This window comes from Amycolatopsis thailandensis (genome assembly GCF_042723255.1).
Classification (GTDB): domain Bacteria; phylum Actinomycetota; class Actinomycetes; order Mycobacteriales; family Pseudonocardiaceae; genus Amycolatopsis; species Amycolatopsis thailandensis.
In genome coordinates, this window is sequence record NZ_JBHXJK010000050.1 from 1 (window position 1) to 54,440 (window position 54,440).

At 68.6% G+C, this 54,440-nt stretch carries 58 protein-coding genes and 1 pseudogene (1 of these 59 running past the window's edge); 30 read left to right on the forward strand and 29 right to left on the reverse strand.

The features are described from left to right. Positions 1–106 precede the first annotated feature (106 nt). The 3 genes from ACFWMR_RS20895 to ACFWMR_RS20905 are packed head-to-tail and all read right to left on the reverse strand — an operon-like array spanning position 107 to position 3,229. Entirely contained in the window at positions 107–1,129 is a 1,023-nt protein-coding gene (locus ACFWMR_RS20895; protein WP_378279633.1) for a YhjD/YihY/BrkB family envelope integrity protein, read from the reverse strand. 48 nt (positions 1,130–1,177) lie between these two features. Further along, positions 1,178–1,966 carry a transglutaminase-like domain-containing protein gene (locus ACFWMR_RS20900; RefSeq protein ID WP_378279631.1) on the reverse strand — a complete coding sequence of 263 codons (789 nt, stop codon included), beginning with the start codon at positions 1,964–1,966 and terminating at the stop codon, positions 1,178–1,180. 36 nt (positions 1,967–2,002) lie between these two features. Next, the gene (locus tag ACFWMR_RS20905) at positions 2,003–3,229 is read right to left on the reverse strand and encodes a cytochrome P450 (RefSeq protein WP_093932632.1); all 1,227 of its coding nucleotides are present in this window, start codon (positions 3,227–3,229) and stop codon (positions 2,003–2,005) included. A 243-nt stretch (positions 3,230–3,472) separates the two neighbouring features. Here ACFWMR_RS20905 and ACFWMR_RS20910 point away from each other — a divergent pair, with 243 nt between their 5' ends. Beyond that, positions 3,473–4,636 (forward strand): steroid 3-ketoacyl-CoA thiolase, encoded by a 1,164-nt coding sequence (locus ACFWMR_RS20910; protein WP_378379547.1) that lies wholly within the window; start codon positions 3,473–3,475, stop codon positions 4,634–4,636. Between the two features lie 268 nt (positions 4,637–4,904). Here the strand turns inward: ACFWMR_RS20910 and ACFWMR_RS20915 are convergent, their stop codons facing one another. Continuing rightward, a complete protein-coding gene (locus tag ACFWMR_RS20915; protein ID WP_093932698.1) occupies positions 4,905–5,396 on the reverse strand; it encodes a pyridoxamine 5'-phosphate oxidase family protein in 492 nt (163 codons plus the stop codon). Between the two features lie 40 nt (positions 5,397–5,436). Further along, complete coding sequence (locus ACFWMR_RS20920; RefSeq protein WP_378379548.1) at positions 5,437–6,282, reverse strand: SCO6745 family protein; 846 nt, start codon at positions 6,280–6,282, stop codon at positions 5,437–5,439. Between the two features lie 66 nt (positions 6,283–6,348). Here ACFWMR_RS20920 and ACFWMR_RS20925 point away from each other — a divergent pair, with 66 nt between their 5' ends. Then, positions 6,349–7,221: a GNAT family N-acetyltransferase gene (locus tag ACFWMR_RS20925; RefSeq protein WP_378379596.1), complete on the forward strand. Its 873-nt coding sequence runs from the start codon at positions 6,349–6,351 to the stop codon at positions 7,219–7,221. Positions 7,222–7,313: 92 nt separating this feature from the next. On the opposite strand, the gene ACFWMR_RS20930 is transcribed toward ACFWMR_RS20925, so the two are convergent. Together ACFWMR_RS20930 and ACFWMR_RS20935 are read right to left on the reverse strand one after the other, a co-directional pair. Beyond that, entirely contained in the window at positions 7,314–8,219 is a 906-nt protein-coding gene (locus ACFWMR_RS20930; RefSeq protein ID WP_378379549.1) for an SDR family oxidoreductase, read from the reverse strand. Further along, complete coding sequence (locus tag ACFWMR_RS20935; protein WP_378379550.1) at positions 8,216–9,013, reverse strand: SDR family oxidoreductase; 798 nt, start codon at positions 9,011–9,013, stop codon at positions 8,216–8,218. Before ACFWMR_RS20935 ends, ACFWMR_RS20930 begins: the two co-directional genes overlap by 4 nt. Before the next feature lie 92 nt (positions 9,014–9,105). On the opposite strand from ACFWMR_RS20935, the gene ACFWMR_RS20940 reads away from it, so the two are divergent. The 5 genes from ACFWMR_RS20940 to ACFWMR_RS20960 are packed head-to-tail and all read left to right on the forward strand — an operon-like array spanning position 9,106 to position 13,303. Further along, on the forward strand, positions 9,106–9,855 hold the full coding sequence (locus ACFWMR_RS20940) for an enoyl-CoA hydratase family protein (protein ID WP_378379551.1): 750 nt from the start codon (positions 9,106–9,108) through the stop codon (positions 9,853–9,855). Continuing rightward, positions 9,855–10,715 (forward strand): CoA transferase subunit A, encoded by an 861-nt coding sequence (locus tag ACFWMR_RS20945; RefSeq protein WP_093932638.1) that lies wholly within the window; start codon positions 9,855–9,857, stop codon positions 10,713–10,715. The genes ACFWMR_RS20940 and ACFWMR_RS20945 overlap by 1 nt, the downstream gene beginning before the upstream one ends. Beyond that, a complete protein-coding gene (locus ACFWMR_RS20950) occupies positions 10,712–11,437 on the forward strand; it encodes a CoA-transferase subunit beta (RefSeq protein WP_378379552.1) in 726 nt (241 codons plus the stop codon). The genes ACFWMR_RS20945 and ACFWMR_RS20950 overlap by 4 nt, the downstream gene beginning before the upstream one ends. Further along, the gene (locus tag ACFWMR_RS20955; RefSeq protein WP_378379553.1) at positions 11,434–12,480 is read left to right on the forward strand and encodes an NAD(P)H-dependent flavin oxidoreductase; all 1,047 of its coding nucleotides are present in this window, start codon (positions 11,434–11,436) and stop codon (positions 12,478–12,480) included. The genes ACFWMR_RS20950 and ACFWMR_RS20955 overlap by 4 nt, the downstream gene beginning before the upstream one ends. 31 nt (positions 12,481–12,511) lie before the next feature. Beyond that, positions 12,512–13,303: an alpha/beta fold hydrolase gene (locus ACFWMR_RS20960; RefSeq protein ID WP_378379554.1), complete on the forward strand. Its 792-nt coding sequence runs from the start codon at positions 12,512–12,514 to the stop codon at positions 13,301–13,303. 3 nt (positions 13,304–13,306) lie between these two features. Here ACFWMR_RS20960 and ACFWMR_RS20965 read toward each other — a convergent pair whose 3' ends face one another. Continuing rightward, on the reverse strand, positions 13,307–13,783 hold the full coding sequence (locus tag ACFWMR_RS20965) for a DUF2000 domain-containing protein (protein ID WP_378379555.1): 477 nt from the start codon (positions 13,781–13,783) through the stop codon (positions 13,307–13,309). Positions 13,784–13,886: 103 nt separating this feature from the next. On the opposite strand from ACFWMR_RS20965, the gene ACFWMR_RS20970 reads away from it, so the two are divergent. After that, positions 13,887–14,354 (forward strand): Lrp/AsnC family transcriptional regulator, encoded by a 468-nt coding sequence (locus tag ACFWMR_RS20970; RefSeq protein ID WP_378379556.1) that lies wholly within the window; start codon positions 13,887–13,889, stop codon positions 14,352–14,354. 253 nt (positions 14,355–14,607) lie between these two features. Here ACFWMR_RS20970 and ACFWMR_RS20975 read toward each other — a convergent pair whose 3' ends face one another. From ACFWMR_RS20975 to ACFWMR_RS20990, 4 genes are all read right to left on the reverse strand, one after another. After that, complete coding sequence (locus tag ACFWMR_RS20975) at positions 14,608–15,165, reverse strand: sugar O-acetyltransferase (RefSeq protein WP_378379557.1); 558 nt, start codon at positions 15,163–15,165, stop codon at positions 14,608–14,610. A gap of 252 nt (positions 15,166–15,417) precedes the next feature. After that, a complete protein-coding gene (locus ACFWMR_RS20980) occupies positions 15,418–16,431 on the reverse strand; it encodes a DUF1996 domain-containing protein (protein ID WP_378379558.1) in 1,014 nt (337 codons plus the stop codon). Positions 16,432–16,544: 113 nt separating this feature from the next. Beyond that, positions 16,545–17,297 (reverse strand): anti-sigma factor family protein, encoded by a 753-nt coding sequence (locus ACFWMR_RS20985; protein ID WP_093932646.1) that lies wholly within the window; start codon positions 17,295–17,297, stop codon positions 16,545–16,547. Further along, complete coding sequence (locus ACFWMR_RS20990) at positions 17,294–17,845, reverse strand: sigma-70 family RNA polymerase sigma factor (RefSeq protein ID WP_039919256.1); 552 nt, start codon at positions 17,843–17,845, stop codon at positions 17,294–17,296. Before ACFWMR_RS20990 ends, ACFWMR_RS20985 begins: the two co-directional genes overlap by 4 nt. A gap of 236 nt (positions 17,846–18,081) precedes the next feature. Between ACFWMR_RS20990 and ACFWMR_RS20995 the strand changes: the two genes are divergently transcribed. Genes ACFWMR_RS20995 through ACFWMR_RS21015 form a run of 5 tightly spaced genes read left to right on the forward strand, consistent with a single transcriptional unit; the run spans position 18,082 to position 21,596 of the window. Continuing rightward, a complete protein-coding gene (locus ACFWMR_RS20995) occupies positions 18,082–18,642 on the forward strand; it encodes a hypothetical protein (protein WP_378379559.1) in 561 nt (186 codons plus the stop codon). Positions 18,643–18,664: 22 nt separating this feature from the next. After that, on the forward strand, positions 18,665–19,393 hold the full coding sequence (locus ACFWMR_RS21000; RefSeq protein WP_378379560.1) for a DUF4142 domain-containing protein: 729 nt from the start codon (positions 18,665–18,667) through the stop codon (positions 19,391–19,393). Further along, positions 19,386–19,991: a ferric reductase-like transmembrane domain-containing protein gene (locus tag ACFWMR_RS21005; RefSeq protein WP_378276890.1), complete on the forward strand. Its 606-nt coding sequence runs from the start codon at positions 19,386–19,388 to the stop codon at positions 19,989–19,991. Before ACFWMR_RS21000 ends, ACFWMR_RS21005 begins: the two co-directional genes overlap by 8 nt. A gap of 32 nt (positions 19,992–20,023) precedes the next feature. Next, on the forward strand, positions 20,024–20,260 hold the full coding sequence (locus ACFWMR_RS21010) for a ferredoxin (protein ID WP_005164337.1): 237 nt from the start codon (positions 20,024–20,026) through the stop codon (positions 20,258–20,260). Then, on the forward strand, positions 20,253–21,596 hold the full coding sequence (locus ACFWMR_RS21015; protein WP_378379561.1) for an NAD(P)/FAD-dependent oxidoreductase: 1,344 nt from the start codon (positions 20,253–20,255) through the stop codon (positions 21,594–21,596). The genes ACFWMR_RS21010 and ACFWMR_RS21015 overlap by 8 nt, the downstream gene beginning before the upstream one ends. Before the next feature lie 629 nt (positions 21,597–22,225). Here the strand turns inward: ACFWMR_RS21015 and ACFWMR_RS21020 are convergent. Further along, positions 22,226–22,678, reverse strand: a complete 453-nt coding sequence (locus ACFWMR_RS21020) for a winged helix-turn-helix transcriptional regulator (protein WP_093932651.1) — start codon at positions 22,676–22,678, stop codon at positions 22,226–22,228. Between the two features lie 68 nt (positions 22,679–22,746). Between ACFWMR_RS21020 and ACFWMR_RS21025 the strand changes: the two genes are divergently transcribed. Continuing rightward, entirely contained in the window at positions 22,747–23,892 is a 1,146-nt protein-coding gene (locus ACFWMR_RS21025; protein ID WP_378379562.1) for an MFS transporter, read from the forward strand. Here ACFWMR_RS21025 and ACFWMR_RS21030 read toward each other — a convergent pair. The 4 genes from ACFWMR_RS21030 to ACFWMR_RS21045 are packed head-to-tail and all read right to left on the reverse strand — an operon-like array spanning position 23,876 to position 27,551. Next, positions 23,876–25,054 carry an acetyl-CoA C-acetyltransferase gene (locus tag ACFWMR_RS21030; RefSeq protein ID WP_378379597.1) on the reverse strand — a complete coding sequence of 393 codons (1,179 nt, stop codon included), beginning with the start codon at positions 25,052–25,054 and terminating at the stop codon, positions 23,876–23,878. The genes ACFWMR_RS21025 and ACFWMR_RS21030 overlap by 17 nt on opposite strands. Before the next feature lie 4 nt (positions 25,055–25,058). Further along, positions 25,059–25,661, reverse strand: a complete 603-nt coding sequence (locus ACFWMR_RS21035) for a TetR/AcrR family transcriptional regulator (RefSeq protein WP_378379563.1) — start codon at positions 25,659–25,661, stop codon at positions 25,059–25,061. A gap of 7 nt (positions 25,662–25,668) precedes the next feature. Further along, a complete protein-coding gene (locus ACFWMR_RS21040) occupies positions 25,669–26,436 on the reverse strand; it encodes an SDR family oxidoreductase (protein WP_378379564.1) in 768 nt (255 codons plus the stop codon). Continuing rightward, positions 26,433–27,551, reverse strand: a complete 1,119-nt coding sequence (locus ACFWMR_RS21045; RefSeq protein WP_378379565.1) for an acyl-CoA dehydrogenase family protein — start codon at positions 27,549–27,551, stop codon at positions 26,433–26,435. Before ACFWMR_RS21045 ends, ACFWMR_RS21040 begins: the two co-directional genes overlap by 4 nt. A 71-nt stretch (positions 27,552–27,622) precedes the next feature. On the opposite strand from ACFWMR_RS21045, the gene ACFWMR_RS21050 reads away from it, so the two are divergent. Genes ACFWMR_RS21050 through ACFWMR_RS21075 form a run of 6 tightly spaced genes read left to right on the forward strand, consistent with a single transcriptional unit; the run spans position 27,623 to position 33,388 of the window. Continuing rightward, on the forward strand, positions 27,623–29,113 hold the full coding sequence (locus ACFWMR_RS21050; protein WP_378379566.1) for a FadD3 family acyl-CoA ligase: 1,491 nt from the start codon (positions 27,623–27,625) through the stop codon (positions 29,111–29,113). Further along, entirely contained in the window at positions 29,110–29,949 is an 840-nt protein-coding gene (locus tag ACFWMR_RS21055) for an enoyl-CoA hydratase (RefSeq protein ID WP_378379567.1), read from the forward strand. Before ACFWMR_RS21050 ends, ACFWMR_RS21055 begins: the two co-directional genes overlap by 4 nt. Then, entirely contained in the window at positions 29,949–31,082 is a 1,134-nt protein-coding gene (locus ACFWMR_RS21060) for an acyl-CoA dehydrogenase family protein (protein ID WP_378379568.1), read from the forward strand. The genes ACFWMR_RS21055 and ACFWMR_RS21060 overlap by 1 nt, the downstream gene beginning before the upstream one ends. After that, a complete protein-coding gene (locus tag ACFWMR_RS21065; protein ID WP_378379569.1) occupies positions 31,079–32,008 on the forward strand; it encodes an acyl-CoA dehydrogenase family protein in 930 nt (309 codons plus the stop codon). Before ACFWMR_RS21060 ends, ACFWMR_RS21065 begins: the two co-directional genes overlap by 4 nt. After that, positions 32,005–32,976 carry an acyl-CoA dehydrogenase family protein gene (locus ACFWMR_RS21070; RefSeq protein WP_378379570.1) on the forward strand — a complete coding sequence of 324 codons (972 nt, stop codon included), beginning with the start codon at positions 32,005–32,007 and terminating at the stop codon, positions 32,974–32,976. The genes ACFWMR_RS21065 and ACFWMR_RS21070 overlap by 4 nt, the downstream gene beginning before the upstream one ends. Before the next feature lie 4 nt (positions 32,977–32,980). Continuing rightward, the gene (locus tag ACFWMR_RS21075) at positions 32,981–33,388 is read left to right on the forward strand and encodes an HIT family protein (protein WP_378379571.1); all 408 of its coding nucleotides are present in this window, start codon (positions 32,981–32,983) and stop codon (positions 33,386–33,388) included. On the opposite strand, the gene ACFWMR_RS21080 is transcribed toward ACFWMR_RS21075, so the two are convergent. Beyond that, a complete protein-coding gene (locus tag ACFWMR_RS21080; RefSeq protein WP_378379572.1) occupies positions 33,379–34,299 on the reverse strand; it encodes an RNA polymerase subunit sigma-70 in 921 nt (306 codons plus the stop codon). The genes ACFWMR_RS21075 and ACFWMR_RS21080 overlap by 10 nt on opposite strands. An 87-nt stretch (positions 34,300–34,386) precedes the next feature. On the opposite strand from ACFWMR_RS21080, the gene ACFWMR_RS21085 reads away from it, so the two are divergent. Next, on the forward strand, positions 34,387–34,752 hold the full coding sequence (locus tag ACFWMR_RS21085; RefSeq protein ID WP_378379573.1) for a nuclear transport factor 2 family protein: 366 nt from the start codon (positions 34,387–34,389) through the stop codon (positions 34,750–34,752). Positions 34,753–35,524: 772 nt separating this feature from the next. Here ACFWMR_RS21085 and ACFWMR_RS21090 read toward each other — a convergent pair. The 3 genes and pseudogenes from ACFWMR_RS21090 to ACFWMR_RS21100 form a co-directional block, all read right to left on the reverse strand. After that, positions 35,525–36,706 (reverse strand): HNH endonuclease signature motif containing protein, encoded by a 1,182-nt coding sequence (locus ACFWMR_RS21090; RefSeq protein ID WP_378379574.1) that lies wholly within the window; start codon positions 36,704–36,706, stop codon positions 35,525–35,527. 603 nt (positions 36,707–37,309) lie between these two features. Beyond that, a complete protein-coding gene (locus tag ACFWMR_RS21095) occupies positions 37,310–37,777 on the reverse strand; it encodes a MarR family transcriptional regulator (protein WP_378379575.1) in 468 nt (155 codons plus the stop codon). Between the two features lie 62 nt (positions 37,778–37,839). Then, a pseudogene (locus ACFWMR_RS21100) lies at positions 37,840–38,173 on the reverse strand (DUF6881 domain-containing protein). 35 nt (positions 38,174–38,208) lie between these two features. Here ACFWMR_RS21100 and ACFWMR_RS21105 point away from each other — a divergent pair. After that, positions 38,209–39,255, forward strand: coding sequence for a fatty acid desaturase family protein (locus ACFWMR_RS21105; protein ID WP_378276467.1), 1,047 nt, complete (start codon positions 38,209–38,211; stop codon positions 39,253–39,255). A gap of 31 nt (positions 39,256–39,286) precedes the next feature. Further along, entirely contained in the window at positions 39,287–39,637 is a 351-nt protein-coding gene (locus ACFWMR_RS21110) for a transcriptional regulator (protein WP_093932665.1), read from the forward strand. Here the strand turns inward: ACFWMR_RS21110 and ACFWMR_RS21115 are convergent. The 6 genes from ACFWMR_RS21115 to ACFWMR_RS21140 form a co-directional block, all read right to left on the reverse strand. Further along, positions 39,625–40,788, reverse strand: coding sequence for a S8 family peptidase (locus ACFWMR_RS21115; protein ID WP_378379576.1), 1,164 nt, complete (start codon positions 40,786–40,788; stop codon positions 39,625–39,627). The two genes, ACFWMR_RS21110 and ACFWMR_RS21115, sit on opposite strands and share 13 nt — an antisense overlap. A gap of 91 nt (positions 40,789–40,879) precedes the next feature. Continuing rightward, on the reverse strand, positions 40,880–41,434 hold the full coding sequence (gene hsaB / locus ACFWMR_RS21120; RefSeq protein ID WP_378379577.1) for a 3-hydroxy-9,10-secoandrosta-1,3,5(10)-triene-9,17-dione monooxygenase reductase subunit: 555 nt from the start codon (positions 41,432–41,434) through the stop codon (positions 40,880–40,882). Then, entirely contained in the window at positions 41,431–42,348 is a 918-nt protein-coding gene (gene hsaC, locus ACFWMR_RS21125) for an iron-dependent extradiol dioxygenase HsaC (protein ID WP_093932667.1), read from the reverse strand. The genes hsaB and hsaC overlap by 4 nt, the downstream gene beginning before the upstream one ends. Then, positions 42,348–43,196: a 4,5:9,10-diseco-3-hydroxy-5,9,17-trioxoandrosta-1(10),2-diene-4-oate hydrolase gene (gene hsaD / locus ACFWMR_RS21130; protein WP_378379578.1), complete on the reverse strand. Its 849-nt coding sequence runs from the start codon at positions 43,194–43,196 to the stop codon at positions 42,348–42,350. The genes hsaC and hsaD overlap by 1 nt, the downstream gene beginning before the upstream one ends. Further along, positions 43,196–44,371, reverse strand: coding sequence for a 3-hydroxy-9,10-secoandrosta-1,3,5(10)-triene-9,17-dione monooxygenase oxygenase subunit (gene hsaA / locus ACFWMR_RS21135; RefSeq protein ID WP_378379579.1), 1,176 nt, complete (start codon positions 44,369–44,371; stop codon positions 43,196–43,198). The genes hsaD and hsaA overlap by 1 nt, the downstream gene beginning before the upstream one ends. A 43-nt stretch (positions 44,372–44,414) precedes the next feature. Beyond that, positions 44,415–46,013, reverse strand: a complete 1,599-nt coding sequence (locus ACFWMR_RS21140; protein ID WP_378379581.1) for an FAD-binding protein — start codon at positions 46,011–46,013, stop codon at positions 44,415–44,417. Between the two features lie 99 nt (positions 46,014–46,112). Between ACFWMR_RS21140 and kstD the strand changes: the two genes are divergently transcribed. From kstD to ACFWMR_RS21175, 7 genes are all read left to right on the forward strand, one after another. Beyond that, entirely contained in the window at positions 46,113–47,783 is a 1,671-nt protein-coding gene (gene kstD, locus ACFWMR_RS21145; protein WP_378379582.1) for a 3-oxosteroid 1-dehydrogenase, read from the forward strand. Next, the gene (locus tag ACFWMR_RS21150; protein ID WP_378379584.1) at positions 47,780–48,919 is read left to right on the forward strand and encodes a Rieske 2Fe-2S domain-containing protein; all 1,140 of its coding nucleotides are present in this window, start codon (positions 47,780–47,782) and stop codon (positions 48,917–48,919) included. The genes kstD and ACFWMR_RS21150 overlap by 4 nt, the downstream gene beginning before the upstream one ends. Further along, the gene (locus ACFWMR_RS21155; RefSeq protein WP_093932673.1) at positions 48,916–49,176 is read left to right on the forward strand and encodes a hypothetical protein; all 261 of its coding nucleotides are present in this window, start codon (positions 48,916–48,918) and stop codon (positions 49,174–49,176) included. The genes ACFWMR_RS21150 and ACFWMR_RS21155 overlap by 4 nt, the downstream gene beginning before the upstream one ends. Further along, entirely contained in the window at positions 49,173–50,198 is a 1,026-nt protein-coding gene (locus ACFWMR_RS21160) for a 2Fe-2S iron-sulfur cluster-binding protein (protein ID WP_378379585.1), read from the forward strand. Before ACFWMR_RS21155 ends, ACFWMR_RS21160 begins: the two co-directional genes overlap by 4 nt. Before the next feature lie 10 nt (positions 50,199–50,208). Continuing rightward, positions 50,209–51,072, forward strand: a complete 864-nt coding sequence (locus ACFWMR_RS21165) for a MaoC/PaaZ C-terminal domain-containing protein (protein WP_378379586.1) — start codon at positions 50,209–50,211, stop codon at positions 51,070–51,072. Between the two features lie 52 nt (positions 51,073–51,124). Beyond that, a complete protein-coding gene (locus ACFWMR_RS21170; RefSeq protein ID WP_378277522.1) occupies positions 51,125–51,877 on the forward strand; it encodes a class I SAM-dependent methyltransferase in 753 nt (250 codons plus the stop codon). Between the two features lie 100 nt (positions 51,878–51,977). After that, positions 51,978–52,436, forward strand: a complete 459-nt coding sequence (locus ACFWMR_RS21175; RefSeq protein ID WP_378379587.1) for a riboflavin kinase — start codon at positions 51,978–51,980, stop codon at positions 52,434–52,436. Between the two features lie 257 nt (positions 52,437–52,693). Here the strand turns inward: ACFWMR_RS21175 and ACFWMR_RS21180 are convergent, their stop codons facing one another. Further along, positions 52,694–53,263, reverse strand: coding sequence for a DUF5134 domain-containing protein (locus tag ACFWMR_RS21180; protein WP_378379588.1), 570 nt, complete (start codon positions 53,261–53,263; stop codon positions 52,694–52,696). A 73-nt stretch (positions 53,264–53,336) separates the two neighbouring features. Then, positions 53,337–54,440: the 3' portion of a lipid-transfer protein gene (locus ACFWMR_RS21185; RefSeq protein WP_378379589.1), read on the reverse strand. 66 nt of this gene lie beyond the right edge of the window; 1,104 of the gene's 1,170 nt are visible here — the last part of the coding sequence; the start codon falls outside the window, past its right edge — the gene reads right to left on this strand; it ends in the stop codon at positions 53,337–53,339.

Genomic DNA, 54,440 nt, shown 5'->3' on the forward strand with positions numbered 1-54,440 from the left:
TGTTCGGGGGCTCTCTTTTTTTTTTCTTCCTCCTAGGACTTGGGGGGCCCCCAGACTATATACTCGTTGCCCGCCCCACCCCTCATGACACACGCGAGAGGTGAGGCTAGCTTCGGCGGCGCGGCCGGAGGCGTTGCGCGGCCAAGGTCGCGACCACCCCGGTCACCGCACCGACCAGCGCCGGCTTGAGGCCGTGCCGGTCGGGGTGCTCCACCACCGGCCGGACCACCACGGGAGGCGGCGGCTTGACCGGGTCCGGCGGGGCGTCGCGCGCGGTCGCCGTCCAGGCCGTGACGAACACCAGCATCCTCGCCACCAGCGAGATGAAGAAGATCAGACCGATGATGGAGCCGAACGCGACCCCGGTCGGCGAGTTCCCGATCAAGCGCAGGTAGATCCCACCGGCCTGCTTCAGCAGTTCGAAACCCACGGCGAGCGCGACAGCGCCGCGCATCGCGCTGCGGACCCCGACGGGTTTCCGCGGCAGCCGGGTGAGCACCCAGAGGAACACGAGCCAGTTGGCCAGCAGGGCCAGCGGAATCGAGATCGCCGACAGCACGTTGTGCCCCCACGCGGTGTCGTCGACACCCGCCAGCCCCAGCAGGTACCGGCCGAGCGCGGACCCGGAGATGGTGATGGCGAAGGAGAGCAGCAGCGCGGACGCGAGACCGAGCAGCGCGAGCAGGTCCGCGGCGATCGTGCGCAGCAACGGCAGATCCGACCGGTTCTGGCCCCACAGCGCGGTGAGCGCGTCCCGCAGCGAGTTCATCCAGTTCCAGCCGGAGTACAACCCGATGATCAGACCGATGAGCCCGACGCTGGTGCGCTGTTCCACGAAACCGGTGAGCAGCTCCCCCGCCTTGTCGCCGAGCCCGCCGGGCAGCGTGCCGGTGATCGCGTTCAGCATCGACTCGATCAGCTGCGGCTGGCTCGCCAGCACGAAGCCGGCCACCGACACCGCGACCATGAGGATGGGCACCAGCGAGAACAGGCTGAAGTAGGTGATCGACGCGACGTAGTGGTACCCGCCGTACTCGATGTAGCGGTTCACCGCCCGCGCCACATGGTCCAGCCAGCGGTAGCGGGCACGCAGCCGCTGCCATTTCGTCGGTGTTCGCTTCTCCCTCACACGCCAATGTCTACCTCAGGCAGGTCACGGCTCGTGGGCAACACGCGATCAGGCGAGCGCGATCAGCTCCGAGCCGTCGTCCTCCGGCAGCGACGGGCCCGCGGTCGCCAGCACGGTGTTGCCGAGAAAGTCCAGTTCACAGCCGAGGGTGGAGAGGAACGCGGTGTCGGCGGCGTCCCGCCCGGTCGCGATCCGGCTCAGGCTCTGCCTCGGTGCGAGACCGGTGGCGTCGAACACGTACCAGCGGCCGTCGATCGCGGCCTCGAACACGGCGTGGAAGTCCATTGGGGACAGTCCGGGCGCGTAGACCGCGGCGAACCTGGCGGGGATGTCGAGCACGCGACACAGCGAGATGCACACGTGCGCGTAGTCGCGGCATACCCCTTCCCCGGCGAGGTAGGTGTCCACGGCGTCGTCGGTCGGGGAACCGGAACCGACCACATAGGACAGGTGCTCGCCCACGTGCCGGACGATCGCCTCGACCTGGGTGCGCGCGTCGGGCAGGTCGCCGAAGCGGGACAGCGCCAGCCCGCCCATCCGGTCCGAAGGGCAGTACCGGCTGGGCCTGGTGTAGCGGATCACGTCCTCCAGGCCGGCGCGCTCGGCGTCGGCCTGACCGAGCGCGCGTCCGGCCCGGTACCGCACGACGTGCTCGCCCTCCGGGAGATCCAGCACCTGGGCGCGGGTCCCGTGTTCGAACGCCACTTGGCGTGGCGGCGCGGGATAGGCGAACTCCTCCTGGTCGGCCCCGCCGGCGAACGCGACCACGAACGCGGCGGGGCCGGGTTTCGTGACCCGGAAGGACATTTCGACATCGACCTGTACGTGGGGACCCATGGCCCCATGGTGCCCCACCGCGCCGCTCCGGGCCGATCAGGCGTAACGGACCTGGTAGTGCTTGATCCCGTTGAGCCAGCTCGACCGGAGGCGGTCCGGCTGGGAGACCTCGGAGATGTTCGGCATGACGTCGGCGATGGCGTTGAAGATCAGGTCGATCTCCAGCCGTGCGAGGTTCGCGCCGATGCAGTAGTGCGATCCCGTGCCACCGAAGCCGACGTGCGGGTTGTCCTCGCGGAGGATGTCGAACTTCTCCGGCTGGTCGAAGTGATCCGGGTCGAAGTTCGCCGAGCTGTAGAACATCCCGACCCGGTCGCCCTTGCGGATGCGCTGCCCGCCGAGTTCGGTGTCCCTGGTCGCGGTGCGCTGGAAGGCGACCACCGGGGTGGCCCAGCGGACGATCTCGTCCGGCGCGGTCTTCGGCCGTTCCTTCTTGTACAGCTCCCACTGATCGGGGTGGTCCAGGAAGGCCTTCATGCCGTGGGTGATCGCGTTGCGCGTCGTCTCGTTGCCCGCGACGGCGAGCAGGATGACGAAGAACCCGAACTCGTCGGACGCCAGCGATTCGCCGTCGACGTCGGCCTGCACCAGCTTCGTGACGATGTCGTCCATCGGGCACTTTCGCCGCTCTTCGGCCATGTTCCAGGCATAGCCGACGATCTCCGCCGACGCGGCGAGCGGTTCGACCTCGTACTCGGGGTCGTCGTAGGACACCATCTGGTTGGACCAGTCGAAGATCTTCAACCGGTCTTCCTGCGGGATGCCGATCAGTTCGGCGATGGCCTGCAAGGGAAGTTCGCACGCGACGTCGACGACGAAGTCACCGGAGCCCTTCTTCTTGGCCTCGCTGACGATCCGCTCCGCGCGGTCGCGCAGGGTGTCCTCGAGCTTCGCGATCGACCTCGGCGTGAAGCCCTTCGACACGATCCGCCGCAGTTTCGTGTGCTGCGGGGCGTCCATGTTGAGCAGGACCAGCCGGTTGGCTTCGAGGCTGTCGTCGGTCATGTGCTCGTCGAAGCGGATGATCGCGGTCTTCTCCCGGGAGGAGAACAGCTCGCTGTCCCTCGACACCGCCTTGACGTCTTCGAGCCGGCTGACCACCCAGTAGCCGTCATCGCGGAAGCCCGCGGTGTTGTGCGGCTGGGGGTTCCACCAGACCGGTGCCGTGCGACGGAGTTCCGCGAACTCCGCCAGAGGCAGTCTGGTGGCGTACAGATCCGGATCGGTGAAATCGAAACCGGCGGGGATCAGGGGAGCGGCCACGGGCTACCTCCTACGCGGTTCGCCAATGAAACACGTTCTAGACCCGATTGAAGCATATGGCGTCCGTCACGTGAAGAGTTTTAGTGAAACCCGTTAACTCAACCGGGCTCGATCAAGGAATCCCAGCGAGAAGCGGAAACCGCGACCAGTGATCAAAAACAGGCCAACCCTGGGGTGGCTTGCTCAAATCAAGAACGTGTTCTACTTTTCTCGGTAGTGAACAGTGTTTCCCAGGAGGCGAACGTGGGTAGTCCGGTGATCGTCGAGGCGGTCCGCACCCCTGTCGGCAAGCGCGGGGGCCACTTGGCGGGTCTGCACGCCGCCGAGATCCTCGGCGCGGCGCAGCGCGCCTTGCTCGAACGCGCGGGACTCGCTCCCGAGCTGGTCGAACAGGCCATCGGCGGTGCCGTGACCCAGGCCGGTGAGCAGGCGGGCAACGTCACGCGGACGGCGTGGCTGCACGCCGGGCTCCCCGAGACCACGGGCGCGACGACCATCGACGCCCAATGCGGCTCCGCGCAGCAGGCGACCCACTTGATCGCCGGTCTCATCGCGGCCGGGGCGATCGACGCGGGGATCTCCTGCGGTGTCGAGGCGATGAGCCGGGTACCGCTGGGCGCGAACCGAGGCGAAGGCATCGGCACGCCGCGGCCCGGGTCGTGGTCGATCGACATGCCGAACCAGTACGGCGCGGCCGAGCGGATCGCGGAACGCCGCTTGATCACCCGCCCCGACGTCGACCGGTTCGGGACGGCGTCGCAGGCCAAGGCCGCCGCCGCGTGGGCGGCCGGGCACTTCGACCGCGAGGTCGTCGCGGTGAAGGCCCCCGTACTCGGCGAGGACGGCACCCCGACCGGCGAGACGCGGCTCGTGACCCGCGACCAGGGCCTGCGTGAGACGACCGTCGAGGGGCTCGCCAAGCTCAAGCCCGTCCTCGAAGGCGGCGTGCACACGGCCGGCACGTCTTCGCAGATCTCCGACGGCGCCGCCGCGCTCCTCCTGATGGACTCGGACCGGGCCAAGGCACTGGGCCTGAAGCCCCGGGCGCGGATCGTCTCGCAGGCGTTGGTCGGCGCGGAGCCGTACTACCACCTCGACGGCCCCGTGCAGGCGACCGAACGCGTCCTGGCCAAGGCCGGGATGACCATCGGCGACCTCGACCTCTTCGAAGTCAACGAGGCCTTCGCTTCAGTTGTGCTTTCGTGGCAACGGGTGCACCGGCCCGACGAGGACAAGGTCAACGTGAACGGTGGCGCGATCGCCCTCGGGCATCCCGTCGGCAGCACCGGCGCCCGCCTGCTGACCACGGCGTTGCACGAACTGGAGCGCCGTGACGCGAGCACCGCGCTGGTGACGATGTGCGCCGGCGGCGCGCTGTCCACCGGCACGATCATCGAACGGATCTAGCAAGAGGTACGGCAAGGCGAACGTGTCGTGCCGTCGAGGTGTGCGCCCAATGTGGCATTGGGGACGTCGAGTGTCCCCCATGCCACATTGGGCGCACCCTGGGATCAGGTGGACTTGGGGGTCGTGTCTCGAAGGCTCCCTTTGAGACATCCCGAAGCGCGGCCGGAGGCGCCAGAACCCGGCAGGGCTTGACGCGAAGGATGCCTTCACGGACTCGCCGCCCGCCAGGACACGTTTGACTTGGCCCTCAAGGGAACCACCTCACCGCTCAGGCCTGACCCAAGGCGACCTCGACCACCGGACCGTTGTCCGGCCTCGCGAGCCGTTTGCTCCCCTGGCCCTCCTTCCAGAAGTCGAAATAGATGGTGTTGCCCTCGACCCAGGTCAGCACGACCTCGGTGAGGTCGAGGCGGAACACGTGGGCCTCTCCGTCGTCACCCTGAAGGCGGGCGACCTCCGCCGGATCGGTGATCTCGACGGCGTTTCCCGACACTTTCGCGTCCGCGCCGCCCTCGTCGATCGCCGAGGCGGCGTGGATCGCGAACCTGCCGTCACGTCGCAGGTCCTTCGCCTTCATCGCGTTGATCATCGAACCGATCAGCAGGTCCTGTTCGCGGAAATCGACCTCACTGCCACTGACCCGGGGCGAACCGTCCCGCCGGACCGTCGCCAGCACGTGCGACTTCGCCGCGGTGAACCGCTCCTTGATCTTCTCCGCCAGCGCGGGTGCCTCTTCACTGAACTGCTGCCACGTCGCCATGCGGAAAAGCATCCCACCGGGGTCCGACAGTTTCGAGAGCTCAGGGTCGCGGTGCCCCCATCGGATTCGGCAGCGGGATCGCCCCGGCGTCGAAGATCCGGCGGCTCAACGGGACGGCGATCCGCACCACCTCCGCGGCGCCGTCCTCCCCCAGCGCGTCGAGAGGACCGGTGGCGAGGCGGTCGGTGTCGTCCTCGATCCGTTGGCGCAGAACGATTCCTGGCTCGGTGAGCTTCAGGTCGCCGTCAAGGATGCCCCGTCCGGCCAGCCGCGCGACGCTCTCGTCCCAATCCTCGTCGGACCAGCCGCGGTTGCTCTGGAGAACCTCGCGCGTCACCGCCCCGCTGCCGATGTGGGTCAACGTGGTGTCGAGCCCGCGCAGCCCGGCGGCGACGGCGGAAAGCACGTGACCGTCCCCGCGATGTTCGCGCAGCACCGTCGCCGCGAGCCAGATCCTCCCGATCGGTGTCGCGGGCCGGGCGACCGAGGACCAGGCGGCGGCGAGTGGCCTGGCCGCGTAGTCGCAGCCTGTGACAGCCAGTTCGAGCAGCTCGGCGAGTTCTTCGAAAGGCGCGCCGGCGGGCAGGAGCCGCTTCAGGGCGACCTCGACGGCGTCCATCCGGGTCTGGAGCACGACGGCGGGCTCGGCGTACTGCCACGCGTCGGGCAGGGATCGCGCCACCATGCGCGGGGCGAACCCGAAGAGCATCGCGGTCGCGGGTGGTTCCGGCAGCGGCCCGAGCGGCGCGACCCGGCCGGCGAAGTAGCCCATCCACCAGCTCGGCAGGCCCACCGCCTTGGCCGCGGCCGCCGTTTCCGGCGCGAAGTAGACGACGGCGTGCAGCGGCTCGACCGCTTCCCATAGACGGCGCTGAAGTGACTTCACCTCCCCATCTTGGCCCCCGCCGAAAACCGGATGCGGCTCGTCGCCGGGTGGTGTGTGATCACGGGCATGGCGATCACTGTGGAGAAGCCGGGCATCGACGGCCTTGAAGAGGCCGTGGCCGAGCTACGGGAGTGGCAGTCCGATGGGGTGGCCTGGCAACTGCATCCCGGTGACCTCGGCTGGTTCTGGCGCAAGGGACCGGAGGAGACGGCCGCGGCGGTCCGGATCTGGCGCCGGGACGGCCGGATCCTCGCCGTCGGGTTCCTGGACGGAGCCGACCTCCTGCGGTTCACGACCGCGCCGGACGTCCGCCGCGACGAGGAACTGGCTCGGCGAGTGGCCGAAGACGTGGCCTCCCCGGAGCGCGGTGTCCTGCCCGAGGGGAACGTCTTCGTCGAGGCTCCGCCGGACGCGCTGCTTCAGGAAGTGCTGCCCGGACACGGCTGGCACGTCGACGACGAAGAGCCGTGGACGCCGCTGAGCCTCGACCTCACCGAGCCGGTGAAGGCGCCGGACCTGCGGATCGAGACGGTCGGAGCAGACCTGGCGGCCGCGTGGGCCGAAGTCATCGGGACGGCGTTCAACGGCTCGACGTTCACCGCCGAGAAGTGGCGGACGATGGCGGCCGGGCCGGCGTTCGCCGATGCCCGGTGCCTGCTCGGCTATGACGACCGAGGGGCCGCCGTCGCGGCGGTGGCCGTATGGTCGGCCGGTCCCGGCAAGCCAGGGTTGCTCGAACCGATGGGCGTGCACCGGGACCAGCGCGGTCACGGCTACGGCCGGGCGATCACCGTCGCCGCGGCGGCCGCGCTCCGGGAGCTCGGCTCGTCGAGCGCGGTCGTGAACACGCCCAGTTCCAACGTCGCCGCCGTGACGACCTACAAGTCGGGTGGGTTCCAGCCGTGGCCTGAGACACGGGACCTGGCGCGGGACGCCTAGGCGCGACTGAAGGGGACTTTCCCCGCATCCCACGCGGTGAAGGGCGCTTTACCCGCATGGCATGTGGGGAAAGCGTCCTTCAGCCCCGGTCCCTAAGCGCCGTAAACACTTTCGGGCACCGGAGCCTCCGCGAGCAACTCGCTCACCACCGGCCCGAGCTCGGCGGGCGACCACCGCGATCCCTTGTCCCGCACCGCGCCATGCCGCCAGCCCTGCGCGATCGACACGCGTCCGCCGTCGACCTCGAACACCCGCCCGGTCACCCCGGACGACTCCTCGCTGCCGAGCCACACCACCAGCGGCGACACGTTTTCCGGTGCCATGGCGTCGAAACCGGCCTCCGGCGCGGCCATGTCGTCGGCGAACGCCTCTTCGGTCATCCGGGTGCGGGCGGCCGGAGCGATCGCGTTCACCGTGACGCCGTAGCGCGCGAATTCGGTCGCGGCGACCAGCGTGAGCCCGAGGATCCCGGACTTCGCGGCCGAGTAGTTCCCCTGCCCGACGCTGCCGAGCAGCCCCGCCCCGGAGCTGGTGTTGATCACCCGCGCTGTCCGCGTCCGGCCCGCCTTCGCCTCGGCTCGCCAGTACTCGGCGGCGTGCCGCGTCGGCGCGAAATGGCCTTTGAGGTGGACGCGGATGACAGCGTCCCATTCGTCCTCGCCGAGGTTGACCAGCATCCGGTCGCGCAGGAACCCGGCGTTGTTGACCAGGACGTCCAGCCCGCCGAAGGTTTCGACGGCTGTCCGCACCAGCGCCGCGGCGCCGTCCCAGGACGCGATGTCGTCGGTGTTCGCCACCGCCTTGCCGCCGAGCGCCTCGATCTCGTCGACGACGTCCTGCGCCGGCCCCGCCGACCCGCCGCTACCGTCGATCCCGGCGCCGAGGTCGTTCACCACCACCCGCGCGCCCTCGGCGGCGAACGCCAGCGCGTGCGCCCGTCCGATGCCTCGACCGGCCCCGGTCACCACCACGATCCGGCCGTCGGCGATCCCGCTCACACCGGCTCCTTTCGTTCTGTTGCCACGGAATTGGAAGCGGCGAGGAAAGCGGGCAGCTCTCCCCCGCCGTGCACGGTCAGGCAGGCCCCGCTGACATAGGAGGCCAGCGGAGACGCCAGGAACACCGCACAGGAACCGATCTCGTCCGGCTCGGCCAACCGTCCTAACGGGACTGTCGCGCCCACGGCCGCGATCCCCGCCTCGTCTCCGTAATGCAGATGCGAGTGTTCCGTCCGCACCATGCCGACGTCGAGCGCGTTGACCCGCACCTTCGGCGCCCACTCGACGGCGAGCGTCGCGGTCAGGTTGTCCAGGCCCGCTTTCGCCGCGCCGTAGGACGCCGTCCCCGGCGACGGTCTCGTCGCGCTGACACTGCTGATGTTCACGATGACGCCGCCACCGTCCTGGCGTTGCATGAGCGCGTTCGCCGCGCGGGCGACGGTCAGTGGCGCCAGCAGATTCAGCGCGACGATCTTCTCGTGGAACCGCGGTGACGCGTCCGACGCCTTCGCGTACGGCGCGCCACCCGCGTTGTTGACCACGACGTCGAGCCTGCCGTGCCGCCGGACGACCTCCTCGATGAGCGCGTCGACCTCTTTCGGGTCGCGGACGTCGCAGGAGATGAAGGTCGACGCCCTGTCTCCGGCGCACACCGGCCGCTCCGGTTCGGTGCGGGCGCAGGTGACGACCTCGGCGCCGGCCCGCAGAAAAGTCCTGGTGACACCGGCGCCGACGCCGCGTACCCCGCCGGTCACCAGCACCACGGCACCGTCGAGCCGGAGTTCGAGTGTCATGCCGGTCCTCCTTCACGGTCGCTGTACCCGGGCCGGACGTCCTGCTAACGTACCAAGCAAGTGCTAGGTTTGGTAGCCGAGAAGGGTGCAAGATGACCGTTTCCACCCACTCACCGGAGCCCGGCATCGCCGTGGTCACGGTCGACGCGCCCCCGGTGAACGCGCTGAGCGTGAAAGGCTGGTTCGCCCTCGCTTCCGCCCTCACCGACGCCGGGCGGGATCCCGCGACGCATGTCGTGGTGCTGCGCGCGGAGGGCCGCGGGTTCAACGCCGGGGTCGACATCAAGGAGATCCAGCGCGATCCGGGATACGGCGCGCTGATCGGCGCGAACGAGGGCTGCGCGGCGGCGTTCTCCGCCGTGTACGACTGCGCGGTCCCGGTGATCGCCGCGGTGCGGGGCTTCTGCCTCGGCGGTGGCGTCGGCCTGGTCGGCAACGCGGACATCGTGATCGCCAGCGAGGACGCGACCTTCGGGCTCCCCGAGGTCGATCGCGGGGCGCTGGGCGCGGCGACCCATCTCGCGCGGCTGGTCCCCCAGCACCTGATGCGGGCGCTGTACTACACGGCTTCGACGATCACCGCGGCCCAGCTGCACCACCACGGTTCGGTCTACGCTGTGGTCTCGCCCGACGAGCTCGACGAGACCGCGCTCGGCGTGGCGCGGCAGATCGCGGCGAAGGACACCCGCGTGATCCGCGCCGCGAAACAGGCCATCAACGGCATCGACGTCCAGCCTGTCCACCGCAGTTACCGGTTCGAGCAGGGATTCACCTTCGAACTCAACCTGGCGGGCGTCTCCGACGGTGCGCGCCAGGAGTTCTTGGACGGTAAGGGGAAGTGATGGCCGACAAGCGGATGACGCCGGACGAGATCGTCGCCGAACTCGAGGACGGCATGACGATCGGGATCGGCGGCTGGGGTTCCCGGCGCAAGCCCATGGCGCTGGTGCGCGCGATCCTGCGTTCGCCGGTCAAGGATCTCACCGTGGTCTCCTACGGCGGTCCGGACGTCGGACTGCTGGCGTCGGCGGGCAAGATCAAGCACCTCGTCTTCGGCTTCGTCACCCTCGACACGATCCCCTACGACCCGTGGTTCTCCCGGGTGCGGGAATCCGGCGCGATCACCGTCACCGAGTACGACGAAGGTGTCTTCGGGACCGGCCTTTCCGCCGCCGCGCAACGACTTCCGTTCCTGCCGACGCGCGCGGGCCTCGGCTCGGGGGTCATGGACCTGAACCCGTCGCTGCGCGTCGTCCGGTCGCCCTACGACGACGCCGAGGAACTGCTGGCGGTGCCCGCGCTCGAACTCGACGCGGCCTTCGTCCATCTCAACCGCGCCGACGCCCGCGGCAACGCGCAGTACCTCGGCCCGGATCCCTACTTCGACGAACTGTTCGCGCTCGCCGCCGACAAGTGTTACGTGTCAACGGAAAAGATCGTGGAGACCGCGGAACTCGCCGAAGCGGGGCCGGTGCAGAGCCTGCTGCTGAGCCGCATGCTCGTCACCGGGGTCGCCGAAACGCCGAACGGCGCGCATTTCACCACCGCCGTCCCGGACTACGGACGCGACGAACGTTTCCAGCGTCATTACGCCCAGGCCGCCAAGGATCTCGACGCGTGGCCGGACTTCGTCGACAGGTTCCTGTCCGGGGACGAAGCGCAGTACCAGAAGGCCGTCGCCGAGTTCGGGGAGTCCGCGTGAGTGACATCAGTCGTGCCGAAGTGGCGGTCGTCGCCTGCGCCGAGTTGTTCCGCGGTGACGGCGAGATCGTGGTGAGCCCCATGGGTTTCGTCCCGTCGCTGGGCGCCAGGCTCGCCAGGCTGACGTTCGAACCGGACATCCTGCTGTCCGACGGCGAGGCGTACCTGATGACGCCCGACGCCGTCGTCGAAGGCTGGCAACCGTTCCGCAAGGTCCTCGACACCGTGGTGCCGCGCGGAAAACGTCACGTGGTGATGGGCGCGAACCAGATCGACGGCGAGGGCAACCAGAACATCTCGGCGATCGGCGAGCATTCCCAGCCCAAGAAACAACTTCTCGGCGTGCGCGGCGGGCCGGGCAACACCGCCAACCATCGCACGAGCTACTGGGTCCCCCGGCACAGCAAGCGGGTCTTCGTCGATCGGGTCGACATCGTGTCCGGCGTCGGCTACGCCAGGGCGCGCGAGGCCGGCCTGCGGCATCACGACGTCCACCGCGTCGTCACCAACCTCGGCGTCCTGGACTTCGGCGGGGAAGACCACGCGCCGAGGCTGCTTTCCGTGCATCCGGGGGTTTCCGTGGACGAGGTCGTCGAGGCGACGTCGTTCCCGCTGATCACCGACGACGTCACGGAAACCCGCCTGCCGACCGAGGCCGAACTGCTTTTGATCCGGACCAGCCTCGACCCGAAGTCGTCGCGGGACAAGGAAGTCCCGTCGTGAAGACCGCACTGACCGAACTGGCGGGCATCCGGCACCCGGTCGTGCAGACCGGCATGGGCTGGGTCGCCGGGCCGCGGCTGGTGTCCGCGACGGCGGAAGCGGGCGGCCTCGGCATCCTCGCCTCCGCGACGATGACCTACGACGAACTGGCGGCGGCGATCAAGGAGGTCAAGAGCCGCACGTCGCGGCCCTTCGGGGTGAATCTCCGCGCGGACGCCGAAGACGCCGGGCGCCGGGTCGAACTGCTCATCACCGAGGAAGTCAAGGTCGCTTCCTTCGCGCTCGCGCCGAAGAAGGACATGATCGCGCGGCTGAAGGATCACGGCGTCCTCGTCGTCCCCTCGGTCGGCGCGGCCAGGCACGCGGAAAAGGTCGCGGGCTGGGGCGCCGACGCCGTCATCGTGCAGGGTGGCGAGGGCGGCGGGCACACCGGCGGGGTCGCGACGACACTGCTGCTGCCGTCGGTGCTGGACGCCGTCGACATCCCGGTGGTCGCGGCCGGCGGCTTCTTCGACGGCCGGGGGCTGGCCGCCGCGCTGGCCTACGGCGCGGCGGGGGTCGCCATGGGCACCCGGTTCCTCCTGACGAAGGAAAGCACCGTCCCCGACGAGATCAAGCGGGCGTACCTCGCCCACGACCTCAACGGCACCGTCGTCACCCGCAAGGTGGACGGGATGCCGCATCGCGTCCTGCGCACGGAACTGGTCGACGCGCTCGAATCCGCCGGTCCGGTGAGCGGGCTCGCCAGGTCGGTCCGCAACGCCGCGAAGTTCCGGAAGCTGAGCGGGCTGTCGTGGCGCTCGCTGGCCACCGAGGGCCTGCGGATGAAACGGGGCGGCGACCGGACGTGGTCACAGGTGCTGATGGCCGCCAACACGCCGATGTTGCTGCGCGCCGGTCTGGTCGAGGGCGATCGGACCGCCGGGGTGCTGGCGTCCGGGCAGGTCGTCGGCCTGCTGGACGACCTGCCCGCGGTCGGCGAGCTGATCGAGACGATCGTGGCCGACGCCACCGACGCCCTTCGGCGGCTGGCCTCCGAGTGAAGGACCGAGCGCGCTGTGCTTGACTTCGGCCATGATCTCGGAGAGTCGTTGTCCGGTCGAGGACGGTGAGCTGTACGTCCGCAGTACCGGCGAAGGGCCGCTTCTGCTCCTGATCGCCGGTGGGCTGGGCTCGGCGGACACCTTCCGGGCGATGACGAAGCTGCTCGCCGACGACCACACCGTCGTCACCTACGACCGGCGCGGCCACTTCCGCAGTACCGACACCAGCACCGGGCCGGTCAGCGTGCCGAAGCAGGCCGACGACGCCCACGCCGTCCTCCAGCACGTCGGCGGCGGGCCCGCGAGCGTGTTCGGGACCAGCGCGGGCGCCCTCATCGGCCTCGACCTCGTCGCCCGCTACCCGGACGCGGCGAGCGTCCTGGTCGCGCACGAACCGCCCGCCGTCCAGCTGCTCCCGGACGCGCTCGGCTGGCTCGACGAGGCCAACGCGCAGGTACGGCTCGCGCAGGCGGGCGATCTGATGGGGGCGTTCAAACGGTTCACCGACGGTATCGCCGGTGCCGCGCTGCCCGAACTGCGCGCGATCCGGCTGCCGAACGAGGACGACTGGAAACGGCTGTTCGCCCGCGAGCTGGCCGAGATCCTCGACTACCTTCCCGACCTGCGGGCGCTGCGGAGGGCCAGGACCGAGATCTTCCCCGTCGCGGGTGTCGGCAGCCGGGGTCACTACCACTACCAGCCCGCGAAGATCCTCGCGCTGGAACTGGGCTTGCCGTTCACGGAGGTGCCCGGGGCGCATCTCGCGCCGCAGCGGAACCCCGCCCAGTTCACCGAAGCGCTGCGGGACCTGCTCGACGGCTGAGCCTCACGCCATCAGGGGCAGCTTCCCGACCAGCTTGTCGATCCGGTTGCGGGGTCCGACGATGCCGACCGCGCAGAACTCCATCTCCTCGGTCGGGATCTCTTTCATCGTCGCGAGGAAATCGGTGTAGACGCGGATCTGCTGGGCGACCCCGGGCATGTCGGCGACGTGACAGCCCGGCGAGGCCGCGGCCTTCGCGCGGACGGCCCGCAGCTTCTCGGCGTCGGCCGTCAGGATCGAGCAACCGACCCACGGCAAGCCCGTGTAGTGCTCGCCGTCGACGTCGACCGCTTCGTCACCCAAGAGACCTGTCACGGCCTTCGTCGTGGCGACGGCGGTGCAGACCGCCGCGTTGACCGCGCGACCGGGCGGCAGCTCGCTGTTGACCACGATGACCCATTTCAGCCTGGCGGCTCGGGTGGACGCGGTGAAGTCGATCTCGTCGGGGGCGAACCCGATGGCCGTACCGTACTCGGACATTCAGCTGGACTCCTGCTCACATCAACGGATGAACAAGGCCAAGCTAAGAGGACATACGAGTACAGTCCACCGTGTTCGTACTTAATACGGTGGAAGGTCCGAGATGGCGCGGCTGGACGAACTTGATAAGGCGATCCTGGCGCAATTGCAGTCGGACGCACGGAAGACCAACCGCGAGGTGGCCGCCGCGGTGGGGGTTTCGCCGACCACCGCGCTGGACCGCACCCGTGGTCTGCGGGAACGCGGCGTGATCCGGGGCGCGCTGCTGGACGTCGATCTGCCGTCGATCGGCCGCGGGGTGCAGGCGCTCATCGCGGTGCGGGTGCGGCCGCCCTCGCGACGGAACATCGAAGGCTTCCGGAACTGGGTCAACGCGCTGCCCGACCTCGTCGGGCTCTACGTGACCACCGGGACCGAGGACTTCATCCTGCATGTCGCGGTCCCGGACAACGACAGCCTCTACGCCTTCGTGATCGACAAACTGACCGAGCGCCCGGAGGTGGCGGACGTGCGCACCTCCATGGTGTTCGAGCACAGCAGGCGTACCAGGATCACGCCGGTGGACCAGTGAGCGGGCACGGGACCAGGCCATGTCTCTCGATTCACTGACGCCGCGCTGCCGCACCTGGTCCTGAGGTTGAAGGGGACTTTCCCCGCATGCGATGCGAGCAAAGCTCCCTTGACCGCGTGCGACGCGGTGAAGGTCCCCTTCAGCCACGGCGTCGGTGTCCCCAATGCCTCATTGGTGACGCTGAGCGTCTCAAATGCGACATTGGGAACAGTGACCACGTGAGAAGCGGGAAAGGTCCCCTTGCGCCCGAGCCTCAGAGCTCCCGGATGACGCGGGCCGGGTTGCCCGCGGCGAACACCTTCGACGGCAGGTCTCGCGTGACGACGCTGCCCGCACCCACCACCGTGTTGTCCCCGATGGTCACCCCGGCGCAGACGATGACACCGCCACCGAACCAGACGTTGTCCCCGATCGTGATCGGCGCGGCCGACTCCCAGCGCTCCCGCCGCAGTTCGTGGTCCTCCATGGGATGCAGCGCGGTCAGCAGCTGGCAGCGCGGTCCGATCGAGCAGTCCGAACCGATCTTGATCGGGGCGCAGTCGAGAAGGATCGCGTCGTAGTTGAGGAAACTGTTGGCGCCGATCTCGATCAGATAGCCGTAGTCGCACTGGAACCGCGGCATGATCCAGGAACCCTCACCGAGTTTTCCCAGCAGCTCGCGCAAAACCGTGTCCCGCTCACCGGTCTCCTCGGCGCCCGTGCCGTTGAAACGGTCCACAAGCGCCTGCGCGCGCCTGCGGTCCGCGACCAGTTCGGGGTCGTTGTCCCGGTACAGCTCGCCGCGCAGCATGCGGTCCTTTTGCTCACCCATGCCGCCAACCTACCGAAAGTGCCCTGCCGGCGGGCTTCTCCGGGAAGCCGCCGGCAGGGCGGGTAAAGCGATGGCGGAGTGTTCTTCAGTTGTGTCGATCGTTTCGAGTAGGGCCGGCCCGGCGGGTGGGTGAGGTGTAGGGGGGACCCGCCGGGCCGGAGTATCTTCCTCCTGTTCGCCGGTGCTCGTTGGCGTTGAACCGCCTCGGCCGTCGGAGTGAGCCGAGGACGTCCGGGGTGGTCGCTCAGCGCCTCATTCGCGGCACTGGCGACCTTCGTTGACGCAGTCGACGAGGCGTTCCATGATCCTGTCCGGCATCACGTTCGCGAAATCGTCGTGGTCGGAGAAGGGGTTGTGATCCTCTTCGGGGAAAGAGTCCACTTTGTACTGTCCATCGACCTGGATCCGCCGGGGGATCTCGTAGGTCAGCGAGATGGTGAGCTCCGGAACCGCGGTCAGGCCGTTCCCGCATTCGCCGTTCTCGTCGGGGTACTTGATGTGGTCCCGGTGGTTTTCGCTGTCGATGTCGTTCCCGTCGAGACAACTCGGGAACGTGTGCACCCGCTTGACGTCGCTGCCTTCCGGGCAGATCGGGTACTGCTTGACGACCCGGTTCTCGAAGCCGGTGCAGGTCCAGCTCTCCCGCGCGTTGGCGGGCCCGTTCGTGGCGACCTTCGCGTCACCGTAAAGGATCCGGAGGAACTTCGGCATCTCCTGCACCTTCTCCTGGGCGTTGCCCTTGAAGGTGATGTCGACGACCGCGGGGCGCTGGATCTCACCGTCGTTGCCGGCGAGCTCGTTGTCCGCGTTCCGCTCCCGCCCGGTGTCGATCCGGACCACCGGCCAGAAGTACGTCGATTCGTCGCCGTTCTCACAAGTGGTCCCGGCGCCGAGCAGGCTGTCGTTGTCGGAATCCGCGTTCGTGGAAAGGTTTCCGACGTAGTCGTGCAGATGCTGCGCGCCGTTGCGGATGCCCGGCTGCGCGATGAAGTTGTCGGGATTGAAATGCCCGTTCTCGTTCCGTCCACAGTCGACGGTGAACGAGCCCGTGGAAGCGTTCCGGCCCGGCCGCGGCTTGCCCGCGTTCGGCCGCACCTCGGTGATGTCCACGAACTGCGACTTGTCTGCCTCGTCCGCGGAGGCGCGTTCGGGGTCGCCGGTCGTGGTGGACACCACCAGCCCGCCGACCGCGATCGACAGGCCCAGCAACGTGGTCGCGATCTTGGTCCTGCGGGCGATACGGTGGCGCCCTTGATTTCGTGCCATGGATTTTGCACCTCATTCGTTTCCGGATGAGTTACGCATTCGCCGGTTTTCGATCCGGTTACCAGTGAATACGGTTCCCGCCGGGAACCGGTTCAAAAAAAGATCGAAAAAGGTTACCGGCGCACGACGGCCAGCACGGTGCCGTCCTGCTTGTGCACCTCGAAACGTTCGACGTCGGCTTTCCGCAACGCCGTCGAACCGGTGATGACGAGCGGGTCCGGGGAACCGGGAACCCCGTACCCCTTGGCCGGGACGCTCCAGTTGTTGACGACGTAGGCCTCTCCGCCGCGGGAGTAGGCGAAGAGCTGGCAGGTCATCGGCCCGGTGAGGCCGCGCAGTTCGAGCTCGACGGCGCTGCCCCACTCCTTCTCCTGGACCGTGACCTCGGCGGCGACCGCGTTGCCCGCCTCGGACCAGCCGAAGGGGGCGGCGCCACCGTCCGGGCCCGCCTCCCTGGACGACGACGGCGGCGGCGTCACCACCGAGGTGACGACCGTGGGCGCGGCCTGCGTGATGACCGGTTCACGGTTCGTGAGCGAAAGAACGACGAGCGGTCCGCCGATGACGAGCACGAGTACGGCGGCGGCCGTCGCGAGCCGGATGATCCGGCGACGGCGGTTCGCCTTGGCGGCGTCCGCGAGCAGCATCCGCAGCACGCGCGGCCCCGGCCCCTTGACAGGCGGGTCCGGCCAGCTCTTCTTGACCATGTCCAGGATGTCGGGCAGGTGGTACATCTCCACCAGTTCGACCTGACACTCCGGACACTCCAGCAGATGCGCCTCGAACCTGACGTGATCCTCTTCGCCGAGGACGCCGAGCACGTAGGCGGCGATATCCGTGTGCGGCGCTCCGGACACCTCGCTCACCCCCGCTCCTGCAGCGCCCTGCGCAGCGCGCGCACAGCGTGGTGGATCCGCGATTTCACCGTACCCGGCGGAACCCCCAGCGTCGCCGCGACCTCGTTCACGGTGCGGTCACGCAGGTAGGTCTGCTGGACGGCCTCACGTTGTTCCGGGGAAAGATTGCGCAGGGCCTCGTAAACGATCATGGCCGCGAGCGTCTTCTCCGATTCGTCCGGTACTCCGATCGAATCCGACTCCAGTTCCTCCACCTCTTGAGGGCGGGCGCTGCGGCTCCGCCAGCCGTCGATGACGATGCGCCTGGCCACGGTGAACAGCCAGGCGCGCAGCATCTCCGGCTGCCGGTCGAGCTTGCCGGCGTTGCGCCACGCCTTGATGAGCGTCTCCTGGACCACGTCCTCGGCCCATTGGCGATCGTGACCGGTCAGCTTCAGCACGAACGCCATCAGGCTCGACCCGAACTCCTGGTACAACGCCCTGATGAGGTCGTCATGCCCGTTCGACACGGGTTCATGATCGACAATTGGCTGCAGTATCCGAGAGTGGCGTCCCACGCGGCACATCTTTGTGCGATCAGGGGCGATAAGTCCAGTACCAAAACCGTTCGGTACCGGTTTCTCCACGCGGTGAAAGTTTTTTGAACCGTTCCCGACTCGTGACCGTATCCCCTACCGAAGACCCCGACCCGGCGCTGTCCCCCGCATCGCCGAATCCACTGTGGATCATGACTGTCCACAGTGTACTTAAACCTGCCTGCACACACTCCTCTGGCCCCGACAGGAGGATTTCCGTGAACCCCGTGTCACGCTCGGTCATACCTCTGACCCTGACCCTGTCCGCGATCGCGCTGACCGCGGCCTGCACCACCGGTACCGCGGGACCGAACGGCTCTCCGGGCGCGGCCCCCGCCGCCGGCGCGGCGCAGATCCCGGGTATGCCCGACCCCAGGGCCGAACCGGCCCCCGGTGTCACGGCGGCGATCCTGTTCGATCTCGGACCGATCGTCACCGACACGAACGGCTTCACGCTCTACCGCTACGACAAGGACACGGTCAACCCGCCGAAGTCGAACTGCGCCGAAACCTGTTCGCGCACCTGGATTCCCGCCAAAGCGGGCGGCGACCTCGTGGTGACCGGGCTCGATCGCGCCCTGGTCGGCACCGTGACCAGGGACGACGGCACCGAGCAGGTCACGCTCGCGGGCTGGCCGCTCTACCGCAACGCCGACGACGCGATGCCCGGCAACACCGGCGGGCAGGGAGTCGACGACGCGTGGTTCCCGGTCAAACCGGACGGCACGAAAGTGCTGCTCACCGCGGACACCTGGCAGGCCGATGACCTCGGCATCTGACCTCCCCAGATTCTCCCGCCCGATGCTCGTCCTGCTGGTCGCGGCCGTGGTGACCCTGCTCGGCCCCGTCGGCGACGCGCACGCCCAGCAACTGTCCGCGGCGGACCGGAACCTGATCGTCAACGTCAAACTGGCCGGGCTGTGGGAAATGCCCGCCGGGATGTGGGCGCAGGAACGCGGGAAGAGCAAGCGGGTCCGCGAAGTCGGCCGGACGCTGATGATCGACCACGGCAGGCTCGACACCGCGACGCACGGCATCGCCGACCGCTTCGGCGTCACCCTGCCGACCGAACCGTCCGACCAGCAGTCCGCGTGGCTCGGCGAGATGAAGGCCGCCCGCGACGACACCGAGTTCGACCGGATCTTCGCCAACCGGCTCCGGTACGCGCACGGCGTGCTGTTCCCCATCATCGCCCAGGTCAGGGCCGGTACCCGCAACGACGTCGTGCGTGACTACGCCACCACGGCCAACCAGGCGGTGCTGCGGCACATGACCCTGCTGGAGAGCACCGGCGTCGTCGACCAGTCGCTGATGCCGGAAGCCCCGGTGCCGCAGGCGAACAACGCCAACGCCGCGATGGACGTCGGCTTCGGTGACCTCGCCCTCGGCCTGCTGCTCGCGGTCGCGCTCGGCGGCGGACTGTTCCTCGCCGTCCGGACCCTGCGAGCCAAGAACACCCGGACCCGCAAACGCGCGGCCGCCGCCGAACCGGAACCGGTTCCCAGTGCCTCAGGAGAGATCCATGTATGACCAGTGGTCCGAGGTGGTGATAGTCCTGACCCAGAAGACGGACACGGATCCCGGAATCAAGGGCATGGCACAGACCTCCGCCCGGATCTCCTACGGCTTCATGTGCTTGACCCTGTGCTGGGGCGTGCTCACCGCGACCGGCTGGATCAAGTCGCTGACCGGCCGGAAAGCGCTGCGCAACTCGCATATGGTGCTCGGCATCCTGGCGCTGTCGTTCGGTGTCGTGCACGCGATGTCTTTCCTGTTCCTTCCCGACGGGTTCACCCTGGCGCAGATCTCGATCCCGCTCCTGCCGGGCACGCTGGCGCGGCACGAACTCGGCGTCATCGGGCTCGAGGTCATGATCGCCATCGCGCTGACCGGCGGGATCAGCCGGTTCAGTTCCTACCGGCGCTTTCTGTGGATCCACCGGCTCGCCTACCCGGCGGTCGCGATCACGGCGCTGCACTCGTTCTTCGGCGCCATGGCCAACGGCCACCTCGGCCTCCTGTGGTTCGGCGGGATCACGCTGCTGGTCCCCGCGCTGCTGCTGACCGCGCTGCGGTTCACGCCCACCCGGTACCTGGAACGGCTGGGCCTGGTCGAGGAACTGGTCTGACGGCCGCACGAAACGACTGGGAGAAACGAAAAATGATCTTCGGAAGCGTACGGCGCGGCACCCGTGTCAGCGTCGACAACGAGCGGTGCGAGATCTTCGGCTTCTGCGAGATGGAAGCGCCCGCCACGTTCAAGATCGGGCCGGACGGCAAGCTCCGCATCCGCCGGATGGTCGACCGGGACGGCTTGGACCAGGCCATTTCGGCGGCCAGGCTCTGCCCGAAACAAGCCATCAGAGTCAAGGGAGAAGGAGCGTACGACGATGAGTGACGGAGACCGGATCGTCATCGTCGGCGCGGGCGTCGCCGGGCTCCGCTCCGCGGAACGCCTGCGGGAGCTCGGTTTCGACGGCGAGATCGTGCTGGTCGGCGACGAGCCGCGGAAGCCGTACCACCGGCCGATGGTGTCGAAGGAACTCGTCACCGGCGGGGTGAAGCCGGTGGCCGCGAGCCTGGAGCCGTACCTCGACCTGGACGTCCACTGGCGGCTCGGCACCCGCGCGACCTGGCTCGACAGCAAGGAACGCACCGTGCACCTGCCCGGCGGGGAATCCCTCTGGTACGACGGTTTGATCATCGCGACCGGGGTCTACCCCCGGCATCTGCCCGGCTCGCCGCGCCACGACCCCCGGGTCCGTGTGCTGCGCACCGTGGAGGATTCACTGGCCGTCCGGCGGGCTTTGGGGAACAGCAACAAAGCCGTCGTCGTGATCGGCAGCGGCCTGATCGGGAACGAGTTCGCCGCGTCGATGCGGCACATGGGCCGCGACGTCACCCTCATCGGCCACGCGAAGGCGCCTTTGCACCGCTTCGGGGAGCGGATCGCGTCGGCGCTCACGAAGGAACACCAGCATCATCGCGCCAAGCTGGCGATGAACACCGAGGTGCGGAACTGGATCAGCACCAAGGAGACGGTCGGGCTGCACCTGACCAACAACCAGTTCCTGGTGGCCAGCTGCGTGGTGCTCTCGATCGGCAGCGTGCCCGCCGTCGACTGGCTGCGCGGCTCGGAGCTGACCATCGACGACGGCGTCCTGTGCGAAGCCACACTGTTCGCCACCGGGGCCGAGGACGTCGTGGTCGCCGGCGACGTCGCGAAATGGCCGAACCTGCGGATCGACGAGACCCCGCGCCGGGTCGAGCACTGGATGAACGGTGTCGAATCCGGGCGCGTGGCGGCGGAAAGCCTGATGCTGGGCCGGGGCAACGCGCGGCCGTACACGCCGCTCCCCCGTGCCTGGTCGTCCTTGTACGACGCGCGCTTGCAGACCGTCGGGATGCCGTCGCTGGGCAAGGACACGATCGAACTTTCCGACGGGGTCACCGGTTTCGTCCGTGACGGCAGGCTGATCGGCGCGGCGGGCTGGGACCGGCCGAAGGCGATGATCCACTGGACCGCCGAACTCGACCGGCGGCTGCCGGTGCCCGAACCGGTGTTCCCCGCCCCCGCTCCCGCCGAACCTTCGTTCGCGGCCGGCCTTGGGGAGCCGACGCCGATCGGGGAGGACGTCCTCGCCCCCTTCGAGCGGGACTTCCTGTCCGACACCCCGACCGCGGCCGTACCCGCGCAGGAGGAGATGCCCTGGGCTCGCGTTCCCGCCGGGTGACCCGGGTTCGCGACCGGACCGGGGCCGCGCGCGGCGGCCGCGGTCCCCTCAGGTGGCGGTGGGCAGCTGGGCCTCCGCACCCACCGCCACCCCCTGGGGACGCCGGAAGGATCCCGGACCGACGGAGATTCGGGCTCCGTCGGAAACCGTCCTTCCAGCCTCCCCGCATCCGGTCGGGGCCCTTCCAGGCTTGACTCACCTGGGAGGGCCCCGATCTATGACCTAGTGACTCACGTGCGCAAAGACGTGACTCACGTGATCGAGGCCGGAACTCGCGTGATTGGAGGCGGAACTCGCGTGTGCGGCGTCTGATCACGCGAGTTCCGCCTCCAAACACGCGAGTCACGGCTCTGATCACGCGAGTTCCGTCTTTGAGCACGCGAGTGCGGGGTGGACTCTGACCGCATCGCACGCGCGGAGGCTCCCTTCGCGTCGAGATGCCCACGTCGGAACGCGTTGCGAAAGCCACTTTCGCAACCTTCAACGTTGCGAAAGTGGCTTTCGCGGCACCGCCCGCCGAGGTGGTGGCCAGCTGGCAAGGCACCCGCCCGGCACAGCCGTTCGCCTACCCGTGAAGGCCTCCTTCCCTACCCTGAAGGTAGTGAAGGAGGCCTTCACGGACTCACCACTCACGAGGCCGGCGCCTTCACCACCACCGTGTCGTCCGGACCGACCGGACGCCCGTCCGAGGCGTGGATCTCCAGTGCCCGCAACGGAAGCCCGCCGTCACGATCCACCAGTTCGGACCGCGGTTCACCTTCGGCGAAGAAGTGCGCTTCGCCCCACTGCCGCAGCGCGACGATCACCGGGAACAGGTCGCGCCCCTTCGCCGTGAGGACGTACTCGCTGTACGTGCTCCCGTCCGAAGCCGGGACCACGTCGAGCACCCCGTGCCCGACGAGCGCCCGCAGCCTGGCGGACAGGATGTTCTTCGCGACGCCGAGGCCACGCTGGAACTCCCCGAAGCGGCGGACGCCGTCGAAGGCGTCACGCACGATCAGGAGCGACCACCAGTCGCCGATCGTGTCGAGCGAGCGCGCCACCGGGCACGGGGCTTCGTCGAACGTCGTCCGCTTCACCATGGTTGCATCTTACTACCGGCTTGCCCTACCGTTCGAGTGGTAGCAAATTGAAACCACCTGGAGGGTCAGTGCGGCTCGGAGTCGTCCTGCTGTTCGCCGTGGCCGCCGGGACGGCCGTCGCCACGATCTACTTCGCCCAGCCCTTGCTCGTCACCATGGGCGCCGATCTCGGGATCGCCGCGTCGACCGTGGGCGGCATCGTCACGCTCACGCAGCTCGGTTACGGCCTGGGCCTGTTCCTGCTGGTCCCGCTCGGTGACCTGCTCGAACGCCGACGCCTCGTCGCCGGGTTGCTGACGCTGCTCGCGGTCGCCGAACTGGTGGCCGCGACCGCCCCGAACGGCCTGGTGCTGTTCGCCGGGATGGCGTCGATCGGCGTGCTCGCGGTGGTCACGCAGCTCTTGGTCGCGTTCGCGGCCTCGCTGGCGGATCCGGCCGGACGAGGGCGCGTGGTCGGCCTCGTGACGACCGGTGTCGTCCTCGGGATCCTGCTCGCGCGCACGGTTTCCGGGACGCTGGCCGACTTAGCCGGCTGGCGCGCGGTGTACGTCGTGTCCGCTGTCGTGACGGTGCTGATCGCGATCGTGCTGTACCGAGTGCTGCCCGCTTCGTCCCCGGCCGGCAACGGCATGACCTACCGGCGGCTGCTGCGTTCCACCCTGTCCCTCTTCGCCGAGGAACCGGTCTTCCGGACGCGCGGAACGCTAGCGCTGCTGATCTTCGCCGCGTTCGGCACCCTCTGGAGTTCCGTCGCCCTGCCGCTCAGCGAAGACGGCCTTTCGCACACCGCCATCGGCGCGTTCGGGCTGGCCGGGGCCGCGGGGGCACTGGCGGCGGCGCCCGCCGGACGGCTCGCGGACCGCGGCCGGGCACGGTGGACTACCGGGCTCGCGCTCGGCCTGCTCCTGGTTTCCTGGGTGCCACTGGGTTTCACGCGTTCGTCACTGTGGGCGCTGGCTGTGGGCGCCATCCTGCTCGACCTGGCTGTCCAGGCCGTACACGTCACGAGCCAAACGCTGATCTACCCGCTCCGCCCGGACGCCGGCAGCAGGCTGATCGGCGGGTACATGATCTTCTACTCGGTCGGCAGCGGCATGGGAGCCATCGGCTCGACAGCCGTCCACGCGGTCGCGGGCTGGACCGGAGTCTGCCTGCTCGGCGCGGCCTTCAGCGCGTCGGCCCTTGCCGTGTGGAGTGTCAAAGGCGCTCGATGATCGTGACGTTCGCCGTCCCGCCGCCTTCGCACATGGTCTGCAGCCCGTAGCGTCCGCCGCGGCGTTCGAGTTCGTGCAGCAGGGTCGCGAACAGTTTCGTCCCGGTCGCCCCGATGGGATGGCCGAGCGCGATCCCGCCGCCGTTGACGTTGACGCGGTCCGGATCGGCGCCCGTCTCCTCGATCCACGCCAGGACGACGCTCGCGAACGCCTCGTTGACCTCGAACAGGTCGATGTCCTCGATGCTCAAGCCGGTCTTGCGCAGCGCGTGCGCGGTCGCCGGGATCGGCCCGGTCAGCATCCACACGGGATCCGCCGCCCGCACCGAAAGGTGGTGGATCCTGGCGCGCGGGGTGAGGCCGTGTTCCTCGACGAACTTCTCCGACGCGATGAGTGTCGCGCTGGCGCCGTCCGAGATCTGGCTGGCCACGGCCGCGGTGATCCGCGAACCATCGCTCAGCGGCTTCAGCCCGGCCATCCGTTCCAAAGTGGTGTCGCGCCTGGGCCCCTCGTCCAGGCCCGCTCCGGCGAACGGCGTGATCTCGGCGGCGAACCGGCCTTCGTCGATCGCCGCGATCGCGCGCTGGTGACTGCGGAAGGCGAACTCCTCCATCGCCTCACGGGTCAGGTCCCAGTGCTCGGCGATCATGTCGGCACTGCGGAACTGCGAGACCTCGACGCTGCCGTACCGCTCCTGCCAGCCCTTCGAGCCGGAGAACGGGTCTTCGAAGCCGTACTCTCGTCCGGCGAGCATCGCCGCGCTGATCGGGATCGCGCTCATGTTCTGCACGCCGCCGGCGAGGACGAGGTCCATCGTCCCGGACAGCACCGCCTGCGCGGCGAAGTGCACGGCCTGCTGGCTCGAACCGCACTGCCGGTCGATCGTCACGCCCGGCACGTGGTGCCCGAATCCCGCCGCGAGCCACGCCGTCCTCGCGATGTTCCCCGACTGCGGCCCCAGCGTGTCGCAGCAGCCGAGGATGACGTCGTCGACCAGGTCGGCCTCGACGCCCGATCGTTCGACGACGGCCTGGATGACGTGGGCGCCCAGATCGGCGGAGTGGACGCCGCTGAGCGCTCCCCCGCGTTTGCCGACCGGCGTCCGGACCGCGTCCAGTACGTAAGCTTCAGCCCGAGGTACGTTTTCCCTCCGAGGGCTCATCGATTCAGCCACGCCGCCTCCTTTTGGTCGCGATGCCGTCCAGCAGGATCCCGAGGTACTGCTGCGCGACGTCGTCCGCGCTCAGCGATCCGTCGGGGTTGTACCAGCGCACCGCCACCCAGACGGTGTCGCGGATGAACCGGTAGGTGAGTTCGACGTCGAGGTCCTCGCGGAACGCGCCGGCCGCGATGCCGTCGGTGAGGATCGCGTTCCACAGTTTGCGGAATTCGGTGTTGCGGTCGTTGAGGTAGTCGAAGCGCGGCAACTGCATCAGGTGTTTCGCTTCGGACTGGTAGATCGCGACCTCGGCGGGCCGCCGGTGAATGGATTCGAACGACGCCACGACGACGGCTTCGAGCGTTTCCCGCGGTCCTCGGCCTTCCGCGACGATCTCGGCGTACGCGCCGAAGAGTTCGTCGAGGAACCCGGTGAGGATCTCGTCGGCCATCGACTCCTTCGAGTCGAAATGGTGGTAGAGGCTGCCCGACAGGATTCCCGCCGCGTCCGCGATGTCCCGCACGGTGGTGGAGACATAGCCGCGCTCGGCGAACAATTTCGCCGCGAGGGCGAGCAGTTCGGCGCGGCGGGACCCTGGACTGGCTTTCATCGGAACCTCACGCATGCTGGGAACTCACGGACAAGACCTCGCCGGTGAGGTACGACGAGTACTCACTGGCGAGGAACACCATCACATTCGCCACTTCCCAGGGTTCCGCCGCCCTCCCCGAGACCTCGCGGGCGGTGAGTTCGGTGAGCAGCTCCTCGCTGGTCACCTTGGCCAGGAACGGATGCATCGCCAGGCTCGGCGCGACGGCGTTGACCCGGATGCCGTGTTCGGCGACGTCGACGGCGGCGCAGCGGGTGAGCGCCATGACGCCCGCTTTCGCGGCCGCGTAGTGCGCCTGACCGGACTGAGCGCGCCAGCCGATCACGGACGCGTTGTTGACGATCACCCCTCCGTCGCCCTGCGCGATGAACCGGTTCACCGCGGCCCTCGTCGCGCGGAAGGTGCCGTTGAGGGTCACGTCGATCACGCGCGACCATTCCTCGTCCGTCATGTCCACTATGGACTTGGTGCCGCCGAGACCGGCGTTGTTGACGAGCACGTCGATCCGGCCGTAGTGCGCGGCGGCGCCGTCGACGAGTGCGCGCACTTGGTCTTCTTGCGTGACGTCACAGGGAATGGCGTGGACGTCGCCGAGTTCGGCCGCCTTCTCTCCCAGCCGTCGCTCGTGCCAGTCGCTGATCACGACCCGGGCGCCTTCCTCCAGCGCGCGTTTCGCCACCGCGGAACCGATCCCGGTGCCGGCCGCCGCCGTCACCACGACCACCTTGTCCCGCAGGAGGTTCGCCCCCTCGGGGTACTTCGGCACCGGAATCACGGTCGCACCTCCCGGGGAAGGCCGAGCACCCGCTCGGCGATGACGTTGCGCTGGATCTCGTTGGAGCCGCCGTAGATCGTGTCGGCCCGGGTGAAGAGGAAAAGCCGTTGCCAGGCGTCGAGCCCGTCTTCCGCGAGCATGCCCCGCGCGCCGCGGACGAGCATCGCGAGCTCGCCGAGGTCGCGGTGCCAGTTCGCCCAGACCAGTTTGGACACTTCGGCCACGCCCGGCGACGAGTCGCCCAGGGTGCGGATCGCTTGCGCCCGCATGACCTCCAGGCCGACCCACGCGCGGTCGATCCGCTCGGCGATCACCGGGTCGTCCGGCGCGATCCTGGTGAGGTCTTCGAGTTCCCGCCGGAAGCCGACCTGCTGGCCCAGTGTCGCGACGCCGCGCTCGAAGGCGAGGGTGCCCATGGCCACCCGCCAGCCGTCGCCGGGTTCGCCGACGACCATGTCCTTGGCCGTGCGAGCGCCGTCGAAGAAGACTTCGTTGAACTCCGAGGTCCCGGTGAGCTGCTGGATCGGGCGGACCTCGACTCCGGGCTGCCGCATCGGAACGAGCAGATAGGACAGTCCTTTGTGGCGTTTCGAACCGGGTTCCGTCCTGGCGAGGACGAAGCACCAGTCGGCCACGTGCGCGAGCGACGTCCACACTTTCTGGCCGTTCAGCACCCATTCGTCGCCTTCGAGGGTGGCTGTGGTCGACACCGCGGCGAGATCGGATCCGGCGCCGGGTTCGGAATAGCCTTGGCACCATAGTTCCTCGACGGCCACGATCGGCGGCAGGAACCGCTTCCGTTGTTCCGGTGTCCCGAAGGCGATCAGGGTCGGGCCCAGGAGCTCCTGAGCCAGATGACTCACCCGCGCCGGGGCGCCCGCTCGCGCGTACTCCTCGTGGAAGACGACCTGCTGTTCCAGCGTCGCGCCCTGCCCGCCGTGCTCGACCGGCCAGCCGACGCAGGTCCAGCCCGCCGCGGCGAGCCTCCGTTCCCACTCGACGCGTTCGTCGAAAGCCTCGTGTTCCCGCCCCGGGCCGCCCAGCCCCCGCAGTTCCGGCGGCAGATTGTCCGCCAGCCAGGTGCGCACACGGTCGCGGAAACCGTCCTGAGCCACACGTGCCTCCTCTAGCCAAACCAGAGCCTGCTGCGTAGGCTACCCTACCAAGCACTTGCTAGGGAGGCTCGATGTCGAAGGGGACCATCCCGGCGGCGCTCGATCAGGCCGCGGAACGCTTCGCCACACGAGAAGCACTCGTCGACGGCGAAGTCCGGCTCACCTATGCCGAACTCGCGCGCCGGGTCCGGCAGGCGGCGCGGTTCTTCGAAGGCCACGAACGGGTCGCGATCTGCTCCCCCAACACCTGGCACTGGGTCGTCGCCGGACTCGGCGCGCTGTACGCCGGCGCGACGCTGATCCCGGTCAACACCCGGTTCACCGCCCGCGAGACCATCGACGTCCTCGACCGCGCGGGGGTCTCCGCGCTGGCGATCACCGGCACGTTCCTCGGCACGGACCGACTGGCGGCCCTCGGCTCCTCACGGCCCGGCACGGTGCTGCGGATCCCCGTGGAAGGCGACGAAGCGCCGATGGACGGCGTCACGGAATGGGACGCTCTCGCCGATCTCGACAGTGATTTCGTCAGCCGGGCGGAGCCCGGCCACGTCAGCGACATCCTGTTCACCTCCGGGACCACCGGCCGCAGCAAGGGCGCGATGAGCAGTCACCGGCAGGCGCTGAGCGTCGCCGAGGCCTGGGCCGACTGCGGTGGACTGACCGAGGAAGACCGCTACCTCGTGATCAACCCGTTCTTCCACAGCTTCGGCTACAAGGCGGGAATCCTCGCGGCCATCCTGCGCGGCGCGGCGATCGTCCCGCAGGTCACCTTCGACGTCCGCGGCACCTTGAGCCTCATCGAGACCGAGCGGATCACCGTTCTCCCCGGCGCGCCGACGGTCTACCAAGTCCTGTTGGACGCGCCCGAACGCGGGGAGCACGATCTGTCCAGCCTCCGGCTAGCCGTCACGGGGGCGGCGACCGTCCCGGTCGCGCTGGTCGAACGCATGCAGGCGGAGCTGAGTTTCGACACCGTGCTCACCGCGTACGGGCTCACCGAGGCCGTAGTGGCCACGATGTCCCGTCCCGAGGACGAAGCGAAATTGGTGGCACACTTCTCCGGCCGCGCGACGGCGGGCTTCGAGGTGAAGCTCGGCGAGCACGGCGAAGTCCTGCTGCGCGGGCCGAACGTGATGCTCGGCTACCTCGACGATCCGGAAGCCACCGCGGAAGCCGTCGACGCCGACGGCTGGCTGCACACAGGCGACGTCGGCGTGCTCAACGACCGCGGCTACCTGCGGATCGTCGACCGCATCAAGGACATGTACGTCTGCAAGGGATTCAACGTCTACCCGGCCGAGATCGAGCAGACACTCAGCCGGCTGGACGGCGTCGCGGAATCCGCGGTGATCGGCGTTCCCGACGCGGTGTACGGCGAGGCGGGCAAGGCCTACATCAGGCTCCGCCCCGGATCCGAACTGTCCACAGAGGATGTTCTGGCGCACTGCAAGAGCAATCTGGCCAACTACAAGCTCCCCCGGTATGTCGAGTTCGTGGCGGAGCTTCCGCGGAACCTGTCGGGGAAGGTGCTGAAACGCGTGTTGCGGGAGGAGAACGGATGACCGTCGAGTACGAGCGACGCGGGCCGGTGGCCGTCGTCACGATGAACCGGCCGGAGTACCGGAACGCGCAGAACTCGGCGATGACCTACGCGCTCGACGCCGCGTTCAGCTGTGCCGTCGACGATCCCGAGGTCAAGGTGATCGTGCTGGCCGGGGCGGGCAAGCATTTCTCCGCCGGGCACGACATCGGGACGCCGGAGCGCGACGTGGACGTCTCCTTCGAGCGCAAGGCGGTGCTGTGGTGGGACCACGTCGGTGCCGAGGGCGGTGACCAGCGGTTCGCCCGCGAGTCGGAGGTCTACCTCGGCATGTGCCGCCGGTGGCGTGAGATCCCGAAGCCGACCATCGCGAGTGTGCAGGGCGCGTGCATCGCGGGCGCGCTGATGCTGGCGTGGGTGTGCGACATGATCGTCGCCTCCGACGACGCGTTCTTCGCTGATCCCGTGGTGCGTATGGGGATTCCCGGTGTCGAGTACTTCGCGCACCCTTGGGTCCTCGGTCCGCGCGCGGCCAAGGAAGTGCTGTTCACCGGTGAGCGCTTCACGGCCCAACAGGCCAAGGAATGGGGGATGCTGAACCGCGTCGTCCCCCGTGCCGACCTCGAAACGGAGACCATGGCGCTGGCGGAGAAGATCGCGGTGATGCCGAGGATGGGGCTCGCGCTCGCCAAGAAGGCCGTCAACCAGGCCGAAGACCTGATGGGCCTGCGGTCCGGAATGGACTCCGTGTTCGGGCTGCACCACTTCGCGCACGCGCACAACGCCGAGATGTCCGGCGGTGACTCGCTGGGCGGACAGGACGCGCGCTCGATGCGAGACGCGAACAGGACTTCGTGATGGATCTCGATCTCGACGAGCGCACGCTCGCCTTCCGTGACGAGGCCCGTGCCTGGCTCGCCGCGAACGTTCCGGCCGAGCCGCTGAAGTCGTTCGACACCGCCGAGGGATTCGCGCAGCATCGCGACTGGGAATCCCGGTTGGCCGACGCCCGCTGGTCGGTCGTCTCGTGGCCGCGCGAGTTCGGTGGCCGGGACGCGAGCCTCCTGGAGTGGGTGCTGTTCGAGGAGGAGTACTACGCGGCGGGGGCGCCGTTGCGGGTCAACCAGAACGGTATCTTCATGCTCGCGCCCACGCTGTTCTCCCATGGCACGGAAGAACAACAGCGTCGGATCCTGCCGAAGATGGCGCGCTCGGAAGAAGTCTGGGCGCAGGCCTGGTCGGAACCCGAGGCGGGCAGCGATATCGCCGCGCTCCGAAGCACCGCGACCCGCTGCGACGGCGGCTGGCGGGTCAGCGGGCAGAAGACCTGGAGTTCGCGGGCGACGTTCGCCGACCGGGCGTTCGGCCTGTTCCGCAGCGACCCGGAGTCGGCGCGGCACAAGGGCCTCACCTATCTGATGGTGGATCTGCGGTCCGAAGGTGTCACCGTCCGGCCCATCCCCCAGCTGGACGGCGAACCGGGGTTCGCGGAGATCTTCTTCGACGACGTCTTCGTCCCCGACGAGGACGTGATCGGCGCGGCGGGCGAGGGCTGGCGGGTCGCGATGACGACGGCGAACAACGAACGCGGACTGTCCCTGCGCAGCCCCGGCCGGTTTCTCGCCGCGGCCGACAGGCTGGTCTCGCTCTGGACCGACGCCGGGCGGCCCGCGCACACCGCCGACAGGGTCGCCGACGCGTGGATCGGCGCGCGGGCGTATCAGCTGTACACCCTCGGCACGGTCACCCGTCTCGCGGACGGCGCCGAACTCGGGCCGGAATCGAGCGTCAACAAGCTGTTCTGGTCGCGTCTCGACGTCGAACTGCACGAAACCGCGCTCGACGTCCTCGGCCCGGACGCCGAACTGCGGGGGCGCTGGAGCGACGGCTGGTTGTTCTCCCTGGCGGGCCCCATCTACGGCGGGACCGATCAGATCCAGCGGTCCATCGTCGCCGAACGACTGCTCGGCCTGCCGAAGGGGGCCCGATGAGGTTCGCGCTTTCCGGCGAGCAGGAGCAGTTCTCCTCGAGCCTGCACGATCTTCTGTCCGATTTGGACACCGAAGCGGCCAACCGATCCTGGGCGGCGGGCGATCACGGGCCCGGTCTCAAGATCTGGCGGCGGCTGGCGAAACTCGGGGTGACCGCGCTGACCGTTCCCGAGAAGTACGACGGGCTCGGCGCGACCCCGGTCGATCTGGCCGTCGGCTTCGAACGGCTCGGGTACCACTGCGTTCCCGGCCCGTGGACCGACACGGTGGCCGTTCTGCCGTCTCTGCTGGACGACGAGCTGCTGACCTCGGTCGCGTCCGGCGAGACCTTGGCGTCGGTCTCGTTCGCCCCGCATGTGCCGTACGCCTTGGATTCCGATGTCGCCGACGCGCGACTCTCCGTCGAGGACGGCAGGCTGCGCGCGTTCACACCTGGCGCTCTCTTGTCCTCTGTGGACGGTTCACGGCGGCTGTTCCCGCCGGTGGCGGGAGACGACCTCGGCACGGCGCTCGACGCGGACCGCGCGTTCGAACTGGGCTGTCTGGCCACCGCCGCGCACCTTCTCGGCGCGGGGCGGTGGCTGCTCGACACGTCCGTCGCGTATGCCGCGCAACGCAAGCAGTACGGGCGGGAGATCGGCGGGTACCAGGCTGTCAAGCATCTGCTCGCCGACGTCGCGACCGGGCTCGCGCTCGCCGAACCGCTGCTGTTCGGCGCGGCCGTCACCCTCGACCCACGCGACGTCTCCGCGGCCAGGGTGGCGTGCGGCGACGCCGCGCATCTCGCCGCCCGGACCGGGCTGCAAGTGCACGGCGCGATCGGCTACACCGCGGAACACGCGCTCGGTCTGCGGCTGAGCAGGGTCCGCGCGCTGGTCGGCGCCTGGGGCACCCCGCGGTTCCACCGGGAGCGGGTGCTGTCATGACGTTCACCGCCGAGCAGGACGCCCTGCGGGACAGCGTCCGGAAACTGCTGGACCGGGAAGCGGATCCCTGGCCGGAGCTGTGCGAACAGATCGGCGTGGCGGCGTTGGCCGTCCCCGAACGGTTCGGCGGACTCGGCGCCGGGATCGCCGAACTGCAAGTGGTCGCCGAAGAGCTGGGCCGGGTTCTCGCCGACGTCCCGTTCCTCGGTTCGGCCGTACTCGCCGTGCACGCTGTCCTGGCCACCGGTGACGACGAAGCCTGCGAGCGACTGCTCCCCCGCCTCGCCGAAGGTGCCGTCGGCGCGGTGGCCTGGACCGACGCCGACGGCCGGTGGGACGCGTCGGCGTGCCGAGTCGCCGACTCCGCTTTGACGGGTGAAGCGCACTACGTCCTCCACGGCGACGAGGCCGAGATCCTCCTGGCGGTGGCCGACGGCTCGCTGTACGAAGTCACCGAGGCGGCGCGGGTGCGCACCCCGGCGATGGACGAAACGCGGCGGCTGGCACGCGTGACCTTCGACAAGGCCCCTGCCCGGCTGCTCGGCCCGGTCGATCTCGGCGCGCTGCGCGACGTCGCGTGCGCCGTCCTGGCCGCCGAGCAGGCCGGGGCCGCCGCGCGCGCTTTCGAGCTGACGGTGGAGTACACCAAGCAACGCCGCCAGTTCGGCAGACCGATCGGCGGCTTCCAGGCACTGAAGCATCGGATGGCGGATCTCCACGTCCTGGTGGAAACCGCGCGCTCGGCGGCCTACGCGGCGCCGGAATCGAGCAGGCTGGCCGCGGTGGCGAAGGTCCATTGCTCGGAGGCGCTGGCGACGGTGGCGGGCGAGATGATCCAGCTGCACGGCGGGATCGCGATCACCTGGGAGCATCCGGCGCACCGCTATTTCAAGCGGGCACACGGGGCGGCGCGGCTCTTCGGGTCGCCCGATGAGCACCTGAGGCGGGTGCGACCGCCGCTATCGTGACCGGGTGGACTGTGCGATCTGCGCCAAGCACCGCGGCGAAGGGCCGTTGGCGGGGCCGGTCGTCCGGGCTGACGACCTGGTCATCGTGTCGCACCGGCCGGGTGAGTTCCCCGGGTACCTGTTCGTGGAGACCCGGAGGCACGTGGCCGTACTCGACGAGCTGACCCCGGACGAGGTCTCGGCGGTGTCGCGGGCTGCGTGGTGCGCGGCTCGCGGCCTGCGGGCGGAACTGGCACCGGAGCACGTGTTCTCCGCCATCGCCGGGCGGAGTGTCGCGCATTTCCATCAGCACGTGTTCGCACGGCACCGGGGAACGCCCTCGGAGATCGGGTGGATGGACGGTCCTTCGTGGAGCGGCGCCCCGGTCGCGGACATCGACGCGCTCTGTGGCCGTCTCGCGGGCTACTTCTGATCCAGGAACCGGGTGACGGCGCGGATCCGGTCGCCGTCGAGCGTGAGGACCATCAACCCGGCCGGTGTCGCGCCGTGGCGGCAGTGGAACGCGGGCTGGTTGTTCGCCCGGACCGGTGTCATGGTGAAGCCCTCGGGGACCGGAACGGCCATGGTGACGCGGAGGAAGCTCGCGATCGCTTCGAGGCCGTGGTACTCGTGCGGCGCCGGCGGCATGGCGAGCCACGCGTCATCCGTGAGCAGACTGAGGACACCGTCGAGGTCGCCCGCGGTGAAGGCGTCGGCGAATCGCTTGGTCAGCTCGCGTTCCCGGGGTGAGGGCCGGTGCCCGGCGCCGTCGCGATGCTTGGCGAGCGACGCGCGAGCACGTTGGAGGATGCCTTTGACCGCCGTCTCGGTGGTGCCGAGCATGCCCGCGACCTCACCGGCGGGGAAGCACAGGACGTCCCGGAGGACGAGCGCGGCGGCTTGCCTCGGCGGGAGGAGCTGGAGACCGGTGACGAAGGCGAGTTCGATCGCCTCCCTGGCGGTGTAGCGCGCTTCGGGACCGGGTTCGCTGTCGGCGACGCGCTCGAGGAGCTCGTCCGGGTACGGCTGCAACCAGGTCACCTCACCGCGACGGCTGGGCTCCGGCGGATCGAACGGCGGCACCGGCTCGGGCGGCCGGCGGCGGCCCGCGTCCCGCAGGGCGTTGAGGCAGCGGTTGGTGGCGATGCGGTACAGCCAGGTGCGGAGCGACGAACGACCCTCGAAGCCTCCGAGGCCGCGCCAGGCGGCCAGGAGCGTCTCCTGGACGACGTCCTCGGCGTCGGTGAAAGAACCGAGGAGCCGGTAACAATGCAGGTGCAGCTCATGCCGGTAGGTGTCGCTGAGCTCGCGAAAGCCCCGCTCGTCCGTCGTCCTGGTGCTCACGGGCCGATCCTGTCACTTCGTGGCGCACCGTTCCGTTCCGGGCGGGAATGGTGTCTGACGAGGTGAAGGTCGACGAAAGGAACCATCATGACCAGTCCGGCTTTGGACGTCGCGCTCGCCTACCACCAGGCGTGGACCGGCAAGGACTTCGAGAAGGCGATGACCTACATCGCCGACGGCATCGTTTGTCACACGCCCGGTGGACCGCTTTCCGGCGCGGAAGCGTTTCGCGGGTTCATGGGGCCGTTCACCGAGATCCTGACCGGGTCGACGCTGCTTTCCGCGTTCGGGGACGAGACGACGGCGCTGCTGATGTACGACACGGCGACATTTCCGGTGGCGAGCGCGCCCGGGGCGGAGATGCTGACCGTGCGGGAGGGGAAGATCGTGGAGTTGCGGATCGTGTTCGATCGGGCTCCTTTCGATGCGGCGAGGGCGGCTGCTGGGTCTTAGGGCACGTGGTCGCTGTGGGGTTAACGGTGCGCGGCGCTTAGCTGCATGCGGCGCGGAGCGCGTGTGGTCGCGGACCGGGCGCGTCCTTCGGACCTGTCCTGATGGACCGGTTCGACCACGTTGCGCTGTTTATGGACCTCGGCGTCGAACGTGGGCGGTCGCCTGCCGCTGTGGCTTTTGCGTCTTTTGTGGCCTTTGGCTGCGTGGCGGGCGATCCGGGCGACGGTGATGCCCGGCCAGCAGCGGGTCGTCTCCGGCTTGGCCCGGGATGAGCCGGAACCGCATCGGCGGATCCGCCCGTCCGCGGCGACGTGGATCTTGGTGCTCAGCACACCGCAGGACCGCCCGAGTCCTCCCCCGCCGGAAGCGAGGGCTTCGATCCGCCGCTACGTCCTTCTTCTGGGCGGCGGCGGCATGCTGGTGCGCCTGGGCCACGCTCGAGTCGACGGAAACGATCCCTTCGAGCTCGCGGACGGCGTCCTCCTTGAGGATCATCCGGTCGAGGCCAGGTCCCAGGTGCCGTCTTCGGTCCACGACCGCGGCCGTTCGCGCTGTCCTCCAGGGCCCGTAAAGGTTAGGGCGTGCCGGTGCGCAGCTTCCACAAGATCGCGTTCGATGACTTGACGGTGATCCTGCCATCGCCGTGCACCACGACCAACCACGTCCGCAATCCAACCGAACCGCGGCTAGATCACTTGCACGACACGCCTCAGGCGCGCGGCTACCGTCACCCGGCCTGTGTCCGGGTGACCACCGGTCAGGTGCGTGCCTGTCAGAAGGGTGGGATGTCATCCTCCGGTTCCGGCCGCGGGTCGTGGAGTGGCTCGGGTGTCGCGTCGTAGGTGCGACCGGTGGGGGTGGTGATGATCATGCCGCCGTTGCCGGTAGGCGCTGCGGACCAGCCCGGTTCCTCCTTGAGCAGATTGTGGATCTTGCAGGAACCATGGCAGTTGTGGTGATTGGTCTTGCCGTGCCGCGCCCAGGCGAGGATGTGGTCGATCTCGGAGAACTCGGCGGGACGGTGGCAGCCGGGATGCGTGCATTCCCGGTCCCGGGCTTTGATGAACCGGGCCAGCGAGGCAGACGACCGGTACTTGTCGGCACCTGCCTCCAGGAGCTGCCCGGTGGCGGGGTCGGTGATCAGCCGTGACCAGGTCGAGCCGGGATCGGAGGCGATCTCGCGGACGAGCCAGTCGGGAATAGGTCCGTAACCGGCGAGGGTCGCGGGATCGTCGCGAGCACCGGCCAGGGTCAGGAAGTCGACGTAGACGTGGATGTGCGCACGAGGCTTTCCGTGACCGTCCTCGGCCAGTAGCCGTTCGGCGAACACGTCCGCGCGATGCTGATCCAGGGTCCGGGATTTGTCCTGCGCCCGGCGCGCCTGCGCGGCGCGGCTCATCGACGCGTAAATCGAGCTCGCCACCTCGGACGGCAAATAGCCGGAAAGGGTGGACATGGTTTCGTCTTCGTGTTCCAACGAAATGTGCCGTCGCGCGCGTTTCTTCTTCGCTCGCTCCTTGTAGCCCTCCCGGTCGAACTTCTGCACCGCGCCGCTCACCGATCTACCGATCGCCCTGACATCACGATCGGCGAGCCGTTTGGTCATGAACGCGTCCACCTGCGCGGCGACCTCGTCCGAGACCTCCCGAGTCAGCTGACTGACTTTCGACGCCTTGTACAGATCGATGTCGCCTTTCTCCAGCGCCGCCAACGTGTTCGGCAAGCGCGCCACTAGAGCGCAGGACGTTTCGACCAGCAGGAAGGCTTGATTGCGAGAGACCGAGAAGCACAGGGCGACCTCCTCGGTCACCGATCTTCGCGAACCACCCACCGCGGCGAACTCGGCTATGGACCGCACCTGACGACCCTGCGCCTGACGAAGCAGAATCTCCTCGTCGTGGGCGGCATCGAGAAGGCGAGCGGCTTTCGGATTGAAAGCAAGAGATGTGGCCATGTCCATGATCGTACTCGAACATGAGTTCGATCGCCACGAACGTAGCTTGGTGGTTCAACTGGCGAGTGCATCACCTCTAGCCTTGCAACCTTTGCCGAACGCTTCGATCGGTTTAAGCCATCCCAGCCTTTGCCGCGGTCGGTCGTCGAATTCGTCCTGTGGATACCCGGACGGGTCGGTTCCTTTGGATAGGTACTGGCGCAGTAAACCATTGGTGTTCTCGTGCCGCCGGGTTGACTAGGTGAGCGCGGATCGCAAAGGAACACCGGCATGCCCGTCGCCACGGCGAACTGCCTGTGGCCGCCCATCTCGCCATCCTCATCCCAGGTGACGCTGTTTTGACAACGTCAGGCAAGGTGTTCATCTCGGCGGCCAGCCGAGGGTCCACCTTACGTTCCCCCAGCCGGTGCACTGAGAATCTGAGCATCTGAGCGCAAGCCTGGCAGGTTTCAATGGGCGAGGTCGCCCCTCTCCCCTCGCAACACTTTGCCGAACGCTTCCGATTGGAAGGAACCGTCCCAGCGCCTGCCGAGCAATACCCGTTCGGCACCAGAACGATCCACATCCCAGGCATCTCACTGACCATTTGAGCCCCAAGTCCAGCTAGACGCCCATCCCACCCGCGTTCCGGATCAGCCGTTGCAGCACCTTCACCGTCGTCACATAGTCCGCGTCGTCGATGCCGTCGTGGAGCGCGGCGCGGATGGCAGGGGCATTACGTGCGAGGTCGACACGGGCCTGTTCCCCCTTCTCAGTGAGCCACAGCCGGTTCTCGCTGTCCCGAGTCAGCCAGCCACGCTCCACGAGCACCTCGGCCTCCGCCGCCAGATCGTCCTCCGGGCGGATGTAGGAAACCATCGCCGCTTGCAGTTCGGCCAAGGTCATTCCCCGACCATCGGGCGAGATGTCGTTCGCCGACAGATTGCGCAGCAGCCAGAACTGGGGCTGGGTGTAGCCCTTTTCCGCCTGCCGGGCCCGGGTGTACGCGATGAGCGCCTCGTAGGCGACACCGGTCCAATACGCGGCGGGCTGTCCGGCCAGTTCGACGTCGGATATCGGCCGAGCCGTCATGTCGTACTTCTTCCCATACGGAGACGGTAGAACCTCAAGCGCGGTCGAGGACAAGGGCAAGCTCAGTCCTCAGACCCGCCGAGAGCCTTGTTCCACACCCGTTCGAACTCGTCGCCGTCGATCCGGGACGCCGAGAACTCCTGCTGCGCGTTGATCTCGTCAAGGGGCACCCAAGCGCGTGCCGCCCACCTCGTGCCGCTCATCAGCCCAGCCGAGGCGGCCACCCCGGAAGCGCTCCACCTTCCGGTACTCGTAGCCATCGGCGCCCACCTCACTGAAGATCTCCACGGGTTCCTCGGCGAACTCGTGCGACCAAACGCACCTCAAGTACCACATACACGCATCACTCCCCCAGGGTGGGGCCAGCCCCCGCATCGACCCACCGGCGCACCGCATTCACCCCACCCCACCGCCCGGCCAGACTCGGACCGGTGACCGCAAACCTCCGCACAGGCAGCGATTTCGCCCGCCTGTCCCGCCGCGTCAGCGAAGCGGGCCTCCTCGACCGCCGTCCCGGCTACTACGTCTTCCGCATCGGCCTGGTCGCCACCCTCTTCGTCTCCGGCTGGGTCGCCTTCTTCGCGATCGGGGATTCCTGGTGGCAGCTGGGGATCGCCGTGTTCCAGGCGGTGATGTTCGGCCAGATCGCCCTGCTGTCGCACGATCTCGCGCACCGCCAGGTGTTCCGGACCCGCCGTCCGAGCGAGATCGCCGGCCGGATCGCGGGCAATCTCGGCGTGGGCATGAGTTACGGCTGGTGGATGGACAAGCACACCCGCCACCACGCGAATCCGAACCACGAGGATCTCGATCCCGACGTCGATCCGGACATCCTCGTGTGGTCGAAGGAACAGGCCAGGGCCAGCAAGGGGCTCCCCCGGTTCATCGGCCGCTACCAGGCTTTCCTGTTCTTCCCGTTGCTCACCCTGGAAGGCCTGAACCTGCACTTCTCCGGCATCCGCGCGGTCTCGAAGCCGGGCATCCGGCGGCGCGGGCTCGAAGCCGCCCTGCTGCTGACGCATTTCGCGCTCTACTTCAGCGCGCTGCTCGTCGTCCTCTCACCCGGCAAGGCGCTCGTGTTCTTCATCGTCCACAAAGCACTGTGGGGTGTCTACATGGGATCGATCTTCGCGCCCAACCACAAGGGCATGCCGATCCTGTCCGGTGACACCGAACTCGACTTCCTTCGCAAGCAGGTGCTCACGTCCCGCAACGTCCGCGGCGGCAGGATCGTCGACGTCGCGCTCGGCGGGCTCAACTACCAGATCGAGCACCATCTGTTCCCGAGCATGCCGTCGCCGCACCTTCGCCGCGCCCGGCCCATCGTCCAAGGATACTGCGCCGAAATCGGCGTCCCGTATCACGAGACGGGGCTCGTCGAGTCGTATCGGCTCGCGTTGCGCAGTCTGCACGAAGCGGGTGAGCCGATCCGACTTTCGGAGGGTTCACCGGCTGAGACGGCCACCGGACGTCGTTGACACTCCAGATACGGCTTCTTACTTTCAGTGCATGACGCCCCCGAAGATCTTCCCCGGCGCCACCCTGCATCCAGAACCGTTCCCGCGAGCCCTGCGCGCGGCGATCACGGCCAGTGGGCTCCCGCTGGACCGGATCCGCCATCGTCTCGAACTGCGCGGCGTCTCCATCAGTGTGCCGACGCTGAGCCATTGGCAGTCCGGCAGACGCAGACCGGAACGCCCGGAATCCCTCCGGGCGCTCGCCGAACTCGAACAGCTGCTGTCCTTGCCGCCGTTGGCTTTGCGGTCACTCCTCGGCCCGCCACGACCACGCGGACGGAAAAGCTCGGTCCCGGCGCAACGCCGGGACCGAGCCACCACCGAGGGAACCTACCCGACGTAGAGCGTACGGTTCGGGCTACCGCTACCGGGGTTGGTGACCAGCCCCGGAGTCGAAGCGCTGATCAGCGCCTGAGCCACCTGCGCCGCGGTGGCACCGGTGTGCGAAGACAGGTACAGCGCGGCGGCACCGGCGACGTGCGGAGCGGCGAACGAGGTGCCGTCACCGGTGTAGGTCGCGGTGTCGTTGTCCTTCCAGGCCGAGGTGATCGAGACGCCCGGCGCGAACAGATCGATCACGGAACCGTAGTTGGAGAAGGAAGCGCGGCGATCGGTGCGGTCCGCCGCGGCGACCGTCAGCGCTTCGGTGACCCGGGCGGGCGAGGTGTTCGCGGCGTTGACGTTCGAATTACCCGCCGCGATCGTCCAGGTGACGCCCGCCTTGATGGAGTTCCGCACCGCGGTGTCCAGCGCGCTCGACGCGCCACCACCGAGGCTGGCGTTGGCCACGGCGGGCTTCTTGGCGTTCTGGGTGATCCAGTTGACGCCGGAGATCACGCCCGCGGTCGTGCCGCTGCCGTCGGAACCGAGGACCCGCACCGGGTACAGCGAAGCACCCTTGGCGACACCGTACTTCGCGCCGGCGATCGTGGCCGCGACATGCGTGCCGTGGCCGTAACCGTCGTCCGCGTTCGTGTCGTTGTCGATGAAGTCGTACCCCTGCTTCACCCGGCCGCCGAAATCGGTGTGCGTGGCGCGGATCCCGGTGTCGAGAACGTAGACGTTCACATTCGAAGCGGTGGTCGAATAAGTGTATTTGTTGTCCAGCGGAAGTTTACGCTGATCGATCCGGTCGAGCCCCCACGACGGCGGATTCGTCTGCGTCGCTTCGGCGCGCAGCACCTTGTTCTGCTCCACGAAGGCGACAGCCGGGTCGGCCGCGAGACGCTTCGCCTGCCGCTCGCCGAGCGCCACCGAGAAACCGCTGAGACCCTGCGTGTACTGCCGTCCGATGGTGCCGCCGAACTTGCCTGCCAGCGAAGGCTTGTCGGCGGTGGACCCGTCCTTGAGCACGACGATGTAGCTGTCGGCAATGGCGCCTTCCGCACCGGCGCCGACGATCGCGCCCTCGGCGGCCTGCGCCGGCGTCACGCCTGCCAAGACCGTGACGACGGCGGCGGCCAAGCCGATTCCGGTCAGTCTGCGAGAATTCACGTTGCTGTCCCCATTCCTTGGTGAGCTTCCGCCGAAAACGCTAAGCGGAAGCACCAGGAAAGGACAGCTTTACATTTTTTCGTTTATCCATTTAAAGCCAATCATCGGGACGCGGCCACGGCATGAGCGCGGAGAGCGCGTCCGTCACCGGTTCGGTCACCGTGTACCGGCCGCGGTGGAACAGCAGCGGCCGATCATCGGACGGCTCCCCGAGCGCGGTCACCCTGCCGACGACGACGTAGTGGTCACCCGCTTCGTGCACGGCTTCGAGCGTGCAGTCGATCCACGTCAAAGCCCCTGCCAGCAAAGGGGATCCGGACGGCGCGGGCGCCCAGTCGACCGACGCGAACTTGTCCGCGCCCCGGGCGCCGAACACCGCGCTGACATCCTGCTGATGCTCGGCGAGCACGTTGACGGCGAACCGGCCCGACTCGGCGAGCACCGTCCACGTCCGGGAAGTCTTGGCAGGACAGAAAAGCACCAGCGGCGGATCCAGGGAGAGCGCCGCGAACGACTGGCACGCGAAGCCCACCGGCGCCTCGCCGTCGTGCCCGGTCACCACCGCGACACCGGTGCAGAAGTGCCCGAGCACCGTCCGGAACCGCGCCGCGTCGATCCCCGATCCGATATCCGTCACCGGGGTCACGACTGACCTGATACTCGATGTGCGCCGACTGAAAAGTCGTGTCCCCACAACGAAACCGCCGTACTCTCTCGGGCGATCCAGCTCTCGTCGTCCACCTGACGTCCCTCGCAGCCGTATTCGACGTCGAAGCCACCGGGGGTCTTCATGTAGAACGAGAGCATCAGATCGTTGACGTGCCGCCCGAGGGTCGCCGACATCGGCACCTTCCGGCGGATGGCCCGGTCGAGACAGAGGCCGACGTCGTCGGTGTTCTCCACTTCGACCATGAGATGCACGATTCCGCTCGGGGTCGGCATCGGGAGGAACGCGAGACTGTGGTGACGCGGGTTGCAGCCGAAGAACCGCAGCCACGCGGGCGCGCCGTCGGCGGGCCTGCCGACCATCTGCGGCGGCAGTTTCATCGAGTCCCGCAACCGGAACCCGAGCACGTCACGATAGAACCGCAAAGACGCGTCATCGTCGTGGGTGGACAGGACGACGTGCCCGAGTCCTTGCTCGCCGGTCACGAACTTGTGGCCGTACGGGCTCACCACGCGCCGATGTTGCAGCGCGACGCCGTGGAAGACTTCGAGCGTGTTGCCGGAAGGGTCCTCGAAGGACACCAGGCCGTCGACGCGGCGATCGGCCAGTTGATCGGGCGTGCCTTCCTTGTACGGCACCGAGTGCGCGTCGAGCGAGTCCCGGATCTCGTCGAGTTCGCCGGCCGTGGCGACCTCCCAGCCCGCCACGGCGAGCCGGTCCTTTTCCCCGGGGAAGACCACGAGCCGCGCCGGAAAGTCGTCCATGCGCAGGTACAGCGCTTCCGGATTCGTACCGGAGCCCTCGACCATGCCGAGGACTTTCAGTCCGTATTCGCGCCACGCGGCCATGTCGGTGGCTTCGATGCGGAGGTAGGCGAGTGAACGGATACCCATCAGGAGGCTCCCAGGAAGTCGAGTGCCAGCCGGTTGAACTCGTCGAACTTCTCCAGCTGCGCCCAATGCCCGCAGCCGCCGAACACGTGCAGCTGGGCACGCGGGATGGTCTTGAGCGCGAGCAACGCGCCGTCGAGCGGGTTGACCCTGTCCTCCCTGCCCCAGATGAGCAGGACCCGCTGACGCAGGCGATGCGCCTCACGCCAGAGCATGCCCTCTTCGTAGGAATCGGACTGGGCGAACGATTTGCCCATCGCCTTCATCGCGGCGAGGGACTCGGGCGCGCTCGCGGCCGCGAACCGTTCGTCGATCAGTTCTTCGGTGATCAAGGACTGGTCGTGCACCATGATCCGCAGGAAGGCTTCGAGCTTCTCCCGGCTCGGCCCCGGCGGCGCACTGAACCGGCCCAGGTTCTTGATGCCCTCGGTCGGGTCAGGCGCGAACAGGTTGACGCTCAGGCCGCCCGGCCCCATCAGCACCAGCCGTCCGGCGCGCTTCGGATGGTTGAGCGCGAGCCGTACGGAGGCCCCGCCGCCGAGCGAGTTGCCGACGAAATGCGCCCGCTCGATGCCGAGTTCGTCCATCAACCCGACAACGGCGTCCGCGCTGTGCCGGAAGTACTGCGGATGCTCGGTCGGCTTGTCCGACCGGCCGAACCCGGGCTGGTCGATCGCCAGCGTCCGGTAGTTCTTGGCGAACACCGGCAGGTTGCGGCCGAAGTTGCTCCACGCCGACGCTCCCGGACCACCACCGTGCAGGAGGATCACCGTCTCCGGATGCTCCACGCCCGCTTCGTGGTAGTGCAGTTTCAGTCCATCTTGGACGGTGACGTACTTGCCTTCGGTCATCAGACCATCGCATTCTCGACGGGCAGCCCGAAGGCGCCGGTTCCGAACATGACGTACGCGCGCTCGGCGTCGTTCGCCGCGTGCACCCGGCCGGCGTGAGCGTCACGCCAGAACCGCTGGATCGGGGTGCCGGCCTTCAGCGCACGGCCGCCGGAGTTCTCGAAGAGCCTGTCGATCGCGAAGATCGCTCGCTCCGTGCCGCGGACCTGGTCGCGGCGGACCCGTAGCCGGGTGGGGAACGGAAGCTTCTCCCCCTTGCACGCCAGCTGGTACAGCTCGTCGATGTTGTGCGTCAGCTGGAGCCAGGCCGCGTCGATCTCGCTCGCCGCCTCGGCGATCCGCACCTTGGCGAACGGGTCCTCTTTGGACTGCTCCCCCGCGTACGCCGCGCGGACCCGCTTGCCCTGGTACTCGACGTGCGCGTCGTAGGCACCCTGCGCCATCCCGATGATGGGCGCGGTGATCGTGCTCGGATGCACCGAACCGTACGGCATCTTGTACAGCGGCCCGGGGTTGATCTCCTGGCCGGGCGTCTTGCACTTCGACGTCGCGATGAAGCTGAGCGCGCGGTGCTTCGGGACGAAGACGTCGTTCACGATGATGTCGTTGGACCCGGTGCCGCGCAGGCCCACGGTGTCCCAGACGTCTTCGATCGTGTAGTCGGAGATCGGCACCAGGTACGTGCAGAAATCGACGGGCTTGCCATCCTTGAACACCGGCCCGCCCAGCAGCACCCAGGTCGCGTGGTCGCAGCCGGAGGAGAAGCTCCAGCGCCCGCTGAGCCGGTAGCCGCCTTCGACGACGTCGGCCTTGCCCATCGGCGCGTACGACGACGAGATCCGGACGTCGACGTCGTCACCCCAGACGTCCTGCTGCGCCTGCGCCTCGAACAGGCCGAGGTGCCACGGGTGGACGCCGAGGATGGAGGCGACCCAGCCCGTGGACCCGCACGCGCTCGCGACGAGTTTGACGGCGGTGTAGAAGCTGACCGGGTCGGCTTCGAGACCACCGAAGGTCTTCGGCTGCAACAGCTTGAAGAAACCGGTCTCCTGCAGGGATTTGACGGATGCCTCGGGAACGCGCCTGGCGTCCTCCGCCTCCTGCGCCCGTTCCCGCAGGACCGGCAGCAGCTCCCGGATCCCCGCGATCACGTCCTGCGCGGCGTGCTCGCTCATATGCGTTCCCTCTCTCGCCATACTCCGTGAACCGGATCCAAGACTAGAACACGTTCTCGTTTTTGTCGACCGATCCCCGGTCGAGGGCGCTGTGCGCTCCAGCACGGCGGCCGGAAAACACGCAGTCGGCCAGCGAGAGACCGCTCACATAGGACCTAGAACAGATTCCCACCGCGGTCCGCCCCGCCGCGTAGAGACCACGGATCGGGACACCCGCGCCAGAACGCACGGCGCCGGTTTCCTCGTCCACCACCAGGCCGCCCAGCGTCAGCATCGGGCACGGATAGCCGAGGTTCGGCTTGATCGAGACGTCGATCAGCGAGTACGGCGCCCGGTCCAGCGGGCGCGCGAACTCCGCGGGCTTGCCGGTCGGATCCGCACCGGAACGCGACGCCTCGACACTGGCGACCAGCCCCGCCGGGTCCACACCCGCCTTGCGCGCGACGTCTTCCAGCGAACCCGCGACGACTCTTTGCCGCAGCAGGTAGCGCACCTGAAGTCCTTGGAACCACTGACTTTGCCCGCGCGCGTCCCGCTTGACCTCCCGGACTATGGCGTCGTCGACCAGCAGCCACCCGCGTCCTTCGTGGTCGGCGATCATGCGTTCGCCGACGGCCGCGCCGTACCGGGATTCGTCGATGATCCGGCCGCCCGTCTCGCTCACGAGCAGGCCGCCGAGGAACGCCGACGGCGGCGTGATGAACCGCCATGCGGAGATCCGCCCGAGTTCCGCGGTGGCTCCGCCGGCCTCGACCCCCATCCGGATCCCGGATCCGTCGTCGGCGGAGGTCCCGAGCGCCAGGCCGCCGCGATACGCGGGCGCGTGTTCGCGCACCATCTCGCGGTTCGCGATGAACCCGCCCGCCGCGAGGACGACCCCGCGCGAGGCGGATATCCGCAGCTCACGGCCGTAGCGGCGTTCGATCCGCTCCACCCGCCGATGCAGCGACTTCCGCAGTGACGGCACGTAGATCCCCGGTTTCGCGGCGTACGCGGCCAGCTTCCGATGCGTCGCCCGCACGCGCGCGGGAGCGTCCCGCAGGGTGGACACGACGACGCCGGTCACGGTCCCGTCGGCGTCCACGATCAGATTTCGGGCCGCGGTCTGCGGCAGCACCTGGATCCCCCGACGCCGGACAGCCTCCGCCAGGCGTTTCATCAGCAGTTTTCCCGAGGTCCCCGGGCCTTTGACCCGATGCCCGCGCGGCGCGGGCTTGGCCGCGTCGCGGAAGCCGCCCGCCGCCTCGCTGCCCGAGTAGTACAGATAGTGCTTGTCGCTCGGATACGACGTCTTATAAGGACAGAGACTGCCTTCGAAGGGCACGCCGTTGCCTTCCAGCCAGGAGATCATCTCCGTACTCCCCGCGCAGAACCGCCGCAGGGTCTCCTCGGAGACGACGTCGCCGACCTCCAGCCGCAGGTAGTCGTACATCGCGTCGACGCTGTCGTCGACGCCCGCGTCCCGCTGTTGCGCCGTCCCGCCACCGGCGTAGACGACACCTCCACTGACGGCGCTCGCGCCACCACCGGAAAACCGGTCCAGGATCAGCACCCTGGCTCCGGCGTCGGCGGCTTCGATCGCCGCACAGGCGCCGGCCGCCCCGAAGCCCACGATCACCACATCCGCGACGAGGGAGTCCATGACCCCACCCTAGAACTAGAACACGTTCTCGTCTATGGTGACTGGAGCAGCGCGAATGCTGCTACATGCTTCCTACAACGTGTTTCAGGTGAGGGGCGTATGGACTACGACGTGATCGTGGCGGGCAGTGGTGCCGCCGGGATGACCGCCGCACTGTCCGCAGCCCATCGGGGACTCGACGTCCTGGTCGTGGAGAAGGCCGCCCATTTCGGCGGCTCGACCGCGCGCTCCGGTGGCGGCGTCTGGATCCCGGGCAACCACGCGCTGCGTGCCGCAGGGATCTCCGAACCCCCGGAACGGGCGCACGAATACCTCGAATCGATCGTCGGTGACGTGGTCCCGGCGGAACTCCGGTCGGCTTTCCTCGACCGCGGCCCCGAGGTCTTGTCCTTCGTCTGCGACAAGACGCCGCTGCGCTTCCGCTGGGTCCGCGGCTACTCGGACTACCACCCGGAAGCGCCCGGCGGGCGGCCCGGCGGGCGGTCGGTCGAACCGGCCGCGTTCGACGGCAACCTGCTCGGACCGGAACTGGCGAATCTGGAGCCGCCGTACAGCGCTCCCCCGCTGGGCGTCCCGATCACCCAGGCGGACTACCGGTGGCTGAGCCTGCTCGCCCGACATCCGCGGGGCATCCTCCGCGTCCTCGGCCTCGGCGGACGCTGGCTCGTGGGCCGGATCCGGCGGCAGCGGCTCCTTTCCATGGGGCAAGCGCTTGCGGCCGGGCTGCGCGAGGGTCTCCGACGGGCGAACGTCCCCGTCTGGTTGAACACGCCGCTGGTGGACCTGAAGGTCGAGGGCGATCGCGTGGTCGGCGTCGTCGTCCGCCACGAGGGTGAAGAGAAACTGATCCGCGCGCGGCTCGGCGTCGTCCTCGGCGCGGGCGGGTTCGAGCGCAACGAGGAGATGCGGGTCAAGTACCAGCGCGCGCCCATCGGCACGGAGTGGACGGTCGGCGCCGAGGCCAACACCGGTGACGCCATCGACGCCGGGCTCAAACTCGGCGCGGCCGTCGACCTGATGGACGACGCCTGGTGGGGCCCGTCCATCCCGCTGACCGGCGGGCCGTGGTTCGCGCTCGCCGAGCGGTCGCGGCCGGGCTGCCTGATGGTCAACACGCGGGGCGAACGCTTCGTCAACGAGTCGGCGCCCTACGTCGAGGCCGTGCACGCGATGTACGGCGAGGGCGACGGGCCCGGCGAGAACATCCCGACCTGGCTGGTGTTCGACCAGCGCAACCGCAACCGGTACATGTTCACCGGCCTCGGCCCGCGCCAGCCGCTGCCCGGCCGCTGGTTCAAAGCGGGCATCGCGGTCAAAGCGAGCACGATCGCGAAACTCGCCGAGCGGATCGAAGTCCCGGCCGACGCGCTGGAGAACACCGTGCGGCGGTTCAACGGCTTCGCGAAGAGCGGCGTGGACGAGGACTTCCACCGCGGGCGCAGCGCGTACGACCACTACTACGGCGACCCGCGGAACAAGCCCAACCCGAGCCTGGGTCCGCTGGACGTCGCGCCGTACTACGCGGTGAAGATCGTGCCCGGCGACCTGGGCACCAAGGGCGGTTTGCGGACCGATCCGCACGCGCGCGTCCTGCGCGAAGACGGTTCGGTGATCGACGGACTTTACGCGGCGGGCAACACGAGCGCGGCGGTGATGGGCCGCACCTACGCGGGCCCCGGCGCGACGATCGGCCCGGCGATGGTGTTCGGCTACCTTGCGGCCGAGCACCTCGCGAAGCAAGATCACACCAAAGCGGGAGGCAGCCGATGACGACGGAATCCGTACGGCAGATCGACGCGGGCGCGCTCCCTTCGCGGTTCGCGCGCGGCTGGCACTGTCTCGGCCTGGCCGAGTCGTTCCGGGACGGGAAGCCGCACGCCATCACGGCGTTCGGGACGAAACTGGTGGTCTTCGCCGATTCGTCCGGCAAGCTGAACGTGCTCGACGGGTACTGCCGTCACATGGGCGGCGACCTCACGCAGGGCGAGGTCAAGGGCGACGAGATCGCCTGCCCGTTCCACGACTGGCGCTGGAACGGCAACGGCAAATGCGTCTCGATCCCCTACGCCAAGCGGGTTCCGCTCCGCGCGCGGACCAAGACGTGGCAGGTGCTGGAGGAGAACAAGCAGCTGTTCGTCTGGCACGACCCGGAAGGCAAGCCGCCGCCCGAGGACGTCGTCATCCCGCGGATAGAGGGCGTGTTCACCGGCGAGTGGAGCAACTGGACCTGGGACTCGGTGCTGATCGAGGGCTCCAACTGCCGCGAGATCATCGACAACATGGTCGACATGGCGCACTTCTTCTACATCCACTACGCCTTCCCGACCTACTTCAAGAACGTGTTCGAGGGGCACATCGCCACCCAGTACCTGAACACGAAGGGCCGTCCGGACAAGGGGATGGCGTCCAATTACGGCGGCGAGGAGAACCTGCTGCGGTCGGAGGCGTCGTACTTCGGGCCCTCGTACATGATCAACAAGCTGCTCAACACGTACCAGGGCTTCGAGATCGAGAACGTGCTGATCAACTGCCACTACCCGGTCACCGAGAACTCGTTCGTGCTCCAGTGGGGCGTGAGCGTGAAGAAGTTCGAGGGCGTCTCGGACGAGCACGCGGACAAGATCGCCGGCAAGTTCGCCAAGGGCATCGGCGTCGGCTTCCTGCAGGACGTGGAGATCTGGCGCAACAAGACGCGGATCGACAACCCGCTGCTGTGCGAGGAGGACGGGCCGGTCTACCAGCTGCGCCGCTGGTACGACCAGTTCTATGTGGACGCCGCCGACGTCACCGAGGACATGACTCAGCGCTTCGAGTTCGAAGTGGACACCAGCCGTGCCAACGAGGTCTGGGCGGCGGAGGTGGCCGAGAACCTGGCGAGGCAGCAGGCGGAAGAGGCCGGGGTGTGAAGCCCGAGACCGTCGAGTTCCTCACCGCCGGGCTGCGGCCGCTGAACTGCCGCGCTTGCGGGACCTGCGTGCTGGTCAAGAAGAGCAGCATGCAGCACACCAGCATCCAATGGACGAGCGACGCGTCCCGCAGCTGCCCGGTGTTCGCGGAACAGAAGGCTTCCGGCGCGCAGACGGCGTTGCTCGACACCTGCGGCAACCTCAGCGAAAGCATCGAGATCGCCTTGAAGGACGGACTGCTGGAGGTGCCCGAATGAGCGGTCCCGTCACCGTGACCGTGGCCGAGGTGATCACCGAGACGGCCGACGCGCGGTCGATCGTGTTCGAGATCCCGGCGGAGCACGTCTCCGTTTTCGCTTACACGCCAGGGCAGTTCCTCACCGTCCGGGTGCCGAGCGAGCGGACCGGGTCGGTGGCCCGCTGCTATTCGCTCTCCAGCGCGCCGCACGAGAACCGGGTCCAGGTCACCGTCAAACGCACCGCCGACGGCTACGGGTCGAACTGGCTCTGCGACAACCTCCGGGCGGGCCAGGAGGTCCAGGTCCTGCCGCCGGCCGGGGTGTTCAGCCCCGCGTCGCTCGACGAGGACTTCCTGCTGCTCGCGGGCGGCAGCGGCATCACGCCGGTGATGTCGATCCTGAAGTCCGCGCTGGAGCACGGGACCGGCAAGGTGGTGCTGCTCTACGCCAACCGCGACGAAGCGTCGGTGATCTTCGCGAAGGAGCTCGCGGACCTCGCCGGGAAGCATCCGGACCGGCTGGTCGTGGTGCACTGGCTGGAAAGCCTGCAAAGACGGCCGACCGAGGCGCACCTGCGCGCGCTGGTGGCGCCGTACACCGCGCACGAGGCCTTCATCTGCGGCCCCGGCCCGTTCATGGACGCCGCTCGCACGGTGCTCAAGGATCTCGGGCTGCCACGCAAACGGATCCACCTGGAACGGTTCCTGTCCCTCGGCGGGAACCCGTTCGAGGTGGCCGAGCCCGTCGCCGCCGAAGAGGCCGAGACCCCGGCGAAGGTCGAAGTCACCCTCGACGGCGAGACCAGGAACCTCGGCTGGCCGCGCCGGACGAAACTGCTGGACCTGTTGCTGGAGAACGGTTTCGACGCGCCGTATTCCTGCCGCGAGGGCCAGTGCAGCGCGTGTGCCTGCCGGATCACCTCCGGCGAGGTCAAGATGCTGCACAACGAGGTCCTCGACGGCGACGACATCGCCGAAGGCATCGTGCTGGCGTGCCAGTCCCTGCCGCTGACCGACGAGGTCACCGTCACCTACGAGTAGGAGTCTTCCCGTGCCCATCGATCCTTCGGTCGCGATCGGCGCCGACCTCGGCGAGGTGAGCTTCGCCTGGACCGCGTCGGACGTGCAGCTCTACCATCTGGCGCTGGGCGCCGGAGCGGATCCGATGAGCCCGCGAGAGCTGCGCTACACCTACGAGGACGGCCTCCAGGTGCTGCCGACGTTCGCCACCGTGGCGGCGAACCTGCGCGTGTTCGAACCGCCCGCGGTCTCCTTCCCCGGCGTCGAGGTCGACCTCGGGAAGGTGTTGCACGGCAAGCAGGAGGTGATCGCGCACCGGCCGATCCCGACCTCGGGCAAGGCCGTGGCGCGGACGAGGATCGTCGACGTCTTCGACAAGGGCAAGGCGGCCGTGATCGTGAACGAGACCGTCGCCACCGACTCCGACGGGACTCCACTGTGGACGCTGCGGTCGAGCATCTTCGCCCGTGGCGAAGGGGGTTTCGGCGGTGAACGCGGCCCGTCCGACCGCGTCGAACTCCCGTCGCGGGAACCGGACGCGGTCATCGACACCCCGACGCTCCCGCAGCAGGCGCTGCTCTACCGGCTCTGCGGGGACCGCAACCCCCTGCACGCCGACCCCGCGTTCGCCGCGGCGTCCGGGTTCGACAAGCCGATCCTGCACGGGCTGTGCACCTACGGCGTCATCGCGAAGGCCGTCACCGACGAGTTCCTCGACTGCGACACCTCCCGCGTCGCGTCGTTCTCGGCCAAGTTCGCCGGCGTCGTCTTCCCCGGCGAACCGCTGCGGACGCGCGTCTGGCGGGAGCAGGCCGGGCTGCTGATCACGACGTCGGCACCGGATCGGGACGAGGCACCCGTCCTTTCCGACACTTTCTTGACCACGACAGACTGAATCATCGTTCCCGCAGGTAGCGGGTCTGGCTAGACTCGGCCGGGTGCGCCCCTTGATCTCCGATCCGTATGCCGAACTCGGCCGGGACTACGCGCGATCAAGACGTCCGGACCCCAGGATCGCGGCCACCGTGACAGCCGCTCTCGGCGACGCGCGCTCGGTGGTCAACGTCGGCGCCGGCGCCGGTTCCTACGAGCCGGAAGACCGCGACGTGATCGCCGTCGAGCCGTCGTCACGGATGATCGCGCAGCGTCCCGGGGGTGCGGCTCCCGCCGTCCAGGCCTGCGCGGAAGGGCTCCCTTTCCGCGACAACGCCTTCGACGTCGCCCTGGCGGTGCTCACCGTGCACCACTGGACGGACGTGACCGCCGGGCTGGCCGAGTTGCGGCGCGTGTCCCGTCGCCAGGTGATCGTGACCTGGGACCAGGCGGTGTTCGCGCGGTTCTGGCTGGTGCGGGACTACCTGCCGGAGATCGCCGAGCACGAGAGCAGGCTGGCCTGCCTCGACAGGATCGTCGACGAGTTGCGCGCGGCGGGCGAGACACCCGAGGTCGCTCCGCTGCCGGTTCCCTCGGACTGCGTCGACGGATTCCTCGGCGCGTATTGGCGCAGGCCGGAGGCGTATCTGTCCGAGCGGGTGCGCGCGGGGATGTCCGGAGTGGCGCTGCTGGACCAGAACGTCGTCGCCGACGCCGTCGGCCGGTTGCGCGCCGACCTCGCCGACGGGCACTGGCACCGGCATCACGTCGGCCTGCTGGGCCGGACGGAACTCGACCTGGGATACCGGCTCGTCACCACCACGTGACTCAGTACACAGTGGACGGCTCTCGCCGCGTGGACGGCGGTCGACCTCCGCTGCGAGGCGTGGTATTCATGGCTTTCGTGACAGCGAGGACGGGGGCGGCATGACGGCGGAGTACTTCGTGGTCCGTGGCCAGGTGGAGAAGGGCGATCAGCGGGGCCGGGAACTGGGCTTCCCGACCGCCAACATCGCGCTGCGCGACCAAGACGGCCAGGTCGGCGACGGAGTGTGGGCGGGCTGGGCCGAACGCGCCGACGGCACGCGCATCGCGGCCGCGGTCTCGGTCGGCAGGCGCCCGACGTACTACGGCGCGGACGGCTACCGGCTCGTCGAGGCGCATCTGCTGGACTTCAGCGGCGACCTCTACGGCGAGGTGCTGACCGTGTGGCTGGGGCACCACCTGCGGGAGCAGAAGGCGTACCCGTCGTCGGAGGCGCTGATCGCCGCGCTCGACACCGACATCGCGGACGCGGGCAAGTGGGCCGCCGACAACCCGGCCGAGGGCCTGCCGGACGCGGGCGACGGCGAGGACGGCGTCGTCCGGCGCGTACCGCTCACCTGAGCTGCTGAGCGCATGTGATGCGAAAGCCACTTTCGCAACCTTCAACGTTGCGAAAGTGGCTTTCGCATCGCGCCTTCTTGGCCTCGCTCACGCCGGCACGTGCGGTGAAGGGCTCCTTCACTACCTTCAGGGTAGCTAAGGAGCCCTTCACTACTTCCGGCCTTGCCCTGTCGCGGATGTTGCGAAAGTGGCTTTCACAACACACGGGACGCAGCCGGCGCGTCCGCGTTTAGTCCTCTGAATGCGGCCGGGAAACGTCAGAGGGCCGCGCCCACCAGCATGTACCCCATCCCCACGCCCATGATCACCCGGCACACCCACCGCGACACCTGACCGGAGCGCTCGGTGCCCCGCGCAGCCAGGACACCGGCGCGCACCGCGTCCACCGCGAAATACGCGGCCACGGCACCGAAGACCAGCGAAAGCCACAGCGCCGAACCGCCGCCGGGGCCGGACATCACCAGCCACGGACCGTGAGAAACCTCGCTGTGTGGCATGAACGTCACCATGAACAGCATCGCGGCGGCGGAGACCGCGTGGTGCCCGCACGCGGCGTGCCCGGACCGCCGTCCCTTCCACCACGATACGGCGAACCAGCCCGCGGTCAGCGCCAGCACCGCCTGCCAGCCCGCCGCCGGGATCGGGCCGCCCACCGGGGACAGCATCGCGACCATGGCGACGACGAGCAGCAGCTCGGCGAGATCGCCGTTGCGGACCGCCGCGCCCTGGCGCCCGTAGTCCAGCCGGACGAGTCTCAGCACGCACGGCAGGACCAGCGCGGCGAACACCGCGGTCAGGGCCCACGCGACGACGAGTGGTCCAGACATGTCACCTCCTGGCCGGTATCCCTCTCACCGTCGCAGGTGGCGCACTAGTACACCATCGGGCATCGGGGTGATCTCAGCCCGCGGTCAAGACCAGTCCGCTCGTAGGTACGCCGGTTCCGGCTGTCACCAGCACCCGGGAAGCCCCGTCGACCTGGTTGACGGCGTCGCCCCGCAGCTGCCGGACCCCTTCGGCGATCCCATTCATCCCGTGGATGTAGGCCTCCCCCAGCTGCCCGCCGTGCGGGTTGAGCGGGAGTTTCCCGTCGAGCTCCAGGGTCCCATCGCCGATGAAGTCCTTGGCCTCACCCTTCCCGCAGAAGCCGAGTTCTTCCAGCTGCATCAGGACATAGGGGGTGAAGTGGTCGTAGAGCACGGCGAGATCCATGTCGCCGGGCCCGAGGCCGGACTGCTCCCACAGCTGCCGTCCGACGACCCCCATCTCGGGCAGCGCGGGGAGGTCGTCTCGGTAGTAGCTGGTCATCACGTACTGGTCCGGACCACTCCCCTGCGCGGCCGCCGCGATCACGGCAGGCCGGTGCGGCAGGTCCCGCGCCCGTTCGGCGCTGGTGATCACCAGCGCGACCCCGCCGTCGCTCTCCTGGCAGCAGTCCAGCAGGTGCAGCGGTTCGGCGACCCAGCGGGAGGCTTGATGGTCTTCGAGCGTGATCGGCTTGCCGTGGAACCAGGCCTTCGGGTTCGTCGCCGCGCGGGCGCGGTCGATCACGGCCACCCGGCCGAAGTCCTCGCTGGTCGCGCCGTACTCGTGCATGTAGCGCCGGGCGAGCATGGCGACGGTCGCGGCCGGGGTCGCGATCCCCATCGGGTAGTGGAACGCGTTGTCGACCCCGGAGGAGTTCACCTGCCCCGCCGCGGCGGAGGACACCTGCCCGAACCGCATCCCTGACCGTTCGTTGAACGCCCGGTACGCGACGACGAGGTCCGCGACGCCGGTCGCGACGGCCATCGCGGCCTGCTGCACGGTCGCCGCCGCCGCTCCGCCGCCGTAGTGGATCCGGCTGAAGAACTTGAGCTCCGGGATGCCGAGTTCCCGCGCCACGGCGATCTCGCTGTTGCCGTCCATGGTGAAGGACACCAGTCCGTCCACATCGGACGGAGAGAGCCCGGCGTCCTTGAGCGCGCTCGAGACCGCCTCCGACGCCAAGCGCAGCTCGCTGCG

What these genes read in the sequence shown, in the direction of transcription:
- ACFWMR_RS20900 (WP_378279631.1), bottom strand. Translation starts at nt 1,966, where the DNA reads ATGGGTCCCCACGTACAGGTCGATGTCGAAATGTCCTTCCGGGTCACG.
- ACFWMR_RS20915 (WP_093932698.1), bottom strand. Translation starts at nt 5,396, where the DNA reads ATGGCGACGTGGCAGCAGTTCAGTGAAGAGGCACCCGCGCTGGCGGAG.
- ACFWMR_RS20925 (WP_378379596.1), top strand. Translation starts at nt 6,349, where the DNA reads ATGGCGATCACTGTGGAGAAGCCGGGCATCGACGGCCTTGAAGAGGCC.
- ACFWMR_RS20935 (WP_378379550.1), bottom strand. Translation starts at nt 9,013, where the DNA reads ATGACACTCGAACTCCGGCTCGACGGTGCCGTGGTGCTGGTGACCGGC.
- ACFWMR_RS20940 (WP_378379551.1), top strand. Translation starts at nt 9,106, where the DNA reads ATGACCGTTTCCACCCACTCACCGGAGCCCGGCATCGCCGTGGTCACG.
- ACFWMR_RS20945 (WP_093932638.1), top strand. Translation starts at nt 9,855, where the DNA reads ATGGCCGACAAGCGGATGACGCCGGACGAGATCGTCGCCGAACTCGAG.
- ACFWMR_RS20960 (WP_378379554.1), top strand. Translation starts at nt 12,512, where the DNA reads ATGATCTCGGAGAGTCGTTGTCCGGTCGAGGACGGTGAGCTGTACGTC.
- ACFWMR_RS20965 (WP_378379555.1), bottom strand. Translation starts at nt 13,783, where the DNA reads ATGTCCGAGTACGGTACGGCCATCGGGTTCGCCCCCGACGAGATCGAC.
- ACFWMR_RS20970 (WP_378379556.1), top strand. Translation starts at nt 13,887, where the DNA reads ATGGCGCGGCTGGACGAACTTGATAAGGCGATCCTGGCGCAATTGCAG.
- ACFWMR_RS20975 (WP_378379557.1), bottom strand. Translation starts at nt 15,165, where the DNA reads ATGGGTGAGCAAAAGGACCGCATGCTGCGCGGCGAGCTGTACCGGGAC.
- ACFWMR_RS20980 (WP_378379558.1), bottom strand. Translation starts at nt 16,431, where the DNA reads ATGGCACGAAATCAAGGGCGCCACCGTATCGCCCGCAGGACCAAGATC.
- ACFWMR_RS21000 (WP_378379560.1), top strand. Translation starts at nt 18,665, where the DNA reads ATGCTCGTCCTGCTGGTCGCGGCCGTGGTGACCCTGCTCGGCCCCGTC.
- ACFWMR_RS21005 (WP_378276890.1), top strand. Translation starts at nt 19,386, where the DNA reads ATGTATGACCAGTGGTCCGAGGTGGTGATAGTCCTGACCCAGAAGACG.
- ACFWMR_RS21010 (WP_005164337.1), top strand. Translation starts at nt 20,024, where the DNA reads ATGATCTTCGGAAGCGTACGGCGCGGCACCCGTGTCAGCGTCGACAAC.
- ACFWMR_RS21015 (WP_378379561.1), top strand. Translation starts at nt 20,253, where the DNA reads ATGAGTGACGGAGACCGGATCGTCATCGTCGGCGCGGGCGTCGCCGGG.
- ACFWMR_RS21020 (WP_093932651.1), bottom strand. Translation starts at nt 22,678, where the DNA reads ATGGTGAAGCGGACGACGTTCGACGAAGCCCCGTGCCCGGTGGCGCGC.
- ACFWMR_RS21030 (WP_378379597.1), bottom strand. Translation starts at nt 25,054, where the DNA reads ATGAGCCCTCGGAGGGAAAACGTACCTCGGGCTGAAGCTTACGTACTG.
- ACFWMR_RS21035 (WP_378379563.1), bottom strand. Translation starts at nt 25,661, where the DNA reads ATGAAAGCCAGTCCAGGGTCCCGCCGCGCCGAACTGCTCGCCCTCGCG.
- ACFWMR_RS21050 (WP_378379566.1), top strand. Translation starts at nt 27,623, where the DNA reads ATGTCGAAGGGGACCATCCCGGCGGCGCTCGATCAGGCCGCGGAACGC.
- ACFWMR_RS21055 (WP_378379567.1), top strand. Translation starts at nt 29,110, where the DNA reads ATGACCGTCGAGTACGAGCGACGCGGGCCGGTGGCCGTCGTCACGATG.
- ACFWMR_RS21060 (WP_378379568.1), top strand. Translation starts at nt 29,949, where the DNA reads ATGGATCTCGATCTCGACGAGCGCACGCTCGCCTTCCGTGACGAGGCC.
- ACFWMR_RS21065 (WP_378379569.1), top strand. Translation starts at nt 31,079, where the DNA reads ATGAGGTTCGCGCTTTCCGGCGAGCAGGAGCAGTTCTCCTCGAGCCTG.
- ACFWMR_RS21070 (WP_378379570.1), top strand. Translation starts at nt 32,005, where the DNA reads ATGACGTTCACCGCCGAGCAGGACGCCCTGCGGGACAGCGTCCGGAAA.
- ACFWMR_RS21085 (WP_378379573.1), top strand. Translation starts at nt 34,387, where the DNA reads ATGACCAGTCCGGCTTTGGACGTCGCGCTCGCCTACCACCAGGCGTGG.
- ACFWMR_RS21090 (WP_378379574.1), bottom strand. Translation starts at nt 36,706, where the DNA reads ATGGCCACATCTCTTGCTTTCAATCCGAAAGCCGCTCGCCTTCTCGAT.
- ACFWMR_RS21095 (WP_378379575.1), bottom strand. Translation starts at nt 37,777, where the DNA reads ATGACGGCTCGGCCGATATCCGACGTCGAACTGGCCGGACAGCCCGCC.
- ACFWMR_RS21110 (WP_093932665.1), top strand. Translation starts at nt 39,287, where the DNA reads ATGACGCCCCCGAAGATCTTCCCCGGCGCCACCCTGCATCCAGAACCG.
- hsaC (WP_093932667.1), bottom strand. Translation starts at nt 42,348, where the DNA reads ATGGGTATCCGTTCACTCGCCTACCTCCGCATCGAAGCCACCGACATG.
- hsaD (WP_378379578.1), bottom strand. Translation starts at nt 43,196, where the DNA reads ATGACCGAAGGCAAGTACGTCACCGTCCAAGATGGACTGAAACTGCAC.
- hsaA (WP_378379579.1), bottom strand. Translation starts at nt 44,371, where the DNA reads ATGAGCGAGCACGCCGCGCAGGACGTGATCGCGGGGATCCGGGAGCTG.
- ACFWMR_RS21140 (WP_378379581.1), bottom strand. Translation starts at nt 46,013, where the DNA reads ATGGACTCCCTCGTCGCGGATGTGGTGATCGTGGGCTTCGGGGCGGCC.
- kstD (WP_378379582.1), top strand. Translation starts at nt 46,113, where the DNA reads ATGGACTACGACGTGATCGTGGCGGGCAGTGGTGCCGCCGGGATGACC.
- ACFWMR_RS21150 (WP_378379584.1), top strand. Translation starts at nt 47,780, where the DNA reads ATGACGACGGAATCCGTACGGCAGATCGACGCGGGCGCGCTCCCTTCG.
- ACFWMR_RS21160 (WP_378379585.1), top strand. Translation starts at nt 49,173, where the DNA reads ATGAGCGGTCCCGTCACCGTGACCGTGGCCGAGGTGATCACCGAGACG.
- ACFWMR_RS21175 (WP_378379587.1), top strand. Translation starts at nt 51,978, where the DNA reads ATGACGGCGGAGTACTTCGTGGTCCGTGGCCAGGTGGAGAAGGGCGAT.
- ACFWMR_RS21180 (WP_378379588.1), bottom strand. Translation starts at nt 53,263, where the DNA reads ATGTCTGGACCACTCGTCGTCGCGTGGGCCCTGACCGCGGTGTTCGCC.